Annotated in this window: 48 protein-coding genes and 1 other RNA gene (1 of these 49 only partly in view); 20 read left to right on the forward strand and 29 right to left on the reverse strand. The window is 34.6% G+C overall.

The window, feature by feature from the left end:
* Positions 1-623 carry the start of a 23S rRNA (uracil(1939)-C(5))-methyltransferase RlmD gene (gene rlmD / locus G9Q29_RS11605; RefSeq protein WP_166137463.1) on the reverse strand. It extends 790 nt beyond the left edge of the window, so 623 of the gene's 1,413 nt are visible here — the first part of the coding sequence; the start codon lies at positions 621-623; its stop codon lies off the left edge, out of view.
* A 319-nt stretch (positions 624-942) separates the two neighbouring features.
* Here rlmD and G9Q29_RS11610 point away from each other — a divergent pair, with 319 nt between their 5' ends.
* Positions 943-1,998, forward strand: a complete 1,056-nt coding sequence (locus tag G9Q29_RS11610) for a sensor histidine kinase (RefSeq protein ID WP_166137466.1) — start codon at positions 943-945, stop codon at positions 1,996-1,998.
* A 138-nt stretch (positions 1,999-2,136) separates the two neighbouring features.
* On the opposite strand, the gene G9Q29_RS11615 is transcribed toward G9Q29_RS11610, so the two are convergent.
* The gene (locus G9Q29_RS11615) at positions 2,137-2,916 is read right to left on the reverse strand and encodes a CPBP family intramembrane glutamic endopeptidase (RefSeq protein ID WP_166137469.1); all 780 of its coding nucleotides are present in this window, start codon (positions 2,914-2,916) and stop codon (positions 2,137-2,139) included.
* A gap of 249 nt (positions 2,917-3,165) precedes the next feature.
* On the opposite strand from G9Q29_RS11615, the gene G9Q29_RS11620 reads away from it, so the two are divergent.
* Positions 3,166-3,579: an OsmC family protein gene (locus G9Q29_RS11620; protein WP_166137472.1), complete on the forward strand. Its 414-nt coding sequence runs from the start codon at positions 3,166-3,168 to the stop codon at positions 3,577-3,579.
* A gap of 62 nt (positions 3,580-3,641) precedes the next feature.
* Here the strand turns inward: G9Q29_RS11620 and G9Q29_RS11625 are convergent, their stop codons facing one another.
* From G9Q29_RS11625 to G9Q29_RS11635, 3 genes are all read right to left on the reverse strand, one after another.
* On the reverse strand, positions 3,642-4,322 hold the full coding sequence (locus G9Q29_RS11625; RefSeq protein WP_225872931.1) for an SGNH/GDSL hydrolase family protein: 681 nt from the start codon (positions 4,320-4,322) through the stop codon (positions 3,642-3,644).
* Positions 4,323-4,365: 43 nt separating this feature from the next.
* On the reverse strand, positions 4,366-5,253 hold the full coding sequence (gene cysM / locus G9Q29_RS11630; protein ID WP_166137475.1) for a cysteine synthase CysM: 888 nt from the start codon (positions 5,251-5,253) through the stop codon (positions 4,366-4,368).
* A 307-nt stretch (positions 5,254-5,560) separates the two neighbouring features.
* Positions 5,561-5,848 (reverse strand): DUF2752 domain-containing protein, encoded by a 288-nt coding sequence (locus G9Q29_RS11635; RefSeq protein ID WP_166137478.1) that lies wholly within the window; start codon positions 5,846-5,848, stop codon positions 5,561-5,563.
* A 115-nt stretch (positions 5,849-5,963) separates the two neighbouring features.
* Between G9Q29_RS11635 and G9Q29_RS11640 the strand changes: the two genes are divergently transcribed.
* Positions 5,964-6,125, forward strand: coding sequence for a hypothetical protein (locus G9Q29_RS11640; protein ID WP_225872932.1), 162 nt, complete (start codon positions 5,964-5,966; stop codon positions 6,123-6,125).
* Positions 6,115-6,666: a Smr/MutS family protein gene (locus tag G9Q29_RS11645; RefSeq protein ID WP_166137484.1), complete on the forward strand. Its 552-nt coding sequence runs from the start codon at positions 6,115-6,117 to the stop codon at positions 6,664-6,666. The genes G9Q29_RS11640 and G9Q29_RS11645 overlap by 11 nt, the downstream gene beginning before the upstream one ends.
* Positions 6,667-6,795: 129 nt before the next feature.
* Here the strand turns inward: G9Q29_RS11645 and G9Q29_RS11650 are convergent, their stop codons facing one another.
* Entirely contained in the window at positions 6,796-7,743 is a 948-nt protein-coding gene (locus G9Q29_RS11650; RefSeq protein WP_166137487.1) for a hypothetical protein, read from the reverse strand.
* 195 nt (positions 7,744-7,938) lie between these two features.
* Between G9Q29_RS11650 and G9Q29_RS11655 the strand changes: the two genes are divergently transcribed.
* Positions 7,939-8,838 (forward strand): EamA family transporter, encoded by a 900-nt coding sequence (locus tag G9Q29_RS11655; protein WP_166137490.1) that lies wholly within the window; start codon positions 7,939-7,941, stop codon positions 8,836-8,838.
* 37 nt (positions 8,839-8,875) lie between these two features.
* Positions 8,876-10,000, forward strand: a complete 1,125-nt coding sequence (locus G9Q29_RS11660) for a cysteine desulfurase family protein (RefSeq protein WP_166137639.1) — start codon at positions 8,876-8,878, stop codon at positions 9,998-10,000.
* 122 nt (positions 10,001-10,122) lie between these two features.
* On the opposite strand, the gene G9Q29_RS11665 is transcribed toward G9Q29_RS11660, so the two are convergent.
* The 11 genes from G9Q29_RS11665 to truA all read right to left on the reverse strand — a co-directional run bounded on the left by G9Q29_RS11665 (position 10,123) and on the right by truA (position 22,030).
* A complete protein-coding gene (locus G9Q29_RS11665; protein WP_166137493.1) occupies positions 10,123-10,509 on the reverse strand; it encodes a response regulator in 387 nt (128 codons plus the stop codon).
* Complete coding sequence (locus tag G9Q29_RS11670) at positions 10,502-13,114, reverse strand: PAS domain-containing protein (RefSeq protein WP_166137496.1); 2,613 nt, start codon at positions 13,112-13,114, stop codon at positions 10,502-10,504. The genes G9Q29_RS11665 and G9Q29_RS11670 overlap by 8 nt, the downstream gene beginning before the upstream one ends.
* Before the next feature lie 239 nt (positions 13,115-13,353).
* Entirely contained in the window at positions 13,354-13,800 is a 447-nt protein-coding gene (locus G9Q29_RS11675) for an endo-arabinase (RefSeq protein ID WP_166137499.1), read from the reverse strand.
* Positions 13,801-14,000: 200 nt separating this feature from the next.
* Positions 14,001-14,585, reverse strand: a complete 585-nt coding sequence (locus G9Q29_RS11680) for a fasciclin domain-containing protein (protein WP_166137502.1) — start codon at positions 14,583-14,585, stop codon at positions 14,001-14,003.
* A 156-nt stretch (positions 14,586-14,741) separates the two neighbouring features.
* Entirely contained in the window at positions 14,742-15,158 is a 417-nt protein-coding gene (locus G9Q29_RS11685) for a hypothetical protein (protein ID WP_166137505.1), read from the reverse strand.
* A 110-nt stretch (positions 15,159-15,268) separates the two neighbouring features.
* Positions 15,269-16,186 carry a cysteine synthase A gene (gene cysK, locus G9Q29_RS11690; protein WP_166137508.1) on the reverse strand — a complete coding sequence of 306 codons (918 nt, stop codon included), beginning with the start codon at positions 16,184-16,186 and terminating at the stop codon, positions 15,269-15,271.
* 4 nt (positions 16,187-16,190) lie between these two features.
* On the reverse strand, positions 16,191-17,027 hold the full coding sequence (locus G9Q29_RS11695; protein ID WP_166137511.1) for a serine O-acetyltransferase: 837 nt from the start codon (positions 17,025-17,027) through the stop codon (positions 16,191-16,193).
* A 203-nt stretch (positions 17,028-17,230) separates the two neighbouring features.
* On the reverse strand, positions 17,231-18,619 hold the full coding sequence (gene lpdA, locus G9Q29_RS11700; protein WP_166137514.1) for a dihydrolipoyl dehydrogenase: 1,389 nt from the start codon (positions 18,617-18,619) through the stop codon (positions 17,231-17,233).
* A gap of 163 nt (positions 18,620-18,782) precedes the next feature.
* Entirely contained in the window at positions 18,783-19,325 is a 543-nt protein-coding gene (locus G9Q29_RS11705; RefSeq protein ID WP_166137517.1) for an adaptor complexes medium subunit family protein, read from the reverse strand.
* A 47-nt stretch (positions 19,326-19,372) separates the two neighbouring features.
* On the reverse strand, positions 19,373-21,130 hold the full coding sequence (locus G9Q29_RS11710; RefSeq protein WP_166137520.1) for an ABC transporter ATP-binding protein: 1,758 nt from the start codon (positions 21,128-21,130) through the stop codon (positions 19,373-19,375).
* 159 nt (positions 21,131-21,289) lie between these two features.
* Positions 21,290-22,030 (reverse strand): tRNA pseudouridine(38-40) synthase TruA, encoded by a 741-nt coding sequence (truA, locus tag G9Q29_RS11715; RefSeq protein ID WP_166137523.1) that lies wholly within the window; start codon positions 22,028-22,030, stop codon positions 21,290-21,292.
* Positions 22,031-22,270: 240 nt separating this feature from the next.
* On the opposite strand from truA, the gene G9Q29_RS11720 reads away from it, so the two are divergent.
* Positions 22,271-22,768, forward strand: a complete 498-nt coding sequence (locus G9Q29_RS11720) for a metallophosphoesterase family protein (RefSeq protein ID WP_166137526.1) — start codon at positions 22,271-22,273, stop codon at positions 22,766-22,768.
* Here the strand turns inward: G9Q29_RS11720 and G9Q29_RS11725 are convergent.
* The 3 genes from G9Q29_RS11725 to G9Q29_RS11735 form a co-directional block, all read right to left on the reverse strand.
* Positions 22,743-24,467: a tetratricopeptide repeat-containing sensor histidine kinase gene (locus G9Q29_RS11725; protein ID WP_166137529.1), complete on the reverse strand. Its 1,725-nt coding sequence runs from the start codon at positions 24,465-24,467 to the stop codon at positions 22,743-22,745. The two genes, G9Q29_RS11720 and G9Q29_RS11725, sit on opposite strands and share 26 nt — an antisense overlap.
* Before the next feature lie 50 nt (positions 24,468-24,517).
* A complete protein-coding gene (locus G9Q29_RS11730; protein ID WP_166137532.1) occupies positions 24,518-25,177 on the reverse strand; it encodes a response regulator in 660 nt (219 codons plus the stop codon).
* 237 nt (positions 25,178-25,414) lie between these two features.
* Positions 25,415-25,825: a DUF4293 domain-containing protein gene (locus G9Q29_RS11735; RefSeq protein WP_166137535.1), complete on the reverse strand. Its 411-nt coding sequence runs from the start codon at positions 25,823-25,825 to the stop codon at positions 25,415-25,417.
* Between the two features lie 187 nt (positions 25,826-26,012).
* On the opposite strand from G9Q29_RS11735, the gene rho reads away from it, so the two are divergent.
* Positions 26,013-27,794 (forward strand): transcription termination factor Rho, encoded by a 1,782-nt coding sequence (gene rho / locus G9Q29_RS11740; protein WP_166137538.1) that lies wholly within the window; start codon positions 26,013-26,015, stop codon positions 27,792-27,794.
* A gap of 95 nt (positions 27,795-27,889) precedes the next feature.
* Here rho and G9Q29_RS11745 read toward each other — a convergent pair whose 3' ends face one another.
* A complete protein-coding gene (locus G9Q29_RS11745) occupies positions 27,890-29,143 on the reverse strand; it encodes a DEAD/DEAH box helicase (protein ID WP_166137540.1) in 1,254 nt (417 codons plus the stop codon).
* Between the two features lie 113 nt (positions 29,144-29,256).
* Positions 29,257-30,285 (reverse strand): formimidoylglutamase, encoded by a 1,029-nt coding sequence (locus G9Q29_RS11750; protein WP_166137542.1) that lies wholly within the window; start codon positions 30,283-30,285, stop codon positions 29,257-29,259.
* A gap of 105 nt (positions 30,286-30,390) precedes the next feature.
* Between G9Q29_RS11750 and G9Q29_RS11755 the strand changes: the two genes are divergently transcribed.
* Positions 30,391-31,275 carry a hypothetical protein gene (locus G9Q29_RS11755; protein WP_166137545.1) on the forward strand — a complete coding sequence of 295 codons (885 nt, stop codon included), beginning with the start codon at positions 30,391-30,393 and terminating at the stop codon, positions 31,273-31,275.
* A gap of 54 nt (positions 31,276-31,329) precedes the next feature.
* Here the strand turns inward: G9Q29_RS11755 and hutI are convergent, their stop codons facing one another.
* Positions 31,330-32,568, reverse strand: coding sequence for an imidazolonepropionase (gene hutI, locus G9Q29_RS11760; RefSeq protein WP_166137548.1), 1,239 nt, complete (start codon positions 32,566-32,568; stop codon positions 31,330-31,332).
* 6 nt (positions 32,569-32,574) lie between these two features.
* Positions 32,575-33,651: a glutaminyl-peptide cyclotransferase gene (locus G9Q29_RS11765; protein WP_166137551.1), complete on the reverse strand. Its 1,077-nt coding sequence runs from the start codon at positions 33,649-33,651 to the stop codon at positions 32,575-32,577.
* An 88-nt stretch (positions 33,652-33,739) separates the two neighbouring features.
* On the opposite strand from G9Q29_RS11765, the gene ffs reads away from it, so the two are divergent.
* From ffs to fsa, 4 genes are all read left to right on the forward strand, one after another.
* An RNA gene (ffs, locus tag G9Q29_RS11770) (signal recognition particle sRNA small type) lies at positions 33,740-33,837 on the forward strand.
* 97 nt (positions 33,838-33,934) lie between these two features.
* Positions 33,935-34,738: an SDR family oxidoreductase gene (locus tag G9Q29_RS11775; protein ID WP_166137554.1), complete on the forward strand. Its 804-nt coding sequence runs from the start codon at positions 33,935-33,937 to the stop codon at positions 34,736-34,738.
* Between the two features lie 10 nt (positions 34,739-34,748).
* On the forward strand, positions 34,749-35,594 hold the full coding sequence (locus tag G9Q29_RS11780) for a hypothetical protein (protein WP_166137557.1): 846 nt from the start codon (positions 34,749-34,751) through the stop codon (positions 35,592-35,594).
* Positions 35,595-35,740: 146 nt separating this feature from the next.
* Positions 35,741-36,397: a fructose-6-phosphate aldolase gene (fsa, locus tag G9Q29_RS11785; RefSeq protein WP_166137560.1), complete on the forward strand. Its 657-nt coding sequence runs from the start codon at positions 35,741-35,743 to the stop codon at positions 36,395-36,397.
* A gap of 111 nt (positions 36,398-36,508) precedes the next feature.
* Here fsa and G9Q29_RS11790 read toward each other — a convergent pair whose 3' ends face one another.
* Complete coding sequence (locus G9Q29_RS11790; RefSeq protein ID WP_166137563.1) at positions 36,509-38,170, reverse strand: sugar MFS transporter; 1,662 nt, start codon at positions 38,168-38,170, stop codon at positions 36,509-36,511.
* Positions 38,171-38,657: 487 nt separating this feature from the next.
* On the opposite strand from G9Q29_RS11790, the gene G9Q29_RS11795 reads away from it, so the two are divergent.
* Positions 38,658-40,277 carry an ABC-F family ATP-binding cassette domain-containing protein gene (locus G9Q29_RS11795; protein ID WP_166137566.1) on the forward strand — a complete coding sequence of 540 codons (1,620 nt, stop codon included), beginning with the start codon at positions 38,658-38,660 and terminating at the stop codon, positions 40,275-40,277.
* Positions 40,278-40,348: 71 nt separating this feature from the next.
* On the opposite strand, the gene G9Q29_RS11800 is transcribed toward G9Q29_RS11795, so the two are convergent.
* Positions 40,349-40,522, reverse strand: coding sequence for a hypothetical protein (locus G9Q29_RS11800; protein ID WP_166137569.1), 174 nt, complete (start codon positions 40,520-40,522; stop codon positions 40,349-40,351).
* Between the two features lie 201 nt (positions 40,523-40,723).
* On the opposite strand from G9Q29_RS11800, the gene pyrR reads away from it, so the two are divergent.
* The 6 genes from pyrR (at position 40,724) to G9Q29_RS11830 (ending at position 45,023) form a co-directional block, all read left to right on the forward strand.
* Entirely contained in the window at positions 40,724-41,263 is a 540-nt protein-coding gene (pyrR, locus tag G9Q29_RS11805) for a bifunctional pyr operon transcriptional regulator/uracil phosphoribosyltransferase PyrR (protein ID WP_166137572.1), read from the forward strand.
* A gap of 45 nt (positions 41,264-41,308) precedes the next feature.
* Positions 41,309-42,235, forward strand: a complete 927-nt coding sequence (locus tag G9Q29_RS11810; RefSeq protein ID WP_166137575.1) for an aspartate carbamoyltransferase catalytic subunit — start codon at positions 41,309-41,311, stop codon at positions 42,233-42,235.
* 75 nt (positions 42,236-42,310) lie between these two features.
* On the forward strand, positions 42,311-42,643 hold the full coding sequence (locus G9Q29_RS11815) for a ribonuclease Z (protein ID WP_166137578.1): 333 nt from the start codon (positions 42,311-42,313) through the stop codon (positions 42,641-42,643).
* Positions 42,644-42,710: 67 nt separating this feature from the next.
* Positions 42,711-43,616: a ribonuclease Z gene (locus tag G9Q29_RS11820; protein ID WP_166137581.1), complete on the forward strand. Its 906-nt coding sequence runs from the start codon at positions 42,711-42,713 to the stop codon at positions 43,614-43,616.
* Between the two features lie 88 nt (positions 43,617-43,704).
* A complete protein-coding gene (gene pdxH, locus G9Q29_RS11825; protein WP_166137587.1) occupies positions 43,705-44,349 on the forward strand; it encodes a pyridoxamine 5'-phosphate oxidase in 645 nt (214 codons plus the stop codon).
* A 167-nt stretch (positions 44,350-44,516) separates the two neighbouring features.
* Positions 44,517-45,023 carry a CAP domain-containing protein gene (locus tag G9Q29_RS11830; RefSeq protein ID WP_166137592.1) on the forward strand — a complete coding sequence of 169 codons (507 nt, stop codon included), beginning with the start codon at positions 44,517-44,519 and terminating at the stop codon, positions 45,021-45,023.
* A gap of 593 nt (positions 45,024-45,616) precedes the next feature.
* On the opposite strand, the gene G9Q29_RS11835 is transcribed toward G9Q29_RS11830, so the two are convergent.
* From G9Q29_RS11835 to G9Q29_RS11845, 3 genes are all read right to left on the reverse strand, one after another.
* Entirely contained in the window at positions 45,617-47,557 is a 1,941-nt protein-coding gene (locus tag G9Q29_RS11835; RefSeq protein ID WP_166137595.1) for an OmpA family protein, read from the reverse strand.
* 10 nt (positions 47,558-47,567) lie between these two features.
* Positions 47,568-48,476 carry a PorP/SprF family type IX secretion system membrane protein gene (locus tag G9Q29_RS11840; protein WP_166137600.1) on the reverse strand — a complete coding sequence of 303 codons (909 nt, stop codon included), beginning with the start codon at positions 48,474-48,476 and terminating at the stop codon, positions 47,568-47,570.
* Positions 48,477-48,617: 141 nt separating this feature from the next.
* A partial coding sequence (locus G9Q29_RS11845; protein WP_166137604.1) for a DUF7507 domain-containing protein occupies positions 48,618-50,084 on the reverse strand: 1,467 nt, incomplete at its 5' end.

Consider the following 50,084-nt stretch of genomic DNA (forward strand, 5'->3'; position numbering starts at 1 on the left):
CTCGGGTTGAAAAATGTCAATCCGTTTGCATTGGCAAAATCACGTACTTCGTTTCTAATCGCGTTCGATGGATCTTCTTGAAGGTGGCATTTGGTAATATCCAAAATCTTATCCCACATTTTTGGGATATGAAAACCTAAGGCATTGCGGTTCCCTAGATCGTCTGTACTGTCGATTTCGGCTTGAGTCAACCAGCGACTATTCGAGAAAGAAAATTCCATTTTGTTTCTGTAAAAAAACTTCTTCTCAGAACCAAGAATATTTTCGAACTCCGGTAATTCAATTTTTCCGATGCGTTGCAAATGATTTTGAACCTCATTTTGCTTGTAAAACAATTGTTGGTTGTAGTTCATGTTTTGCCATTTGCATCCTCCGCAAACACCAAAATGCTCGCAAACAGGATCAACGCGATGTGTTGAATATTCATGAAAATGTACTGCTTTGCCCTCGTAATACGCTTTGCGTTTTTTAAAGGTTTGTACATCAACTACATCACCCGGAACTACATTCGGGATGAAGATTACTTTACCATCAGGAGCTTTTGCTACTGATACGCCTTTTGCACCAGCATCAAGGACTTTTATTTGATGAAAGACAACTTTGTCTGTATTTTTCTTAGCCATGCTGCAAAAATAAGGGATTGAATGGTTTTTTGAATTTAAATTGTGAAATATTTTTAAGTCCTATTTTTTTTCAAGTAAAGGATGTACCTGCTTAATGGAGTTTTTAACTTTGATAAATTTATTTGATTGCTGCGTAATTTAACAATTTTAGTCAATTTGTGCTTTTTGTCATACTACAAAAACCAATTAGTTAATTTCATCGTACGTCATTTCAATCACCATAAAAGCTTTAACTTTTTCTTATGATTTAAATCAGAAATAGCTTATTGTATTTAATTATTTTCGTTTAGCCTCCATTTTTACATTTAAAATATATAAGATGCATTTTTACAGTCAGTTATCAAAAATTTCTTTTCTTAAAAAAAGGTATGCCTTCAAATTTTTGTTTGTTGCATTTGTTGGAATTCACTTGCCTTTAATTGGATTGGTGTTTTTTGTGCTTTTTGGCAAAGAGCATTTTACGGCAGAGTCTGCAATTTATTTTATTCTAATTGTTACTTTGCTTGCCACATCCATCACTTTATGGACGCTAAAATTGTTAATAAAACCTATTGAGCTTGCTTCTAAAGCACTCCAAAAATATCGTAAAAAAAGAATTATTCCGCAGTTGCCCATTGATTTTCAAGATGAGGCAGGGTTGTTATTGGCAAATATACAAAGTGCTGTAATTGAAAATGAGCGTTTTATTGATGATAAGCAAGATTTGGTTTATCTTTTATCACATGATCTTAGAGCTTTTGCTGCAAATGCAAAGACACTTGCGACTTTAATTATTGACGAAAAAGGATCAGAGGAGGTAACAGAATATGCGCAGTTGATAGAGGTATCAATGACACAACAATTGGAGATGATTGGTTCTTTTATTAAACTGATTCACACGGAGGATGAGGTGACTAAAAAAAGTAAAAAATTAATTTCTGTTCCTCTTGAATCTCTTGTTGCACAAATCCAACTTGAAATGGAGGCGAAATTAAAATCTAAAAATATTGTATTTCAGAAAAATGTTATACTACAATCAGTTAAGCTTAAAGTTGATATTGATTTGCTTACCAGAGTTTTAGTTAATGTAGTAGATAATGCGCTAAAGTATTCATTTGAGAACAGCCATATTGAGTTTGCTATTTTTGAGGCGAACAAAAGAATTATTTTTGAAATAAAGGATTATGGTATTGGTTTTGATCCCAACAAAGTGACTGAACTATTTCAAAAATTCACAAGTAAAAGCAGACTTGGTACTGCAGGAGAGCATTCTACAGGTATTGGGTTGTATCTTTGCAAAAAAATAGTAGAAAAATTTAACGGAGAAATTTCTGCTGTAAGTTTAGGGGTGAATAATGGAGCTACATTTACAATTAGCTTACCTAGTTTTGACTAAAATGTTTTTATTTAGAAAGTTTAAATTATCTGTTTTTGAGAGAGAAAAGCCTTGCTGATGCTCTTGTTGTGCACCAAATTGGCTGATTTTAAACCTCACAATTTTTTGTTTGGGAAAATTTTATTTTCGTTACAATTACTACGTATTATCATTGTTTAGCTGAAATACTTTTTCGTGTTTTAAAGTATTGTGGACTATGCATTCTTGGCTTGAGTTCCATTCTATGATTTTCTGCTGCGAAATTTTCTTTTTTTCAAGGTCAGGATTTGTTTTAAGAGCTATGATACTGATGCCAATGAATACAAAATTATGGAAGGCATGCATCAAAAATCCAGTCCAAAAGCCGTGACGAACTCTTAAGTACCCAATTACTAGTCCTAATACTATTTGTGGTGCCACTATAATAGGCGAAAGTAAAAGGATTGCAGGGGTTATTTCAAAATTTACGAGATGAACAAGGCCAAATAGCAGTGCCGAAAAGTAGAAAATCTTCGGGTAAAACCGAGACCATTTGCTGTTCATAGCCAAATCGAAATGGGCGGCTTTTTCCCTATCAAAAAAAAGTTGACTAAATCTGATGCTTATTCCAATTAATAAATTCGTTTCATAGCGCAAATAAAGTCTAAAAATAAGTTCTTCAAATAAAGGGGCAATAATCACAACGAGAAAAAAAAGTGCTGTTGTTGGTACAGTTTTTAATAAGGTTTCGATGGAGTGATTATCTGTATTAATTAATTTAGCAGTTTCTAGACCGCTAATAATTAAAATCAAAACGAGCATTACAGGTATTTCAAGTAAAAAAAACGAAAGAACAATTTTAAACTTTGATGCAATTGTTGTAGGCAAAGGAACTTCGTCTGTTGGGTTCTTTAAAAATGATAAAAATTGAAGTAGTTGCTTATTGATGAAATCTGACATTGACAAGGTTTTAATGATTCTTAAAAGTTTTGAAGTCGAACTGTTCCTTACAAAGTTAATTATTTTACTACAAAATATGATTGAATGTTTGTTTTACTTTACTAATTCTTTTTTTTGTATTTATTAATTTCTATGGTGATTTGTTGAACATCGCTAAGTCAAATTTGTGTTAAAAAAAAGTTTTTAAAGAGTTGGTTTAAAGACTTCCGTCTATCTTTGATAAAACACATGAACTAAAAACAAACTATTATGAAAAGAAATGCAACCGCCGTTTGGAAAGGCACTTTAAAAGAAGGAGCTGGTCACTTGAGTACGCAAAGCACTGTTTTGCAAAGTACACAATATTCATTTAAATCAAGGTTTGATGAAGGAGTAGGTACAAATCCCGAAGAATTGATTGCGGCAGCGCATTCAGGGTGTTTTACGATGCAATTAACCGCTTATATTTCAGAAGCTGGTTTTGCAATAGACCAAATAGAAACTAAGTGCGATATTGATTTTGTTGATGGAGCCATACAAACCTCTCATTTAACTGTGCAAGCAAAAGTACAAGATATAACCGAGGATGCTTTTCAAGAATTAGTGACAAAGGCAGAAAAAAACTGTCCGATTTCAAAGTTACTAAACGCAACTATATCAAGCACCGCTACACTTATCAAATAGAACGATTTATTTAAAAAAAAAGGCTCAAAATCAGTATGAATTTGAGCCTTTTTTTATTGATTTTATTTCAAACTTCTTTCAATAGCTTTGGTTGCTAGTGGAGCCATGGCTTGGTATCCTATTTTATTGGGATGCACACCATCTCCAGAATAAGCTAAAGGGAGTCCGTTGCGATCGTCTTTCATTGCGGTAAAATAATCGATGTATTCAATTTGGTTCGCGTTGGCGTAGGTTTTCAGCATTGTATTAAGAGCAATAACTTTTTCAGCTGGATTTTGATTGGGTTTCCAAGGAAAATCGTTTGCAGGCAATACACTGCATAATATTACTTTGATGTTATGACTTTTAGCGAGTTCCGCCATCGAAAAGATGTTATCAGCAATCATTTCAATAGTTGATGGTCCTGTGTTACCTGCAATATCATTGATTCCTGCTAAAATATGCACTACTTCCGGTTTCAATGCAATAACATCTGCTCTAAAACGCACCAACATCTGTGGTGTGGTTTGTCCGCTAATGCCTCTGTTAATATAGTTTTTTCCTGAAAAAAAATCAGAATCTGTTGCGCTCCAAAATTCGGTTATGGAGTCGCCCATAAAAACAATTCGTCCTTGGTTCTTGTTAGTAGTGACAAGTGCAGCGTTTTGTGACTGGTATTTACTGAAATTTGGCCAATCTTGACCTTGAGCGGTAGTTGTCATGACAAGTAAAATAAAAATTGGAATAAATTTGCTGATTTTCATAAATATAAAGGTTTGCAAAAATTACTGTTGTAGATGGTCACTATTAATCAAACAAGTCAGATGATAGGTATCTGTCGCCGCGGTCACAAATAATGGCTACAATCACTCCAGATTCGATTGATTCGGCAATTTTACAAGCAGCCGCTACCGAGCCGCCACTACTCATACCCGCAAATATGCCTTCTTCTCGTGCCAAACGTTTGGTCATAGCTCTCGCTTCTGCTTCTGTAATTTCAATTGTAACATCAACTTTACTTGCATCGAAAATTTTCGGCAAGTATTCTTGAGGCCATTTTCTAATACCCGGAATTTGAGATCCATCGCTTGGTTGCGCGCCCACAATTTGAATAGCTGGATTTTGCTCTTTCAAGAAGGTTGAGGTTCCAATGATTGTTCCCGTTGTTCCCATGGCCGCCACAAAATGAGTTACGGTTCCTTCGGTATCGCGCCAAACTTCTGGTCCAGTGGTATTGTAGTGTGCTTTCCAGTTGTCATCATTGGCAAATTGGTTTAGCATAACATAGCCGCCTTCTGCTACTTTTTGGTCTGCATAATCTCTTGAGCCAATGATTCCCGTTTCGGCTGGAGTTAAGGTAACCGTCGCTCCATAAGCTCTCATCGTAAGAGTTCTCTCAATTGTGGAGTCTTCTGGCAGTACTAGTTCAATTTCAATATTAAAAAGTTGCGCTATCATAGCTAATGCAATTCCGGTGTTGCCACTTGTAGCTTCAATAAGCTTGTCGCCTTTTTTGATGTCACCGCGATCTAGTGCCGCTTTGATCATATTGTAAGCAGCTCGGTCTTTTACACTACCGCCAGGATTATTTCCTTCTAACTTTAATAAAAGTTTGACGTTTTTATTTTTTACTAAGTGACTTGATTCGACTAAAGGCGTGTTGCCAATTAATTGAAGTAAGGGGTATGCTTTCATTGGATATAATTTGTAATGCACTTTTTATCTTTCATTTTACTCATAGCAATTGTAAAGTCATCTTCAACTTTTGAGAGATGATTTGGTCTATTTTATTTGAAAGATTTTTTGACTTGCTTTTATTTTTAAAATTTAGATCGTTGCGATCTTTTGCAAAGGTATTGAACAATTTTTATACAGCCGTACGCTTATGCAAAAAGTGAAACACGAATTCAATTCAATTTGTTAAAAAAGGTCTTTACAATCAAAAAGAATCTGTGCGTATGCGAATAAATTGCGCGGCAAGTTTTTCTCGAAAAAATGAATTTTAAAAATGTTTGTAGTAATAACCAGCTATCATTATCGATACGTTAATGACCGCTAAAACAAAAATCATTTTTGAGTAATTCCCTTTTTTATGAACAGCATTTAGAAGTAGCGAAGCAATGAAAATTAAGCTCGTAAAAATGGCTGGATACATTTTGAAAGAGGCTTGAAATTCTCCTTGTAATAGCAAGAATAAACTGCGCTGAAAACCGCAACCCAAACACTCAATTCCAAAGAGTGTTTTGCTTAAACAAGGTAACATGAATTTTTGTATTTCTTCGAGTTTCATATGGTACAATAGTACAAAAAAAAGAGAAACTTTTTTGAGAATAAAGGAGGCAATTTTAAATTCAGTACTTTTGGAAACTGATATTTTAAAGATGAAAAAAATAGTACTTCTGATAATGGCGGTTGCAATAGCAGTAGCTTTCAACGAACAGGTGAGCAAAGAAAAAAACGTGTACATAATGGTGGTTGCAATTCTAGTTTTCATGTTTGGCATGATGCGATTAAGCGCTAAAACACCAAGTAAAAATCAAGATAAAAAAGAAGAGCATGATAACTAAAGGCGATCGAGTAGAGGTATTAGATGATGCCATCAGCGGACGCGTGTTGAGCGTTCAAAATAACCAAGTTACAATAGAAACTGAGGATGGTTTTACGATGACATTTTTTGTCAATGAAGTTATTAAAGTAAACGATTCCAATAATTTACTTAATGATATTAAAAGAATTAATGTAAGTGAGATTGCGAAGGAAAAAGAAATTCCAAAACCGAGAAGTTTTGTAAAAGAAAAGAAATCGAAGCACGAAATTGCCGCTCCAGAATTCGATTTACACATCGAAAAGTTGGTCCCGAACAAACGTGGTATGTCAAATTATGATATCTTGACCTTGCAAACAGAAACGGCCAAGAGGCATATTGAATTTGCAATCAGAAACAGAATTCCGAGAATCATTTTTATTCACGGAGTTGGTGAAGGAATTTTAAAATCGGAGTTGGATTTTTTGCTGGGTCGCTATGATAACATCGATTTTAGAGATGCCAATTATCAAAAATATGGCTTAGGTGCAACTGAAGTTTTTATCAAGCAAAGTGCGATGTAAAAGCTTTTTTATTGTTTTTTTAGAGCATAAAAAAAAATCCCAAATTCTAGTTTTATGGTATTAAATACCTCCTAGAATTTAGGATTTTTTAGCTCAAAAAAGCAGTGTTTTTTTAACCGATTTTCACTCTTAATTTGTGGTTAAAAGTTCGCCATAAATGTAATTGTCACCCAGTAAAAAATCATTATTTCCTTTCTTCATTTTGACCTTTTTTAATACAATCGTATGTTTAAATCCGTTACCAAAAGAGGTTGTTGTCACTTCAATTATTCCGCTAGTATTGGCAACTCCAGTTACGCCTAACCACTCTTCATTCACTACCGGTGTAGTAGGATAAGTAGTGTTGCAGAAGTAGTCGTCAGTTAATAAACCGCCAAATAATCGGTAAGTAAGTTTGTTTGTTGTAGTACTAATTAATGCTGTTCTTGGAGTATTTAAAGGTGTCGGTGTATTGCTTATCAGGCTTGGGTCGATGTCCAAAATTAGCGCTTCAGCACTATTTCTGTCGTACAATTGTTTGGATGTTGGGCATTGCTTTAATACTTTGGTGAATGAAAATGGCAAAGGTGTTGCGGTAGTTTTGTAGTCTCCAAAAAAGAATGTTGGATACGTTTGGGGAGCACTATCAGTCTTTGTAAATTCGATGTTTTTAAAGCTGATGTTGTGATTATATCCTGTAATTCTATTGCTGTTATCCGTAGTATTTGGTTCCTTATTGGCTTTTGTATTGATCACTATTATTCCTTTTGTGGCAATCCACTCGTTTATGACAATAGGTGTCGCAGGAGGTATGGTTTCGCATAGCGTTGCTGATGTCACTGGTCCGTTATAAAAACGATAAAGCACGCGATTAGAAGAGTTGATCGTGATTTCTTGACTTCCTTCTTCAGTAGGAAACGTAATACCACTGGCATCAAAAATCAAAGCCTCATTATCTTTTGTTTTATAGATGATGTTGTTGGTAGTACATTTGGTAGGTGTACCATCTTCAAAACTAATGTCTTCAATAACTATATCTCCGTCATCACAGCTGTTAAACAGCAGGGCTAGCGTTACTAGGCTCAATATTTTTTTCATTTCTTTCGTCTATTTGTAACAAAAATATAATTTTTAATCTGTATCGAATCGATTCCGTTTCAAAATTCCCATTTTTAACAAGATATTGTGTTAAGTGAATGTTTATTTGACCTCAATAGTTTGCTGTTACAAAGGAGTTCGCTTGCGGATTTAGCCAACATAAATGAGTATCTTTGCACTTATTATATATCTTACATGGGACGAAATACTTATTATGCGGCGGCCTTTTCGGCTTTCTTTATTTGGGGTTTTTTTAGTTTTGCTCTCAAACCTTTGCAAGATTATCCCTCACTCGATATATTGTTTTACCGCGTTTTTTTTAGTGTAGCTACAATGATTTTGATCAACGTACTTTTTAGGAGAAAAGTAGTTGTACAAAATTGGTATTATTTGCGTTCGTTGCCCTTGGCGGAGCGGCGCAATGCAATTGTGATGACCTTGGGTGGAGCTGTTTTTTTATCAAGCAATTGGTTCATTTATATTTTTGTAATGAATCATGTTAGTGTTAATGCGGCTTCATTAGCCTATCTAATTTGTCCTATATTGACGACTGTATTCGCCTATTTTTTACTCAAAGAGCAACTAAGTAAGTGGCAATGGTTTGCTGTTTTTATCAGTTTTGTGAGTTGCCTATTGTTGGGTTATGGTCATTTTAGTGCTATTTTTTATAGCCTTCTAACAGCGGCTACTTATGCGTTTTATATTATTAGTCAACGAAAAAATACTGCCATTGATAAGTTTTTTGGACTTACTTTACAACTAAGTTTTACTGCGCTGATTTTGGCTCCCTTTTATCCTACTTATAGTGGAGCTGTTCCTACTGAACCATTGTTTTACGGGTGCATGGCACTAATTGTTGTGTTTTTTACGGTTATTCCCTTGTTTTTAAATTTATATGCACTTAAAGGAATAAGTTCTTCGGCAGTTGGAATCATGATTTATATTAATCCAATCATCAATTTTTTACTAGCTATTTTTTATTACAAAGAACAAGTAAGCTTCGTACAACTATTTTCGTATTTCCTAATTTTGGTTTCGATTGTAGTTTTTAATGAAAAGTTATTGTTTGTAAAAAAGAAATCCAGTTTGGTATAACAATGTTATTTATTTGACCCAATTAGTATCTATCACCATGAATAAAGTATATCTCGATAATGCTGCTACCAGCGCCTTAAGACCTGAAGTAATTCAAGAAATGACCCGTGTTTTGACCCAAGAATATGGTAATCCATCGTCTACGCATAGTTCTGGTAGATCTGCCAAAAACACCTTAGAATTAGCTCGAAAATCGATTGCAAAAAACTTAAATGCAACAGCGCAAGAGATTATTTTTACTTCAGGTGGTACCGAAGGAAACAATTGGATTATTCGATCGGCGGTGCGTGATTTAAAAATAACCCGTATTATAACCAGTAAAATTGAGCATCATGCGGTTTTACATGCAGTTTTGGCATTGCAAAATGAATTTAAAATTCAAGTTGATTACGTGAATTTACAAGCCGATGGGAGTGTAGATTTGACTCATTTAGTTGAATTACTTAGTCAGGAACGCAAAACCCTCGTAAGTTTAATGCATGTAAATAATGAAATTGGTAGCATACTTGATTTATATCGTGTGGGTGTAATATGCCTAGAGCATTCTGCTTTGTTTCATACCGATGCAGTACAGTCAGTAGGGAAATTACCGATTGATGTGAGTCAGTTGCCTATTGATTTTTTAGTTGCAAGTGCCCATAAGTTTCATGGTCCAAAAGGTGTGGGCTTTGCTTTTATTCGCAAAAATTCGGGATTGCAACCACTTTTTTTTGGAGGTGAACAGGAAAAAGGCTTGCGTGCAGGTACTGAGGCTTTGCATCAAATTGCTGGTATGGCGCATGCCTTGACCTTGAGTTATGAGAGTTTAAGCGAGGATGAACAGCATATAAAATTGCTTAAATCCTATTTACTGAAATCACTTGAAGATTCGTTTCCGGGTGTTAGAGTAAATGGACCAGCAGAAGGTTTACATACGGTTGTAAATATCCTGCTACCTTTTTCAGAAAGTAAAACGGCGATGATTTTATTTCATTTGGATATGAAAGGTATTGCTGTTTCGCGCGGTAGTGCTTGTCAATCGGGTAGTATTAAGCCTTCGCATGTGTTGGCAGAACTACTTACGGGTGAGGATCTAAAAAAGCCAAGTTTGCGTGTTTCGATGAGTCATTATAATACCAAAGAAGATATAGATCTATTTGTAAAAGCTTTGCAAGCTATTTGATCAACTTTATTTTACTTTTAAAATAGAAAAGCTTTTTTCAATGGACATTTTTGTAATCCTTTGAAAAAAGCTTTTTTAAATAAAAGAGATCTGAAAACCTACAAATTTTAACTAACGCGATATTATAAAATAAGCTTTTGCAACTCTTCCATAGTAATTGGTTTTACTAGATAGTTGCTTACAGCATCATAACTTTTTGCTTTTTCAACATCTGCTGGATCTATAGAGCTAGTCATGATGTATATGGTAATGGGATTCGCACTAGGAATTTTTGTGAATTCATCTAAAAATTTCCAACCATCCCAAATTGGCATATTCAAATCTAAAAGGATGAGATCGGGTAATTTTTTATCGGCTAAAATAATGGCTTCTAGGTGGTCAAAGGCTTCCTTTCCGTTTCTAAAAATCATAAAACTTTCGCAAAAGTCAGCAATCTCCATGATTCGTTTTGTTCCAAAAACAAAAATTGGATCATCATCTATAATACAGGCAATATCTATCTTAGGCATAATTAAAATATATTTTAAAGGTTGTTCCTTTGTTAAGTTCGCTTTCTATTTCTACTTTTCCGCCAAGGGCTTCAATTTGGTTTTTAGTTATAAACAATCCAATTCCTCGCGCATCTTCGTTGCCATGAAAAGTTTTGTACATGCCAAATAACTTATCTCCATTTTGTTTTAAATCGATCCCAACGCCATTATCGGCAATGCATAATACCAGCTGATTTTCTTCATTTAGCAAAGATAATTTTATGGTTGGAGGATAAATTGTAGATCGGTATTTGATTGCATTTGATAAAAAATTCAGCAAAATACTATCTATGTAGGCTTGAATTCCTTTAATACTTACATCTTCTTGAACCTCATTTTGTATTTCTACATGAGCACTTATAATTAAGGCTTGTAAGTTTTGAATGCTTGAGTCAATTGATTTTTTAAGATTGATAGGAACTAAATTATCATTAATCGAGGTGTTCATCAGAACTATTTCGTTCAAATGCGCAATCGTCTCTTTTAGATTTTTAGAAGCAGTATCAAGTAATTGTATAATTTCGTTGTCAGCCAAATATTTGTTTTCGTAAAGTAATAAATCCAGCATCATGGCTATATTTCCGGAGTGTGATCTTAAATTATGAGATACAATATGAGCAAAGTTCTTAAGACGCTCGTTTTGATCTTTGGTTACCAGTAATAACGATTGTATTTCCTCTTCGGCCTTTTTTTGAGGTGTGATATCAATAATTTGTGATATAAAATACAAAGGTTTTTGATTGTCATCTCGAACTAATGAAGCAGCAAGAATGATATGCACAATTTCACCATTTTTACAAATGTATCTTTTTTCTATGTGATAAAAATTGATATTTCCAGCAACAAGTTCCTTAAGTTGTTTTAAATCAGCGTCAAGATCTTCAGGATGAGTGATGTCTTGAAATGAAATTTGCATGAGCTCCTGCTCGGTATAACCAATGATGTTGCATAAACTTTGATTTACCTTGATCCATTTTCCAGACTCATTTAGTAATGCCATTCCGATAGCGGCATTTTCAAAATTCCCTCTAAATGCTTCTTCACTAATTCTAAATGCCTCTTCTGTTTTTTTTCTGTGGGTGATGTCTAGGGTATACACGATGACACCACCAACTTTTGATTGGTCTATGTACCAAGGTTTTATTTCCCATTGCAACCATTGTATTGAGCCGTCAGGTTGAAAAAATTTCTCCTCGTCACTCTTTTTTACCACACCAGTTAAACATTCATCATGAATTTTTTTCCATTTTGCTTCAGATCCAGGGAATAATTCATAAATAGATTTTCCTTCAGAATAAACACTTTTAATGTTGTAATCTAATTGCCATTTTTCAGAACAAGCAAGATAACACATGTTTTTATCAAACATGGCTATTGCATTTGGATTTTGTATTATAAATTGTTTGTTTAACTCAAACTTTCTTTTGCTTTCAGTGATGTCAGTATGGGTTCCGTACATCAATAATGGCTGTCCGTCATCTGTCCAACTAATGACTTTTCCGTGGTCAAGTATCCAAATCCATTCGCCGTTTTTGTGGCGCATGCGACATTCAAAATCGTAAAATTCTATTTTTTTAGCAAAGCAATCCTTCAGTTTTTCCTCTGAAGTTTTTAAGTCATCAGGGTGTACCAAGTTTTGCCAAGTTTGGATACTGATGGGTTCTAATTCCTTAATTGTATAGCCAATCATCTCAGCCCAACGTTTGTTGAAAGTGAGGCTCCCAGTACTTATATTCCATTCCCAAGTACCTAGATTGGTACCCTCAAGAACTGTTTGTAGTTTTTCTTTTTCTTTGATTAGGGCAAATTTTGCTTTTTTCTCAGCGGTAATATCTTGAAAAGTTCCGTAAACTTTAGTACATAGACCATTAATAAAAGTAGCTTGCCCTATTGATCTTACCCATTTGATGTTGTTTTTTGCAGTTACAATTTGAAGTCTAACATCATAAGGCGCTCCATTCGTGGCGCAATCGTTAAATTTTGAAATAATTTCTTCGCGATGTTCTCCTTCTTTAAAAAAGTTTATGGCAGTTTCCAATACTGGTTGGTAATCCTGTGCGGTTTCATGAATTGTTTTGGTGATTTTGCTCCAATGTATTTTTTGTTCTATTAAATCTACCTCCCAGTATCCTATTAAAGCAGCTTCATTGCATTTTTCTAAAAGTTCTTCTTGATATTTTAAGTCGGTAATATCAATATGAGCGCCTAACATACGTATTGGCTTTCCATTTTTATCTCGAATGGCTTTTCCTGTACATTTTATCCATTTGGTAGAGCCATTTTTATGCTGATATCTACAAATCTGATCGTAAGGATGGTTCGGGTCTTGTAAATGTTTAGTAATATTATTGGCAGCAATGGCTAAGTCATCGGGAAAAATTATATTTTGCCATGCATTAGATTTGTGAGGCATATCATTTGGATTGTAGCCTAAAGTTGTCCAAAATTTAGGATTCATCCATTCTTCTTCTGGATTTTCTAAATCCCAATACCACAGACCATCTAGCGCAGACTCTTGAATAAAATCAAAAATGGAATTGTCATTAGTGATTAAATCATATAGTTCCTTTTTTAAGTAGCTCATTCAGTAGAAACGTATAATTAATAGTCAAATATAAATTTATTTTTTGTAAACTAATACATTTAACGGGGATTATTTTGTAAATAAAAAATGACTAAATTGTATATAAAAACGCTTTTTCTTATTTTACATTCGATGTTAGTATCCTGTTATCGCATTTTAGTTTTTATCTAATAGAGAGAATGTAGATTAAAATTTGAATTTATCTCATAAATTCCTCTACAAATCTTATCACTTTTTATTTACTCTAATTTGTAAATATGAATCGATTGACCAACAAGTTTCCACTTTTTTTTGATTTTTTCGAGTAAGCGTATTTCATAGGAATACGTTTTTCTACCATCAATCCCAATCGAAATTTCATCATGACTAACCCAAGCTGTTTGTTTTTGGATGTTCATTTTGTAATTACTATTAACTGCTGAACCGCCGTTACCCATTTTTTGAGGATCTGTAGCTGTCATTGCCGAAGGTGGTACGTCATATGTTTTTCCATCAGCTGTTGATACTAAAATTCGACTGTAAGGTTGAATGTACCAACATTCAGCATGACCTTTTGCATCTTGCAAACGCCAGGTTGATGACTCCCGTTCTAATAGTTTTTTTATTTGTTCTTGATCTTTTTCTTTTTGTGCAAACGCAAATGAAATACAAAAAAGAACTACAATTGTACATAATTTAAATTTCATAATGTATTGTTTTTTAATTTTTTAAATGCTAAGATATAGAAAAACTACCATTTTAGGATCTAAGTTTGACTTTCTTAGTTCAAGCTAACTATGTGATAATATTGAATAATTTAAAAAACTATAATCAAGTTGTGTTCAAGCTTAAAAATAAAAAAAGCCGCTGTTTAGTTACAGCGGCTTAAGAATGTATATTGAGAGAATTATTTAGGCATAACCACGCTGTCGATGGCGTGAATCACTCCATTTGAAGCAGCTACGTCAGCTAATACTACTGTTGAAGTACCTCCGTTTGCATCAGTTAAAATTACTTTACCATCTTTTAAGCTTAGAACGATAGTTCCGCCTTGTACAGTGGTTACAGTATATTTTCCATTTCCTTTTGTTATTGCATCTTTTACTGCTGCCGCATCAAATTTTCCTGCTACAACATGGTACGTTAATACAGATTTTAATTTTTCTAAACTTTCAGGCTTCAATAAAGTATCTACAGTTCCAGCTGGTAATTTATCAAAAGCTGCATTGTTTGGTGCAAATACTGTAAATGGTCCTTCACCACTCAAAGTTTCAACTAATCCAGCTGCTTTAACAGCGGTTACTAAAGTAGAGAAGTCTGCATTCTCAGATGCTACTCCTACAATATTTGGTGTTTCTGTTACTACTGTGCTATCTACTGCTACTGCAGTTGAATCCATAGTTTCTGTTGTTTCAGCTGTTTTCTTTTCTCCGCAAGATGCAGTTAAAGCTCCAACTACCATTAATGCACTAATTGTTTTTACTAATTTCATAAGGTATATTTTAGATTGTTAAATTAAGATATTCAAATGTAGTTATTTAATTCTCTTGTCTAACTTATTTAACAAAATATTAAACAAAATATAATATTGCGAATGACCAGCTTACCTTAAACTGAGTTGCTGTTAAGGAAAAAAAGTTTTTTGCTGTCAATTGGCTTTTCTCTCTAAATAATAGAAAATACGGCCATCAGAAAAATTCGTTAAATTAATGTTGTTACCAGATGCTGTGATTTCAAACATATATCTAATACCATTTATTGAAAGGACTTTTCCTTTTGGTTCCTGTAAATCTGGATTAAAATAATTCTCGATCAATAAGGAGTAATTGTAGTTTCCTGAGGAATGTAGAGGTGTATCTTTTTTAATTGAAACTGTAGCGCCATCAAAATTAAATTCGGTATTACTGCGATCAAGTACAACTGTTGCACTTTTTTTTTGTTGCACGACTTGCTTTAAAACCCACGCTCCTTTTATTTGTTTTTCAGGATATTTAAAATCATCATCAGTATTACAGGAAATAAGCGTGAAACAAAAAATAACAAGTAACGAGAAAATTTTTTTCATAGTAGATTTAAGTAGTTGATTTAGAAAGCAATTTATGAATTAATTCTAGAAGTTACTTTATTTTTTATAAAAAAAACCGACTTAAACTCATAAGTCGGCTGGTATTAAAGTTATACAAATAATCCTTCGATGCTCAAATAATGTTCTCCTGTGTCATAACAAAAAGTAAGGACGGTAGCATTTTCTGGAATTTCATTTAATTTTTGTGCTACTGCAGCAAGCGATGCGCCTGAAGATATCCCAATAAACATGCCTTCTTCTTTTGCAGCGCGTTGTGCGTAGGTAAAAGCTTCGTCTTTGCTAACTTGAATACTTCCATCGAGCAAATTGGTATGTAAGTTTGCTGGTATAAAACCTGCGCCAATTCCTTGAATAGGGTGTGGGGCAGGAGCTCCGCCGCTTATTACTGGAGACGCTTCGGGTTCTACAGCAAATACTTTTAAGTTCGGGAATTTTTGTTTTAAAATGTCGGCACAACCTGTAATATGTCCGCCTGTGCCTACTCCAGTAATCAAATAATCAATTCCGTCCGGAAAAGCGGCAATGATTTCTTGAGCGGTAGTTTGTTGGTGAATGGCAATATTGGCAGGATTTTCAAATTGAAGCGGCGACCAGGCATTTGGTAATTCTGCGACTAATTCTTGTGCTTTTTCAATAGCGCCTTTCATACCTTTTTCGCGAGGTGTAAGTACAAATTCAGCACCGTACAAACTCATTAAACGGCGTCTTTCAATCGACATTGATTCAGGCATTACCAAAATCAATTTGTATCCTTTTACGGCTGCTACCATCGCAAGTCCAATTCCGGTATTTCCAGAAGTAGCTTCAATGATTACGCCTCCAGCACTAAGTTTCCCATTTACTTCGGCATCTTCAATCATAGCCAATGCAATACGATCTTTGATGCTTGCTCCAGGATTGGCGCGCTCTAATTTGATGTACACATTGTGTTTTTCGCCAAACAAGCGATTGATTTTTACATGTGGCGTATTGCCAATAGTTTCGAGTATGTTGTTGTATTTTGTCATTTCTTTATATCGTGAAAAAGTTAATATCCTTGGTTTCCTGTTGATTTAAAACAGTGTTTTTATTGGATTGCATTACAAACGAGTATGGATTAACGCTTTTTGTTATAAAAGTATTTCCGCCAATGATGCTATGATTTCCTATGATGGTGCTACCACCTAAAATAGTAGCATTGGCATAAATAATTACATGATCTTCAACTGTTGGGTGTCGTTTTTTTTCTTGCATGCTTTTTTCTACTTGCAAGGCGCCAAGTGTTACTCCTTGATAAACGCTCACGTGCTTGCCTATAACGGTAGTTTCACCAATTACGATTCCTGTACCATGATCAATCATGAATGGAACGCCAATAGTAGCATTTGGATGAATATCGACTCCTGTTTTGCTGTGTGCATATTCTGTAATTATACGTGGCAGTAAGCAAGGAGTTCTTTTTGCAATAGCATTCGCAATTCGGTATACTTCAATTGCAAAAAATCCCGGGTACGAATTGATGATTTCTTGAATGCAATCAGCAGCAGGGTCAGTATCTAAAATCGCTTGAGCATCGGCCTGCATGTTAGCATAAAGTTCCGGCAAGCTGTTGTAAAACGCCTCAGCATCATCTAAGATGGTGTTGGTAGGTTTGTCTTTTACGATTTCAGATAAAATACTAATAAAATCGGCCTTGTTTTGATTTAAAAGTACTTCTATCTGAAGCGTTTCCAAAGCTTTTTCAGGAAATAATATTTTGAATAAATCATCTATCCATTTAATGATTTTTGTCGAATCGATTGCTCGTACCCAATTGTTGTTCTGGTTTTCGCTTAAAAGTGTAGAAAATCGTTTGTTTTCTGGTGTCATTGCTGTAAAATAAGTTCAATAAAAAGTGGTTTAAACCACCATTCACAAAGATAAAGTAGATTTAATTAGAATGTAGGGTACATTTTGTAAATAATTGTTAATGTACAAAAATTAAACAAATGCGTCACATCGTGTTGTTTTGCAAAAAAAAATCCGATTAGCATTTTGAGCCAATCGGATTTTTTGTTCTAAAAAATGTAATCTTACAAGTGAATCACTTCACCGTAAGCATCAGCAACGGCTTCCATTACTGCTTCACTCATTGTAGGGTGTGGGTGAATGGCTTTTAAAATTTCATGACCTGTAGTCTCTAGTTTACGAGCTACAACTGCCTCAGCAATCATGTCTGTTACACCAGCACCAATCATGTGGCATCCTAACCATTCGCCATATTTTGCATCAAAAATTACTTTTACAAAACCATCAGGTGTTCCAGCTGCTTTTGCTTTTCCTGAAGCTGAAAATGGGAATTTACCAATTTTTAATTCGTATCCTTTTTCTTTAGCTTGTTTTTCAGTTAATCCAACTGATGCAATTTCAGGAGTAGCATACGTACAACCTGGAACGTTTCCGTAGTCAATTGGCTCTACATGAAGACCTGCAATTTTTTCAACACAGTTAATTCCTTCAGCAGATGCAACGTGCGCTAATGCTTGCCCCGGAGTGACATCGCCAATAGCGTAGTAACCTGGAATGTTGGTTGCATTGAATGCGTTTACCAAAATTTTATCTTTATCAGTAGCAATACCTACTTCTTCTAAGCCAATGTTTTCAATGTTGGTTTTGATTCCAACCGCTGAAAGTAAAATGTCAGCTTCAAGAACTTCTTCTCCTTTAGCAGTTTTTACAAATGCTTTAACGCCTGTACCAGTGGTATCAATACGCTCAACAGAAGAGTTGGTCATGATTTTAACCCCTGCTTTTTTCATAGAACGTTCCATTTGTTTAGAAATGTCTTCGTCTTCAACAGGAACAATGTTTGGCATGAATTCTACAATAGTAACTTCTGTTCCCATCGCGTTGTAGAAATGAGCAAACTCAACTCCAATTGCTCCAGAACCTACAATGATTATCGATTTTGGTTGTGTTGGCAAAGTCATTGCTTGTCTGTAACCAATTACTTTTACACCATCTTGTGGTAAGTTAGGTAACTCACGAGAGCGCGCTCCGGTAGCAATAATAATGTGATCAGCGCTGTATTCAGTAACTTTATTGTCTTTGTCAGTAACATCAACTTTTTTACCCGGTTTTAGTTTTCCAAAACCATCAATAACGTCAATTTTATTTTTTTTCATTAAAAATTGAACTCCTTTGCTCATGCCGTCTGCCACAGAGCGACTGCGTTGTACTACAGCAGGGAAATCTTTATCAAATGAAGAAACAGTTAATCCGTAATCCGAAGCATGTTTTAAATAATCAAAAACTTGAGCTGATTTTAGTAATGCTTTTGTTGGAATACATCCCCAGTTCAAGCACACACCACCTAAGTTTTCTTTTTCAATAACTGCTACTTTAAAGCCTAATTGCGATGCTCTAATAGCTGTAACGTACCCACCAGGACCACTTCCTAAAACTATAATATCGTATTTCATTGTAAAGTTTTTTTGTTTTTTTTATTGTTGAAAATCTAGCACCTCTACCACTGCAATTTACGAGTGGTTCAAAACACTTTTCGGGTAGCAAAATTAAGGATTTATTTTAAAAAAAATTAGCCGTTTTACAAGTTTATTAGCTTTGTTGATAGCCAAAATGGAATCATTTCATTTTTAGATAGGCTTCAACATAATTTGTGGTCGAAAAATATTCGTCCTTTATCTTTTTTAAATGTTTGATAACGGTTGGTTGTTCAGGGTGAGTAGGGTCGAGGCAGTCTTTGATTTCAGCATCACGAACTGAAATGACAATATACCAATACCCGTCTCTAGAAGTATAATTGTCCGCAAAAATAGGGTCATTCCCTTTAGTTTGTAAACCGGCATCAACAGCAATTGGTATTAAATTCAGTGTTTTTGAGATTCTTTCTCTTTCAAAAAACGACATATAAAAGGTCTTCTTGTCGATAATAATAGGAACATTTGCATCGACATTGCTGTGTTTTAAATTGTACTTTGTATTGATGAAATTATAAAATTCATCTGCCTTTTTTTTATCTTCAAATACAAAACCGTAGCAATTGGGCAGGTCTTTTTTGAATTTTTTGGCTTGTACAATTTTGTCACCCTCAATTTTAGGAGCAATTCGCAGTGGGATACACGAATAGATGAGTAGAATCAAGAAACAAAGTCCAATTTTTTTCACTTGCTTATGTGTTATAGTAACAATATTTTCAAGTAAATGTAAGGATTTTATTTGTATTCAGAAACAAATTGCGATTCGTATAAGTTTTTGTAATAACCACTTTCGCGATTAATTAGTTCTTGATGAGTACCTTGCTCTACGATTAATCCTTTATCCATCACTACAATTTTATCAGCGTTGACAATAGTTGCTAATCGGTGCGCAATAACAATAGAGGTACGACCTTTGGTAATAGTTTCGGTCGCACGTTGAATCAATTCCTCAGAGTAAGTATCAATAGAAGATGTGGCTTCGTCAAGAATTAAAATACTTGGGTTGCTTACATAAGCTCTCAAGAACGCAATTAATTGGCGTTGACCTGAAGATAACATTACACCACGCTCCTTAACATCAAAATCATAATTATCAGGTAGACTCATAACAAAGTCATGAACCCCAATTTTTTTGGCGGCAGCCAATACTTGTTCGCGATCAATTTCCGGGCTATGTAAGGTAATATTATTAAAAATAGTATCTGCAAAAAGGAAAACATCCTGCAAAACCACTGCTATTTGCTTTCGTAATGAACCCAAAGTATAGTTCTCTATATTTTGATTGTCAATATAAATCGAACCACTATTGATTTCGTAAAAACGATTCAATAAATTAATAATAGTCGATTTTCCTGCTCCAGTTGATCCTACAATGGCAACTGTTTGGCCAGCTTGCACTTCAAGATCAATGCCTTTGATTACTTCTTCTTCCGGAATGTACCCAAAACGAACTTTGTTAAAAGTGATGGCACCATTAAAAGTAGGTGCTTCAATAACACCAGTATCTTGTATTTGATCTTGCGTATCTAAAATGTCAAAAACACGGTTGGCTGCAATCATACCCAATTGCATTTCGTTGAATTTATCAGCAATTTGACGCAACGGATTAAATAACATACCAATAAACATCGTGTACGAGAATAAATCTCCAAATGTGGTAAAGTTATCTCCGTTTAAGATTTTGATTCCACCATAAAGCACAATAAAACCGAGTGTCAATGATGAAATAATATCAGCAATAGGGAAGAAGATAGAGTTGTATAAAATGGTTTTAATCCACGCTTTTTTGTGTTTGTCGTTGATTTCTTTGAAGTTTTCGGATTCAATATTTTCTCTATTAAAGAGCTGAACAATCTTCATTCCAGTAACGCGCTCTTGCACGAAGGAATTCATATTGGCAATTTGAGTACGCACTTCTTCAAAGGCAACCTGCATTTTTTTCTGAAAAATACGAGTGAAAAACACCAAAATAGGCATAGCAACAATAACAATCCAAGTCAATGTCCAGTTCATATAAAACATGAAACCTAACACGACTACCATTTTCATCAAGTCGCTAATAATCATAAACAAACCTTGACTAAAAATACGTGCAATAGACTCAATATCAGATACACTTCGCGTTACCAACTGCCCAACAGGAACGTGGTCAAAGTATTTCATTCTGAAACTTAAAATGTGTTGAAACAATTTGGTACGAATGTCTTTTACAATATCTTGCCCGAGCCAGTTGGCCCAAAATACAAAGTAAAATTGTGAAAAGACTTCCAGTAACAACACGATTCCCATCAAGGTTACGTACAACAGCAAGCCTTTTAGATCTTCGGTTGCAATATATGCATCAACGGTTTGCTTAAGCAAATACGGCCGTAATGCGGCAAAAATGGAGAGTGAAATGGCAAATATTATAACGCCATTAAAACGCCATTTGTATGGTTTTGTAAATTTTAAAATGCGACTAAACAGTCGGGTATCAAATGCTTTTGCTTTCATATTTTTTTTGGAGCTATTTACTTCGTCAATTCGCTTTGCTCGTGTCTGCTATTCGTTTCAAATATAATTCACTGAACTCCTATGTAAATAAAAGTTAAGTGAAGTAATCTTTTATGTTTTTTACCAAAAAACATAAAAGGATTTTCACTGCTATCAGGGCTATTGCTTAATATAATCGTATTCTATTTGGGTTAAAAACAACCCATGTGCCGGTACCGAAAATCCAGCTTTATCTCGGTTTTTACTTTCGATTATTGCTGAAAAATCAGCAAGTGTTATTTTGTGTAATCCAACGTTTACCAAGGTTCCTACTATGGCGCGAACCATGTTGCGTAAAAATCGATTGGCCGAAATGGTAAAAACCAAATGACCATTGTTTGCGGTCCAATAGGCTTCAAAAACAGTACAATCAAATGTATTAACATCGGTGTTTACTTTCGAAAAGCATTGAAAATTATTGTGCACAAGCAAAATTTGCGCCGCTTGATTCATTAATTCTACATCAAGTGCTTGATGAAAATACCAACTTTGCTCTTGCAAAAAGGCATTTTTAAATGTGTTAATGTGGTATTCGTAGGTACGTTTACTAGCATCAAACCTGCAATGAGCGTCATCATGAACTAACTGTACGGCATAAATGACAATATCCTTAGGCAAATACGAGTTGAGTTTATGAACTAAAGATGGCTCGTTTATTGGAGTATCAAAGTCAAAATGGGCATACATTTGGGTGGCGTGAACACCAGTATCCGTGCGGCCCGCTCCCATAACGCTAATGGCTGTGTTTAATACTACCGAAAGTGCTTTGTTGAGCGTTTCTTGAACAGATGCTGCATTGGGCTGGATTTGCCAACCGTGATAATGCGTGCCATTGTAGGCGAATTTGATAAAATACCTCAATTCTTTTTTTTTGAAAGCACAAAGATACTTATTAATTTTTGCGCTAGGAAGTAGCAAAGACCCAAAGTTTGTTAAGATTAGTTTAGTCGTTCTTATTGACCGAATAATGGCTATTTTTACCGAAAATTCTAGCCCAGATAGCAGCGGTATCTCCCGATTTTAAAAAACAAGGCTTTTTTGCCGTAGTTTTTTGATCGGGAATAAAGCGGATAGCTGGAAAAAGCTCCTAAATATAAAACATTGAAAAAAATACTTTTACTTTCGGATACGCACAGTCATGTTGATGATGTTATTTTAAAATATGTGGCGCAAGCTGATGAAGTTTGGCATGCTGGTGATATTGGCAATTTAGCAGTAACGGATACAATTAGGGAATTAAAACCCTTGCGTGCCGTGTACGGAAATATTGATGATGCCAAAGCGCGTTTGGAGTTCCCATTGCACCAGCGTTTTTTGTGTGAGGATGTGGATGTTTGGATCACGCATGTTGGCGGTTATCCGGGTAAATACAGCGCGGCAATCAAATCAGTTTTGGCAACCAATCCCCCTAAGTTGTTTATTTGCGGGCATTCGCATATTTTAAAAGTGATGTTTGATAAGCAGTTTCAGGTATTGCATTTAAATCCGGGTGCTGCAGGTAAAAGTGGTTTTCATCAAATGCGTACGATGCTACGTTTTGTAATTGACGGAGCAGCTATCAAGGATATGGAAATTATTGAGTTGGGTAAACGGGGTTAGTTTTCTTTTTTTGGTAAGCAATTGGAATTTGCAATTGAATACTCGAGCCGTTGTTTAATTTTGAGTCGATAATTATAGAACCTTTCAAATTATTGATACGTGCTTTAATTTGGTTGATTCCAAAGCCTTCTAACACTTGAAAGTTTTTTGAGTCGAAGCCTTTGCCGTTGTCTTTTAAGTTGATGTGCAGCGCTTGATTAATTTCCTCAATTTCTAGTAGTGCTTGATTGGCTTCACTATGTTTGATGATATTGTTTGTTAGTTCCATTACAATATAGTAGATCTTTATTTCAAACTCTTCGTGGTAGCGTCTGTCATGGGTTGTTGCCGAATTGAATTTAAATTCTAGAATTGGGCTCGAGTTTTTTTCACACAAATCTTCTAGTGCGTCAAAAAGTCCGAAACGAGCGAGTAGAGACGGCATAAGTTCATGTGATAAATCGCGTACTTGGTCGTGTGCATTGTCTAAAATTGCTTTTGTTTTTCTTATTTCTGGGGACGGAATAGGATTTTGTATCAAAAAAGCTTGTAACTGCATCCCAGCAGAAGATAGTAAAGCACTAATATTATCATGTAAAAAGGAGGCGATTTTTTTGCGCTCCAATTCTTGCCCGTTTATGGATGCGTTGATGATGTTTTCTTGCACCTTACTTTTTAAATCTTTGAGTTTGTTTTTGTGCTTGAGTTTCGAATTTTGTGCCCAAATATAAAAAAGTAGTGATAGTAACAACACAATTATGACAACCACAATGACTATTTTTTTATTTCGATCTTGCTCTTTTAAAAGTTTAATCTTTTGATCCTCATATTGGTTTTCAATTTTATCTATTTCTCTTTTGTATTCGTCAATTTGCAAATTGATACCAGCCACATTGGCCTTGTTTAATTTTTCTTCGTTGTTGAGTTCTTCAGTAATTTGGTTGTATCGAGCTAAGTTGAGGTAAGCATTTTTATAATCACCAACTGATAAAAGGAATTTTGAGTACTCATTATGAGAATATGATAAATCTGATTTTTCGTTTCCTGCAAGACCTTCCTTAATTGCTTTTTGAAAAAATTGGTGTGCTTCCTTAGTGTTTTTTAGCGAAGCCTGATACATACCATTGAGCATGTTTAATGCCACCGTAGTTGATATGTCGCCATGTTTGGGATGGTGTTTGTTGATGTAATCTAAATGAGGTGCGCCTTGGTTAAAATTGCCAATATCAAAGTACGCCCAAGTGATATTTAATTTGGTGAAAACAATTTGTGCTGAGTCTTTTAACTTCAGGCTGTATGACAAGGATTTTTTGTAATGATAAATTCCTTTTTTGTATTCTTTTTTATCAAAACAATAGATGTTGGCAAGGTTGTTATGAATCCAATTTTTTAAAACATCATTATTAGTTTTGTTGGCATAAGTTAGACCTTGATTATAATAGTAAAAAGCCTTGTCAAACTCTGAAAGTTGATCAAAATTAGCAGCAATAGTATTGTAACAACTAGCTATTAAATTATCGTTTTTCAATGCAATAGCTTGACTTAATGCTAATCTTGATTGAACCAGAGATTGTTCAAAATCTCCTTTTTTCATCAGCTCATTAGCTTGTTTTGCTAGGGCTGCAGTTTTGTTGTTAAGGGTTGGATTAGGGTGTGCAAGTGTTGTATTTATACTACTGAGATAAAATGTGATCAACAATACAAATTGAGGTAACAGCATGGCAATTGGTTTTGTAAAAAAAGGTGATAAGAGAAAAAGTGGTTGTAGTGTTATTGAATTAGTTTTCTCTTTAATGCATATTTTACTAAGCTAATAGAGTTTTTTGCATCTAATTTTTTCATTATATTTTTACGATGTGTTTCAACTGTATTGACGCTAATAAAAAGTTGTTCGCTAATTTCTTTTCCGCTAAACTCAAGTGCAATGAGTGTAATTATTTCTCTTTCTCGCTCAGTTAAGTTATCATCATCTTTAGTTTCAAAGATTGATGCTTTAGCTAGATCTTTGGTTGCAGAGGTAAAAATCTTTTCGCGAACGGCCTTACAAAAATATTCTTCTCCGTCTAGTACAGCGCCAATTGCTTCAATGATATGCTCGCCTGCACATTTTTTGGTCAAAAAACCTTTTGCTCCCAATTTCATGACTTCTTTAATTATTCGCAGGTCGTCATGGCTTGATAAAACAATTACCTTGCAAGGAAATCCTTTAGCATTGAATTCTCTTATAACTTGCACACCGTCTGTTTCGGGCATGTTTAAATCGAGAACTAATAAATCTGCTTGATTGTCAATTACCTCTTGGTATAAGTTGCTTCCGCTTAGTGATGTACCTACTACTTGTAAATTAGAATGGGTGTGCAATAATGTTTTAATTCCGTCAATTAAAATTTGGTGGTCATCGGCAAGGTGAATACGGACTTTGTGAAGCATGTGGAAGTTCTATGAATCAAATTTATGAAAAAAATACTAAGTTTTTAATTTATTAAGAACTTTATTATCATTTTCTTTTTCTTTAGAACTATAAGAATGTTTTTACTCTTCTCTTTTTTGAAAAATTTAAAGAGGCTAAAGTGATTTATTTGTTATTAATGGTAAAATAGGAGTACAAAAAAACCCGAATGATTAAATTCGGGTTTCCTTCGCACTAATAAATTAAAATTTATAGGTTTATCTCAATCGGTCCACAGATTTTACAAGATCTTCGTCCTTCTTGATGGCCTTATTAGCAAGGGCTAATAACACGATAGCTGCGACAGGCAGAAACATCCCAATACCTTTCTCAGAAACAGCAGTTTCTCCAGATACACTTAGTGAGCGATAAACAAATAATCCTAATAAAATCAAATTTAATATCATATTCAATCTGCCTAACACAAATTGATTTTGTCTTTTTTTATAGGAAAGGATACTAAAAACCGAAAGTGTCGTACTTAAACCAAGAAGAACAGTGTATACTTGACTTTGCATAAAGTAAAAAGGAGTTCCATCAGTTCCTTTCCAAAGAGGAATGAAAAAAACCAAAACACCCGTTACAACAAATGCTAAAAATAAATAAACAGTTTGAATTCTTTGTATCATTTTGTGGTCATTATCTGTTACAAAAATATATTTTCTTTTTTAAAAATACTATTGTATGCTTAATTTTTATTCGTATTATTGCATCAAAATACCGTAAGCACTTCATACTGCGGTTCATTCATTATACGATTACTACCTATCCTTACAGTATTCCCAACACAAAATTAATTAAACTCCAAGAACTTTCATGTTTGATATTTCTGCATTAAAACAAATGAAGCTTACCGAGCTTCAACAAATAGCTAAGGCCGCTAAAACTATTAAATTTAACGGTGTTAAAAAAGAAACATTAATTAGTCTTATTTTAGATTTTCAAGCAAGTGCTGCTCCAGTTGCTATTGAAAACAACAAGGGAGAAGTTAAGGAAGATAATAAGTCAAAAAGAGTACGTATTGTACCTACAAAAAATCGAGATGGTGAAGAGGGAGCTGAATCTGAACCAAATCAGCAAACAATTGACCGCATTGAAGCAGTTCCAGTAAAAGCTGAAACTGAAGAAACCAAAGATGAAACGATTGGTATTGAAAGTACACCTACTGAAAAGAAAATAGGTAAGGTTATAAAATTCAATAAATCAGCTTACGAGAAAAAAATAGCTTTAAAACAAAAGAAAGGCGATCGAGACAAACCTATTAATGAGGTTGAAAATACTTCGGTTGAAATAGCTGAGGAGAAAGCTGAGGCGCCAGTTGCTCCAAAAAAAATAAATCCGAATCAGTTGAATAAATCAAATGGAAACCAGAACGGAAATTCTAACGGAAACCAAAATAACAACGCGAACGGAAATCAAAACGGGAATCAAAACCCAAATTTCAAAAACAAAAAAAACAATTTTGCTTCTTCAGATTTTGAATTTGATGGAATCATAGAAAGTGAAGGAGTTTTAGAAATGATGCCTGATGGTTACGGATTTTTGAGATCATCAGATTATAATTACTTGGCTTCGCCAGATGATATTTACCTTTCTACTTCACAAATTAGACTTTTTGGTTTAAAAACGGGTGATACAGTAAAAGGTGTGGTTCGTCCTCCGAAAGAAGGAGAAAAGTTTTTTCCATTAGTACGTGTTTTGAAAATCAATGGTCACGATCCTCAAGTAGTGCGTGATCGTGTTTCGTTTGAACATTTAACTCCAGTTTTTCCTTCTGAAAAATTCAAATTAGCTGAGAAGCAAAGTACTATTTCTACTCGTATCATTGATTTGTTTTCTCCAATAGGGAAAGGGCAACGTGGTATGATTGTGGCGCAGCCGAAAACAGGTAAAACCATGTTATTGAAGGAAATTGCTAATGCCATTGCAGCAAATCATCCTGAAGTTTATTTAATTGTTTTATTAATTGACGAGCGCCCTGAGGAGGTTACGGATATGCAGCGCAGTGTACGAGGTGAAGTAATTGCCTCAACATTTGATCGTGAGCCGCAAGAGCATGTGAAAATTGCCAATATTGTTCTCGAAAAATCAAAACGCTTGGTAGAATGTGGTCATGACGTAGTTATTTTGCTTGATTCGATCACTCGATTAGCACGTGCGTACAACACAGTGCAGCCTGCATCTGGAAAGGTCTTAAGTGGTGGTGTTGATGCTAATGCTTTGCAAAAACCAAAACGTTTTTTTGGAGCTGCTAGAAATGTAGAAAATGGCGGTTCGTTAAGTATTATTGCTACTGCATTAACTGAAACTGGCTCTAAAATGGACGAAGTAATTTTTGAAGAATTCAAAGGTACGGGTAACATGGAGTTACAATTAGATCGTAAAATTGCCAACAAACGTATTTTTCCAGCTATTGATTTGACTTCATCAAGTACAAGACGTGATGATTTGTTACTGGATCAAAAAACATTACAACGCATGTGGATTATGCGCAAATACCTATCTGATATGAATCCTGTTGAAGCAATGGATTTTATTAATGATCGTTTCAAAAAAACTAAAAACAATGAAGAGTTTTTGATTTCAATGAATGATTAAAAGCTACTATCTGATTTTGATATAATTACAATCAAAAAAGCCTCAAATTAATTAATTTCAATTGAGGCTTTTTTGATTTATTGTCTAAATATTTTTTAATACCAACGTTTCTTGTTTTGTTTAGAACCTGCTGATTTTCTGGATTTATGAGCGCCACCGCTTCTGTTTGAATTTTTTGGCTTGCTTCCCGCTGCAGCGTCAGGACTTCCTGAATGCCATTGAAACTGATGGTCAGTTACTGTTTTAACATCAACTTTTATAAGTTTTTGAATGTCTTTCCAATACGGATGTTCGTCTTTGCCACAAAAAGAAATAGCAATTCCGCCATTACCTGCGCGTCCTGTACGTCCAATTCGGTGTACGTAGGTTTCTGGAATATTCGGTAAATCAAAGTTTATAACTACCGGAAGCTGTTCAATATCAATTCCACGAGCGGCTATATCAGTTGCTACTAAAACGCCAATTTCTTTGTTTTTAAAAGCATCAAGTACTCTTTGTCTGGCGTTTTGCGATTTATCACCATGAATAGCTTCGGCAGCGATATTGTTTTTATTTAATGCTTTTACAACATTATCAGCACCGTGTTTTGTTCTTGAAAAAATGAGTACATCGGTTAAATTCTCGCTTTTAATCAAGTGATAGAGTAAATTTCTTTTTTCGCCTTTTTCAACAAAATACACGCGTTGCTCTACATTTTCGGCAGTTGAAGATATAGGTGAAACGGTAACGGTAGCAGGATCAGTTAAAAACAATTCAGCTAGTTCTCTAATTGCAATTGGCATTGTGGCCGAAAAGAATAGTGTTTGTCTGTTCTTTGGCGTGAGTTTCACAATTTTTTTGACATCATTTACAAAACCCATATCTAACATTTGATCTGCCTCGTCTAGTACTAAAGTGTGTAAATGATCTAGATCTATAAAACCTTGTTTGTGTAAATCAAGTAAGCGGCCTGGCGTTGCAATAAGTACATCAATACCGTTTTTTAAAGTGTCAACTTGCGGGTTTTGTGAAACACCACCAAAAATGGTTAGCTGAGTTAAATTGGTGTATTTGGCATAAGTGTCAAAACTCTGTCCTATTTGCACTGCTAGTTCGCGAGTTGGTGTAACGACTAATGCGCGAATTTGTTTGGCTTTTTTTGAAGACCCAACAATTCGGTGTAATTGGTGAATAATAGGTATAGCAAATGCAGCTGTTTTTCCGGTTCCGGTTTGCGCACAACCAACTAAATCTCGGCCTGATAAAATAATAGGAATGGATTGCTCTTGAATAGGAGTAGGGTTGAGGTAACCTTCTTCAAAAACGGCTCTTTGTATGCTTTTGGATAATGATAATTCTTCGAATAACATAAATTATAAATTAATAAATCTTGCAAGAAGTACAAGATTGGAGCTGCAAAGATAGTTTATTTATTGTTTGGGTTTCTGCACTCCCATTTTATGTTATGCTTTGGTTTATTGTCTTATTGATTTGCTTTTATAAAATCAGTTACTAAATAACCAATAAGTTTTCCAATTAAGTGGTTATTTAATTCTTCTCCTAAGTCAGGAGCACCCTCGCAAATATGCAAGTATGCAGCATTTTTATTCTTTGCAAAAAAGGAAATAAATTGGCGCAATTGTTCAACTGAAAAACCACTAGTTGTCATGGCGCTACAAGCTATATTAGGTAAAGAGTCAAGATCGATTTCAATACCAAAGTGGTTGTCATCGATGAACTCTAAGGCAGCTTGCATTTCTTGTCTGAAGTCTTTTTCGCCTCGAATAGAAATACTGTCATAGGTAGTGTATCGAACTCTATTTTCAAGTTTTTTGATAATGTCTAATACATTTTTTGAAGTGTAATTTTCATGTAATCCAAAGATGAAATACTTTTTCAGGAAACCTTCTTCGTAGGCATAGGAAAATCCGTTGCCGCTGTGGCGACCTTCTAAGATTCTAAAATCAGAGTGCGCATCAAAATTAATTGCGTTAATAGGTTTTCCTTTTGCGAGAGCGGTACCTTTTATATTACCGTAAGAGTTGTTATGGCCGCCACCAATTACAATTGGTATTTTTCCTGAGCAAACAATATTAAATATAATGTGCGATACATCTTTGTCAATTTTTTGAACTAATTGACTGAGTTTTGAACGGTCATCGATATCATTAAAATCTAAAGAGGCAACATCTTTCATCAATTGTTTTACATCTAATGTGCCTAAAACCAAAATTTGATTTCCTTTACAAAATTTATTGTGCTGAATATTGGCAATGCTTTTTATAGCGCTTTCCCAAGCAGATGCAGCTCCGGGTCTGCCGTAGTTGGCACGTATGCCAATATCTTCAGGAATACCAAATAACACATATTTAGCCTCTGATTTTTTTAAAAACTCAAGCGTGTCATTCTGTTTTGGAATGGTAATCATTTTTTCCCCAAACTTTATTTCTCCACTGCGGTGGTTGGTTATTTTAGCAAGATCGTGAGAGGTAAACGGGATTATTTTTTCCATTAGAGAAATAAATTTTTCTCCAAAAATAATATAATTGTGTTAACATTCGTTAGTAGGTGATTATATATTGTTAAATTTGAAAAATAAATAAAAAATTAAATCGAGATGGAAAATCAAAAAAGCAATTCAAGTCTTAAAGCGATAGTAGCCATATTAGCACTTCTTTTAGTGGGAAGTTTGGTGTATATCTTTAAAATGACATCGGAAGCAGAAGTTGTACAAACAGAATTAAAAACAACTACGACTGAAAAAGAGTCTGTAATGAAAGACTTAGAAGAACTAAAAGCTACTTATGATGCGGCAATCGCTGAAAATACTTCAATGTCAGACGAACTGATTGTGGAGCGTGATAAGGTGGTTAATTTAATGGCAAGTTTATCAAAGTCGAAAGGTGACGTGGCAAGTTTGGCAAAATACAAAGCGCAATACAATACTTTGCAAGGCAACATGAAGGTTTTAATGGAGGAGAATGAAGCACTTAAAAAGGCTAATACTACTTTAACAGCGCAAAGAGATAGTACTGCAACTGTTTTGGGAGAGTCAAAAAAATACAATGAAACTTTAGTGGGACAAAACGAAGAATTATCTAAAGTGGTAGAAAAAGCTGCAAAACTGACTGTTTTAAATACAAGAGGATCTGCTTTTAAATTGAGAAGTAGTGGTAAAGAAATTTCTACTGAAAAAGCTAGTCGTGCTGATGTTTTAAAAATTAGCTACACTATTGCTGAAAATCAAGTGGCACAATCTGGCGCTAAAACTTACTTTGTTCAAGTTATTGACAGCAAAAACAATGTTCTTGGAGACAAGAAAACAGAAAACTTTGGAGAGAATTCGTTGACTTATAGTTTTGTGTCAAACATTAATTATGAGAACAAAACAGTTGATGTAACTGAAAACTTGAAAGGGAAAGATTTTCCAAAAGGTGTTTATTACGTTAATATTTTTGACAAAGATCAATTGGTTTCGAAAACTAGTTTTACTTTGAAATAATTCAAGGTAGGTAGTTTACATAAAAAAAAGAGGAATCAGTTGATTCCTCTTTTTTTATGAAATTATTTTTCCTTCAATAAAAACATTTTCTATCAAGTTACTTCCAAAAGAGTAAGGTAATTGGGCATAAGATGCAATGGGTTTAGTTACTATAAAATTGGCCTTTTTACCAATGGTAATACTACCGTGAGTATTGGATAAGTTCATTGCATAAGCTCCATTAATCGTTACGGCATTAATCGCTTCTTCGGGTGTCATTTTCATTTTGATACAAGCCGTTGCTACCACAAAGTTCATGTTCCCTGATGGAGTCGAGCCCGGATTGTAATCAGAAGCCAAAGCGAGTGCAAGTCCAGCATTTATTATTTCGCGAGCAGGCGTGTATGGAATGCTTAAGTAATACGAACAAGATGGTAATGCAACAGGCATCGTTTCGCTCTTTACTAGTGCTGCTATATCAGCTGGAGTAAGAACCTCTAAATGATCAACAGAAAGCGCATTATTATTGACTCCAGCTTGAATACCACCAATTGCAGTGAACTGGTTTACGTGAATTTTTGGTTGTAAGCCAAAAGAAATTCCTGCTTGCATGATTTGCTCGGTCTCTGAGACAGTGAAATAGCCCGTTTCGCAAAAAACATCAATGAAATCAGCCAATTTTTCTTTTGCAATAGTGGGCAACATTTCATTTATTATTAAGTCTATGTATTCTTCTCTGTTGTTTTTGTAAAGGGCAGGTATTGCATGAGCGCCCAAGAATGTGGCTTTTATGGCAATAGGACATGCTTTTTTGAGACGCTGAATCACTCGTAACATTTTCAACTCGCCTTCAATAGTTAAACCGTAACCCGATTTTATTTCGACCGCAGCTGTGCCCAAGTGCATGATTTCTTCTAAACGTTCCTTAGATTGTTCGTATAAATCGTCTTCAGAAGTTTGGTTGAGTTTGTTAGCAGAGTTTAAAATTCCGCCACCGCGTTGCGCTATTTGTTCATAGCTCAGTCCATTTATCCGATCTACAAATTCTTGAATGCGATTACCGGCATACACTAAATGCGTATGACTGTCGCACCAAGTAGGCAGAATCATTTTCCCAGAAACATCAACTATATTGTCAGGATTTATTTCTGGTAAGTCAACCATTGATCCAAAATCAACAATCAAATCATTTTCAATAACCAAAAAAGCATTTTGTATAGTTGGTAAAACGGCCATTTCTGAACCTGAAACCTTGGTGATTCCTGCGTCTCTGATTTGAATTAACTCTTTGATATTGGTAAATAGCGTGGTCATAAGTAATTATTCTGTTACTTTGATTTCGAACATTTTATCCCAGTTTTTACCGGTTACAAAAATAGTTTTAGTTTTTGGGTTGTAAGCAATTCCGTTTAGTACATCAGTATCTGGTAATTGCGTGATTTTCTTTTTTAAATCGGCTAAATTAATGATGGCTTCTACGGCTCCGTTTTTAGGGTTTATAACAGCTATAGCGTCTTTCTGGTACACGTTTCCGTAAATTTTTCCGTTAATCCATTCGAGTTCATTTACCGCTGCAACTTTAGAGTTTAGCGAGTAAACATGTATTTGATCAATTGGTTGAAAAGTAGCAGGGTTTAAAATATGAATGGTCTCTGAACTGTCTGTCATGTATAAGTTAGTCCCGTCATTCACCAATCCCCAACCTTCCATTTTTTTGTGGTAAGGAAAAGTTTTTTCTTTAGCAAAAGTGTCTGCATTGTATAAATACGCTTCGCCATTTTGCCAAGTTAATTGGTAAACTTTGTTGTTTAAAATGGTAATGCCTTCGCCAAAATATTGTTCTGCGAGTTCTACTTTTTTATACACTTCGCCGGTTTTGTAATTGGTTTTGCGTAAGCTAGAAATTCCTTTTACTCCCGTGCCGTTTCCTGCTCCATTTCCTGTTCCTTCGTATAAAGTATCGCGATAAAACTCTAAACCTTGGGTGTAGGCAGATGTGTCATGAGGGTAGGTGTTTACGATGGTATACTTTAATAATTTGGGTTGAATATCTGAAACTACTTCGATGCGAGTGGTTGCTTCAGTATTTTGTCCTTCAAAATAAACCAAGGCTTTAATGGTTTGGTAACCTAGTTTTTGGTCTTGTAATACTAGTGGCAGAGCTGTAGCATCTTTTTTGGTCGCTATTTTTTTATCGTTTACATAATAAACAATGCTGTCAATAGTTTTCTCTTCTTTGTTCATAAGGGCTAATGAAGCTGTTTCTTTTGGTGTGTATTGCTCTTTTAATTTGCTACTATCAAAGGAAAATAAAGTATTTGTATCTTTTTTTGTATCCCCACAGTTTGTTAATGCCATGCTTAATAAAATGACAGATAGGAAGTTATGTTTTTTCATGAGATCTATTTTTTGTTGAAGCAATATACAACGTTATTTTTGATAGGTAAAGCTCTTGCGAAAATATAAAAAGGTTGTATATTTGCACCGGCAAGTCCTACACGACCAGCTCCTGCAGACTCCCCCAGGATGGGAACATAGCAAGGGTACGTGGTTGAGCGGTGCGATGTAGGTCGCTTGCCATTTTTTATTTTATTTACTTTCCGAAATTCACTTCATTATATAGTCTTCCTTACGGAGGATTTTTTTATTTTTGGACCTTTCTAGCAACAACAAAATACCAATGAAAAAAGTAGTATTGATCACGGGCGCATCATCAGGAATTGGAAAATCAATAGGCGAATTTTTACATGAAAAGGGCTTTGTGGTGTTTGGAACTAGTAGAAATCCTAAAAATATTCAAAATTCTATATTTCCATTATTACAATTAGATGTCAGAAATGCCAATTCAATTCATGCGGCAGTTGCTGAGGTTATAAAGTTGGCTGGACGAATTGATGTAGTGATTAATAATGCCGGAGTTGGAATCACAGGTCCTTTGGAAGAAATTCCAATGGAGGAAATCAAAAATAACTTCGAGACTAATTTTTTTGGGCCAATTGAAGTAATGAAAGCCGCTTTACCGCAAATGCGAGCTCAAAAATCAGGTTTGATAATCAATATTACTTCTATTGCGGGCTATATGGGTTTACCATATCGCAGTATTTATTCGGCTTCAAAAGGAGCTTTAGAGTTGATAACCGAAGCTTTGCGTATGGAGGTTAAATCTTTTGGAGTACATATAACCAATGTGGCACCAGGAGATTTTGCTACCAATATAGCTTCTGGAAGGTATCATGCGCCTATAATTTCGGGTTCGCCTTACGAGGCTTCTTACGGCAAAACTTTGCAAACAATGGATACACATGTTGACAGTGGTAGCAATCCCAATCAAATGGCAGAAGCTGTCTATGCTATTATTTCTGCGCCAAGTCCGAAAGGACATTATAAGGTAGGTGCGTTTTTACAAAAATTCAGTATCGTACTCAAGCGAATCCTTCCTGACAAAGTGTACGAAAAAATACTAATGAATCATTATAACTTATAATTATTTAAATATGGTTTTAAAAAAAGCTCTTTTAATTATTCCGCTTTTCAGTGTAGCTGCGGCTGCCCAACAATTTAAAATTAATGATGTTACAACTCGCGCCTTAAAAAATACAAATAGTTTTGCATGCAATGATACAGCATCAGTAAAAGATACTATCAATAGTGGCCAAATTGTACAATCAAAAGCAAATTTTAATGAAAAGGAAGTAACGGCTGCTGTAGCAAAAAGTGAAAACTCTAAATTTTTGCTAATGGCTAATTTAGCAAAGAGTTGGAGAGTTGCTGCCTCGCCTGATAATTTAACTGCACAAGAAAAAAAATATTATAAAGAGTTGAAATCGGGGAGTAGTTATGATATTTCTGCTTATTATATTACTAACCAGAGCAATGGAGTAGGTTTAAAGTATAATGTATTTAGTTCAGATGCTGTACTGCGCAATCAAGTTATTGACATTGGTAACGGGAACTTCATTAGTGGAGATATTGCAGATAATATCAAAATAACATTTATTGGACCAACATTCATTATTTCGGATAACTTAAATGGCAAATTAGGAGAACCTAGTTTAGAACTAGCTTTAGGTTATATGGCTTATCGAAATGATGCTTCGATTGCGGGTAATCCAGTAAAAATTACTGGTGGTGACGTTGGAATTGTTGGTGGACTTGGATATCATTTTAAGGTGCGTCCTAATTTTTTGATAGGTCCTCAGTTTAATTTTGCAGGATCAGTTCTAAAAAAGTTAAAGTATACTTATGCAGATGGATCTACACAAACTATCAAACTCAATGAGGATGAGTATGAAAATTTATTAAGAATAGATTTAGCGATTGGAGCTAAATTCAGATTCTAAATTGTAGTTTTGCAACGGTTTCGCGTTAGTGATTGTAGCGGCATCCCTCGCTTTTTTTGCGAGGATATAGCGAAAAGCACGACCCGTAGCTTTGCGGAGGGTAACGCCCAAAAGAGTAATAACACACAATTAAATATACAACAATTATGAAATTTTTTATTGACACAGCTAATTTAGCTCAAATTAAAGAAGCGCAAGCATTAGGTGTTTTGGATGGGGTAACTACCAATCCGTCATTGATGGCAAAAGAGGGAATTACAGGTAAAAACAATATTTTAAAGCATTATGTTGACATTTGTAACCTTGTAGAAGGTGACGTAAGTGCTGAGGTAAATGCTCTTGATTATGAGGGTATGGTTAAAGAAGGTGAGGAGCTTGCTGACTTACATGACCAAATTGTGGTAAAATTACCAATGACCAAAGAAGGGGTTATGGCTGCTAAATATTTCTCAGATAAAGGAATTAAGACGAATGTTACTTTGGTGTTTTCGGTAGGGCAAGCTATTTTAGCTGCCAAAGCGGGAGCAACTTATGTGTCGCCATTTGTAGGACGTTTGGATGATGTATCAACAGATGGTTTGGCATTGATTGAAGAGATTCGTTTGGTTTACGATAATTACGGTTACGAAACTCAAATATTAGCTGCATCAGTGCGTCATACGATGCATATTGTAAATTGTGCTAAAATTGGTGCTGATGTAATGACTGGCCCGTTATCTGCAATTTATGGTTTGTTAAAACACCCTTTAACAGATATTGGATTGGCGCAGTTTGTTGCTGATTTCGAGAAAGGAAATAAATAAAACATTTTTCGGTGTACACTTTTTAGTCAAACTGGATGAAATAAAAAAATCCCATTCGCCGCGGCGAATGGGATTTTTTATTGGTTTGGTTTTGGTTAGTTTGTTGCGAAATTAGTGTCCTCCGCCAACTTCTATTTCTTTTCCGATTCCTTGTTTTTCTAGAATACCAATCACTTTCCAGCCGTAGAATGCAATGAATGCAAAGCAAAGTACAGGAATAAAGTAAGAGGTGTGAATTCCAATAATATCCGCTAGTTTACCTTGTAATGGCGGGATGATTCCACCACCCAAAATCATCATTACTAAGAAAGCAGATCCTTGTGAAGTATATTTGCCTAATCCAGCAATAGCTAAAGAGAAGATAGATGGCCACATAATACTTAAGAATAAACCACCGCTCATAAAAGCAAAAATAGCAATAGTACCCGTGGTGAATAAACCGATTAGCATAGCTGTCATTCCCATTAAACCAAAAATCATTAAAGTTCTTGATGGTTGATCTTTTCCTAAAAAGAATCCAGCAACTTGAAATAAAATTACAAAAGCGTAAGCATAAAGCGGCGTTACATCTTGTCCTGAAATAGCATTAGCAGTTAATACAACTCCAAAGGCAACATAAGGAACAACGATTAATAATATCTTTTTCATTTGAGAAGATGGATTAAAAACAGTAATCGCACCAGCCCAACGACCAATCATTAAACTTCCCCAATACATAGACATGTAAGGCGCTAATCCTGGTCCTTCAATTGAACCAAAGTCAGGAGTTACTAATAATTCACCCAAGTTACTTCCAATTGTAACTTCTACGCCAACGTAAGCAAATAAAGCTAACATTCCCAAAACCAATTGAGGGTATTTCATGGCTCCCCAACCTTCAGGATTTTTTTGTGCAGTTGTGTTAGCAAACAAAAGTCCAACTACAACAATTAATAATGTAGAAACTGTTAGCCCCAAGCCTAAGAAATCTTTTTCTTTGTTTTCGATAAATCTTGTGATGAATTCAGGATCTTCATAACGAGAGAAAATATAAGCAAATACAGCAACTAAAATCACTGTAATACCAATTAATGTTTTCATGGCTTTATTTGCTGTTTCAAAAGTAGAATCACTTTTACCTGACGGTAATTTTTTTGAAAATTGAAATAAAGCAGCTGCAAGTAAAAATAATCCTCCTACGAAAACATATAAAATTCGCATGGAATCTAATGAATCAGGTCTTTGGGCGTATTCTTCAATGTTTACACCTGCAATTACCCCAAATAACGCAATTGAAACTACAATTGGTCCAATAGTAGTACCGAAAGAATTAATTCCTCCAGCAAGGTTTAATCTGCTTGAAGCGGTATGTGCTTCTCCCAAAGATGCTGCAAAAGGTTGTGCAGAGGTTTGTTGTAATGAAAAACCTAGTGCAACAATAAATAAAGCGCCAAGGATAAATAGGTAACTCCCTTGTGTAACGGCAAGAATCATCAATAAAGCGCCAAAAGTACTAATCAATAAGCCGTAGATAATTCCTTTTTTAAATCCCCAGCCGTTTAAAATATCTTTTTTGGCAATGCTACTAAAAATAAAAAGTAGTAAGGCTCCAATGTAATAGGCACCATAAAAAGCAAAATCGATTAATTGACTTTGAAATTGGTCTAAACCAAATTTAGCTTTACAAAATGGAATAAATACTCCATTTGATGCTCCAATAAATCCCCAAAAAAAGAACACTGTAATTAGCGTATACAGGGCAGAATTATTAGACTTTGTTTGTTCTGAATTCATACGTGTAAATTAATTTAAAATTAGAAATAGCAGATATGTTTTGCTGTTAGAGCGTAAATATATTTGTTAAGTGAATTAAAAAAAAATTAATCGAACGAAATAATATTATAATTATCGAATAACTAGTTTTTAATCGAGATATCTGCTTTTTTTTCAAACTTTTTATTTGATTTTCTTAGAACTAGTGTCGTACGTCTGTTACTATAGATAAGTTGAATCATTATTTCGTTATTACTTGCGTATTTAAGTTATGTCAAGTAACTCGCTTATGAAGCGTTTCTTTTGTTCTGTTTTGTAGTTTTATATACTAGACTATTAATTAAAAAAGGAGCTTTGCTTTCTAAAAACCATTTGTCATTTTGAAAGAACAATTTTAAAAATATGTTTGTTTTACGGGCAATCGTAATAGAATATGCACCATTTTTTTTGATGGTTTTTAAACCGTATTTTTTTTGTATTTTTGCAAAAATTTTATAATCAGATCTTCATGTTAACAGTTAATAATCTATCAGTTCAATTTGGCAAGCGAATTTTATTCGACGAGGTAAACACTACTTTCACGCACGGAAATATTTATGGTGTGATTGGTGCTAATGGTGCTGGAAAATCTACCTTTTTGAAAATAATTTCGGGTGATATGGATCCTACTTCTGGACACATTCATTTAGAGCCAGGCAAGCGTATGTCTGTTTTGAACCAAAATCACAACATGTTTGATGAGCATACCGTTCTTGAAACTGTAATGATGGGTAACAAAGTGCTCTATGCCGTTAAAAAAGAAATGGATGAGCTGTACTTAGATTATAATGATAAAAATGCGGATAGAATCGGCGAATTGCAAGTGCAATTTGAAGAAATGAACGGTTGGAATGCTGACTCTGATGCTGCAGCTATGTTGTCTAACTTAGGTATTAATGAGGATAGTCATTACACCTTAATGGCTGATCTTGAAGGAAAAATGAAGGTACGTGTGCTTTTGGCGCAAGCTTTATTTGGGAATCCTGATTTATTGATTATGGATGAGCCTACCAACGATCTTGACTTTGAAACGATCGCTTGGTTAGAAAATTTCTTGGCTAATTATGAGAATACAGTAATTGTGGTATCTCACGACAGACACTTCCTGGATGCGATTTGTACGCATATTTCTGATATCGATTTCAATAAAATTAGTCACTATTCTGGTAACTATACGTTTTGGTATGAGTCTAGTCAATTAGCTGCTAAACAACGTGCGCAACAAAACAAAAAGGCTGAGGAGAAAAAGCAAGAGTTAGAAGAGTTTATTCGTCGTTTTAGTGCCAACGTTGCTAAATCGAAACAAGCTACTTCTCGTAAAAAAATGATTTCTAAATTAAATATTTCTGAAATCAAGCCTTCAAGCCGCAGGTATCCTGCAATTATATTTGATCAAGATCGCGAAGCAGGAGATCAAATTTTGAATGTACAAGATTTAAGCGCCACTGTAGATGGTGAACTTTTATTCAAAGGAGTCGATTTGAACATGGCCAAAGGAGATAAGATTGTTCTTTTCTCAAGAGATTCGCGTGCTACAACCGCTTTTTATGAAATTTTAAATGGAAATCAAGTTGCTGATTCTGGGAAATACGATTGGGGTGTAACTACCAATCAAGCCTATTTACCAAGCGAAAATCATTCTTTTTTTGATAATGATTTGACCTTAGTAGATTGGTTGCGTCAATATGCTAAAACAGAAGAAGAGCGTGATGAGGTTTTTATTAGAGGATTTTTGGGTAAAATGATTTTCTCTGGCGAAGAAGCCTTAAAAACAAGTAAAGTACTGTCAGGAGGAGAAAAAGTTCGTTGTATGTTGTCTAGAATGATGATGGAGCGTGCTAATATTTTGATGTTAGATGAGCCAACCAATCACCTAGATTTGGAATCTATTACTGCATTCAATAACTCGCTTAAAAACTTTAAAGGTTCAGTAATTTTTACAACGCACGATCACGAGTTTGCACAAACTGTAGGTAATAGAGTAGTAGAGCTTACTCCAAATGGTGCAATTGATCGTTACATGACATTTGATGAGTACCTTGAGGATGATAAAATTCAAGAATTACGAACTAGAATGTATACGGTTTAATTACAAACTACTTATCTAGAAAATAATACTTAAACCCCAACTGCAATAGCCGTTGGGGTTTTATTTGGGTCTTATTTACGTCCTAAGATTCTTGAAATTATAAAGGCTAGTATGGCTAGAATGGCTACTACAATAAAAATGCCTACGCCAACACCCGCTTTAAAAATGCCTTCGATTAAGGAACAACTAGATACGGTGAGTAAAACGAGTACTAATAGAAAGACTCTTGATATTTGCTGAAACATAAGGTAGAGGTTTTAATGGTTAGTGAAGTGACAAAAGTAAGCGAATTACAAGTATGTGGGTTATACAATTCTGTTTGGTTTTTACACGATTGTCATATTTAAAAAGTTCTTTTGAAAATAATTTGCGCTTTTTTCTCCTAATTGAATTACCAAAAGCTAAAATTGAATTTGTATATTTGCTTAACAATCTACCTTATTACTATGAGTCAAAAAGTATTACTTACTGCACAAGAAGTTACTATCATACTGCATCGTTTGGCTTGTCAATTAATTGAAAAACACTTGGATTTTTCAGATACAATTTTAGTTGGGATTCAACCTCGCGGTGTTTTTTTGGCAGAGCGTTTAAAACAAATCTTAGAACAAGAATATAATACACCGGCAATTGCGTTAGGCTATCTAGATATCACCTTTTTTAGAGATGATTTTAGAAGAACTGATAAACCTTTGGAAGCAAACAAAACCAAGATCAATTTTATTGTCGAAAATAAAAAAGTAATATTTATTGACGACGTACTCTATACAGGTCGCAGTATACGATCGGCATTAACAGCAATACAATCTTTTGGGCGACCATCAGAAATTGAACTTTTAGTGCTTGTAGACAGACGTTTCAGTAGGCATTTGCCAATTCAACCCGATTACAGAGGCAGGCAAGTTGATGCCATTAATAACGAAAAAGTAAAAGTGAGCTGGAAAGAACAAGAAGGGGAAGATGGCGTGTATTTGATTACAAGCTAAGTACGAGCGAAACTATCAAGTAAAAACATATAATCGTAAACTAAAATGAAAGAATTAAGCGTAAATCATTTATTGGGTATTAAGTACATTACAAAAGATGATATTGACCTAATTTTTGAAACTGCGGATCATTTTAAAGAGGTAATCAATAGACCTATTAAAAAAGTACCTTCGTTACGAGATATTACGATTGCAAATATATTTTTTGAAAACAGTACCCGAACTAAATTATCATTTGAATTAGCTCAAAAACGATTATCTGCTGATGTTATTAGTTTTTCGGCGGCTCAGTCATCTGTTAAAAAGGGTGAAACCTTAATTGATACCGTAAACAATATTCTCTCCATGAAGGTTGATATGGTGGTAATGAGACATTCCAATCCTGGAGCCGCTTATTTTTTGAGTAAAAACGTAAAAGCCAGTATTGTCAATGCAGGCGATGGCGCACACGAACATCCTACACAAGCTCTTTTAGATAGCTATTCTATTCGAGAAAAATTAGGAGAAGTAGCAGGAAAAAAAGTAGTTATTGTGGGTGATATTTTACATTCTAGAGTAGCTTTATCTAATATTTACGCGTTACAAATGCAAGGTGCCGAAGTGAAAGTATGTGGGCCTAAAACATTAATTCCAAGATACATCGAATCCTTGGGTGTGACAGTAGAGCCTAATTTGCGTAAAGCATTAGAATGGTGTGACGTAGCCAATATGTTGCGAGTACAGAACGAACGTATGGATGTGAATTTTTTCCCTTCAACTCGTGAGTATGCCCAGCAGTATGGAGTGGATCTTCAGTTGTTAGAATCGTTGAATAAAGAAATTGTCATCATGCATCCTGGTCCGATAAATCGTGGAGTTGAGATTACTAGTGAAGTGGCTGATTCTGGTCAATCGGTTATCTTGAATCAGGTTGAAAATGGAGTAGCAATCCGTATGGCGGTAATTTATCTTTTGGCTTCTAAAATTCAATAGTTTGTTGAAAAACTTCGTAAATTAGCCAAAGCAATACAATTACATTATAAAAATTGATTTCAGAATAATTACAAAATGAAAGTAGATCAAAAAGGACATACTATTACCATTAAAGATACACAAGGAGATTTAATGGGATTTTTGATGAAAGTGACACACCAACACAAAACCTTTGAAACACACAATCTAATCATTGATTTGTTGTCGTACAAGGAAGTATCAGTTGCTGATGTAAAGTCATTTGCTCCTTTGTCAAAACAACATAAAAAATTAAAAAAATCATTCGTCATTGTGGTAGCTGATTTTGATTTTAACGCACTTCCAGCCAAGTTGACTGTTGTGCCTTCATTACTAGAAGCACATGATATTATTGAAATGGAAGAAATTGAACGTGATTTGGGTTTTTAAACTTATTCTCAAATCTTGAAAGTGTTGCAAAAAGGAATACCTCTAAATTAATTGAACACCAAACCCTTTGAAACTAACTATCCTTGGTTGCTATGCCGCCACTCCGCGCACTTTTACCAATCCTACTTCGCAAGTATTAGAAATAAAAAACAGACTTTTTTTAATTGATTGTGGCGAGGGTACTCAGGTACAACTCCGAAAAAATAAGATTAAGTTTTCTAAGATCAATCATATTTTTATATCCCATTTGCACGGTGATCATTTTTTTGGCCTTGTTGGTTTGGTTTCTACATTTTCTTTGTTAAATAGAACGACTGATTTACACATTTACGGTCCAGAGGGAATTAAGGATATTATTCTGCTTCAACTTAAACTGTCAAACGCTTGGACTAATTATGGTTTGTTTTTTCATGAATTAAAATCGCTCGACAGTGAAATTGTTTATGAGGATGAGAAGGTAGTGGTGAAAACCATCCCATTAAAGCATCGCGTTTATACCAATGGCTTTTTATTTGAAGAAAAAGTAGGTGAGCGAAAATTAAATGTTGTGGCCGTACAGCAGCACAAAATAGAAACTTGCTATTACCAAAACATTAAAAACGGCAGAGATATTACATTAGAAGATGGCACTATCATACCTAACAAAGCATTAACTTTTGATCCTGATGCAGCCAAGAGCTATGCATTTTGTTCGGATACTATATATCATGAAGCAGTTATTCCCATTATAAAAAATGTTGATGTACTATATCATGAATCGACTTTCCTGCAGTCAGAAGAAGCTTTAGCAAAAAAAACATTCCACAGTACTGCACAAGAAGCGGCCTTGATTGCGCAAAAAGCAACCGTTAAACAATTGATATTAGGTCATTATTCTACACGATATGATTCTATTTCATTATTTAAAGCCGAAGCTGAATCGATTTTCCCCTTTGTTCTTTTGGCTGACGATGGTAAAACTTTCGAGTTCTAAAATGATATACTGTAGAAATAAGGAGCTGTAACTACAATCAGTTCTATTTTACTAAATAGATTTTCACAATAAACTAAAATATATAAGTATGAATGATTTAAGTAATTATCGTAAGTCTTATGATAAAAATGAACTTTTAGAGTCGACGATACCAACTAATCCGATGGAATTATTTGATTTATGGTTTCGAGAAGTTGAGGATGCAGGAGGAGAGTTTGAAGTAAATGCTATGACTGTTGCTACAATTGGTAAAGATGGTTTCCCAAAATCGAGAGTCGTTTTGTTAAAACAAGTAACCCAAGAAGGATTTGTTTTTTATACCAATTATAATTCTGATAAAGGGCAAGCAATAATTTCGAATCCACAAGTGTGTTTATCTTTCTTTTGGCCTAATCTAGAGCGCCAAGTGATTATTAAAGGCACTGCAATTAAAACAAGTCCGGAGGTATCTGATGCCTATTTCAATTCTCGTCCGTTAGGAAGTAGGCTCGGCGCAATTGTATCGAATCAAAGTGATATCATCCCTGGAAGATCATTTTTGGAGGATGCATTACAAGAATTAGAAAAAGAAATGATTGATAAAGAAGTAAAAAGACCCGAACATTGGGGCGGATTTATAGTCTCTCCGGTAGAGATTGAATTCTGGCAGGGAAGGCCAAACCGTTTACATGATAGAATTCGATTTGAAAGTACTCAAACCGGTAAATGGGAAACCAGTCGTTTGGCACCTTGATGTAAGAAAAACACCTGTTTATTTTTAATAATGATGTAGTTCATCGATTTTTTTTGGTACTTTAACGATAACACTTGTATATTTGTCAAAGAAATCAAGGAAAAAATTAATGTTATATTAAAGTTTTTTGCCCCACAATCTACTTTAATTTTAATCTACTCTTTATTATGAAAACAGCTTTACTCCGTATCTTTTTGATTGCAAATGTTATCTTAACTATGAATTCTTGTGCATCTGATGGTTCAGAAGCAGAAACGCAACCAACAGCATCGCTTGAAAAAGTAGTAAGTTATGAGTATAATACTATCGAGATTGAAACGATGGATTTGATCAATAAATACAGAGTGAGTAAAGGTTTAAATCCGTTGCAACGTATTAATCACATGTCATTCAAATCTGAAGAACATGATAATTATATGATTGCAAACAATGTAGTAAACCATAATGATTTTGTTGCAAGATCTGAAAACATTATGAAGACTTTAGGTGCAAAAAAAGTAAGCGAAAATATAGCATACAATTTTAACACGCCAGAAGCTGTTCTAAATGCATGGTTAGCAAGTCCAAGTCACAAAGAAAATATCGAAGGAAATTTTACACACTTTGGACTAGCAATTAAAGAAAACCCAGCAAATGGTAAAAAGTATTATACTAATATCTTTGCTAAAATATAAGTTGAGTTTGTGATAAAAAAAGCTGCCTTCTCCCCAAGAGGCAGCTTTTTTTTGTTATTAAAATAGGGTAGTGACCAGCTATTTTTATTTACCTATTTCGGTTTTTTGCGTTTAGGAATGCAGTTAGGCCTTCATTTCTTTTACTTTTAAAATGTATTTAATTTAGTTTTGAGAGACAATTTTGCATTACAAGTACACTTTTAGCACTAACGTGTTTTTAGTGCTATACGCTCTTCTTTTTCGCGTTTAATAGCAATACCTTATTGATAGTTTAGAGAAGACGTAGGTCATGAAAAGAGTTGTAGCTAATAAATGCTATTTTTAAAATTGCCGCATAACGATTATGGGACTAATATCAATTGATAAATTATTTAGTTGTTTTATACGCGCAGTTGAAAATTATTGCATTGCCTTTTAATTTTGTAAAGAAGTTTTATATCTTGAATACGGTTTTAAAGATTTTATCCTTACTTACATTTTGACGTCGTATCCAAATTAGTTCTTTGATCCACAAATCTTGTCGTAAAAAAAAAAGGAGTAGTGTCAACTACTCCTTTTTTCAATCAGTTTGAAAACTGTTTATTTAACTCTAATTATAAAGCTGTAACTATAAACTCACTTCTTCTGTTTAGTTGGTGTTCTTCTTCGGTACACGTTACTCCATCAGCACATTTGTTTACTAACTGAGTTTCACCGTATCCTTTTCCAGTCAAACGATTTGCATTGATACCTTTAGAAATTAACCAATCAATTGTCGCTTTAGCTCTACGATCAGATAATGCTTCATTGTATTTGAAGGTTTGTCTGCTATCTGTATGCGATCTTATATCTAGCTTCATTGTTGGGTTTTGTTGCAATACATCTAATATTTTTTCTAAGTCAAATGCTGCAGCTTGCTTGATAGTTGATTTATCCAAATCAAAATAGATCATTTTAATATTGAAACATTTTCCTAAATCATCACCAATTGCAACCTTGCATTTTGAACTTTCTAAAGCAATTGGAACATATGTTTTTTCGTTCTCTTTTTTGGTTTCTGCTTTTACTTCTTTTGTTGTAAACTCAGGATATTGTGCTCTTACAAAATATATCTTGTCGCATTCCACGTTAAATGAGTATTTGCCCTGAGCATCCGCTTGTTGAGTTTTAAGCGTGTTGTATTGCTCATCTAATAACACTATTGTTGCATTTGCTAAACCGGTCGAGGTACTCAAATCAGTAACAACTCCATACAATACATGTTCGCATTTTATCTTTTTGAGTTCTAAAAATTTATAAATATCATCATATCCTTTTCCACCATCTTTATTAGATGTAAAAAAACCTTTTCGTGATGTTGTATCAAGATAGTATGCGAAATCATCTTTAGGAGAGTTGATATCCGATCCGACATTTTCAACAGTTCCCCAAGTGGAATCGCTGGTCAATGTAGATACAAATATGTCTAATCCTCCTAATCCTGGGTGCCCATCAGATGAGAAATACAATTCGTTATCTTCACTAATAAAAGGGAATGTTTCTCTTCCTTCAGTGTTTATACTTTTGCCTAAGTTTTCAGGATTGCTAAAACTGCCATCGGCGTTAATTGCAACTTTAAATAAATCAGATTGGCCAATTGTGCCTGGCATATCAGAAGCAAAATAAAGCGTTTTTTCGTCAGGACTAAGCGCTGGGTGGGCTGTATTATAATTGTCACTAGTGAATGGAAGTGCAATAATGTTAGTCCAAGTGTTGTTCACTTTGATGGCTTTGTATATTTTTAAAAGTGTTACTTTCTCTGTGTTTTTTCCTTTTTTACCATCTAGAAAATTATTTCTAGTAAAGTACATAGTGTTGAGGTCTTTGGTGAAAACAGGTGTTGATTCATTAAACTTGGAGTTTACATTTTCATCAAATTTTGTCGGTTTTGATGTAGCAGAACTTTGATCCAAAGAGGCACTGTACAGGTTGGTAAAGTGTTGATTAGTCCACTTGTGTTTACGTTGGCTAATGCCACCCGTATCTCTCGCTGATGTAAAGATAATTTTGTCGTTGTAAATGGTTGTTCCGTAATCAGAATAAACAGAGTTAATTCCGGCATCTTCAATTGTGTAACGCCCTGAATTCTTTTTAATTTGTTCTAAGTAATTGGTGTTTTTCTTGTATAAAATCCCTCGTGAATCTCCACCTGATTTTTTTGTAAATTCAAGTAGTATTCTATCCGCTTTGTCATTTTGACCGATCGCTCTTAGAGATTGAGCATATCTGTAGTAATATTCAGTTTCTAAATCGGAGGTATTCATTTCGAAAAGTGCTTGGTACCATTTCGCCGCTTGATCTAATTGTGCATTAAAATAGTAAGAGTTGCCAAGTTTTTTGAACATCTCTGCAGATTTATATCCTTTTTCAGCTACTTTTTCATACGTTTTAATAGCATCTATAAAAGCATAATTTTCATATTCCTTGTTGGCTAATTTTACTTGTGACTTTTGAGAATATCCTGATATTGAAATGGTAATCAATAGAGTGATACAAAAGAGTATATTCTGTTTCATATAATTTTATTTAGAAGAATCGTGGAGCTACTATTTTACCGTTATTTTTGAAAATATCATAGCGAATAAATATTTCGTGTGAGCCTCTGTTGTAGTTTTTCAAATTTGTGGTTTCATTATCAAAACCATAACCAATGTACATACCTTCACTTACTTGGAATCCTACCATAGCACTAACAGCGGCACTCCATCTGTAGGCAAGGCCAACAACAAATTTTTCGTTAAACATAAAATTTCCAGAAATATCAACTTGTAAAGGAGTTCCAGTAACTAATTTTGATAGAAACGCAGGCTTAAACTTTACAGTGTTGTTCAAATCAAATACATATCCTCCAATTAAATAATAGTTTATTCTCTCTTTAAAAATAGCTACTTCATTATCGTCATAGCGATTGGATTCGATGAAATTAGGTACAGATAAACCCAAATATGCTTTATCAGAGTGTAAATATAAACCAGACCCTATATTAGGGGTAAACTTATTATTGAAATTTTGTAGAGTAGGATCTGATGTAACAGGGTCTAATCGTGAAGGATCTAAATTTAACAAGTTGGCTGTTCCTTTTAAACCAAAAGCAAGTTTATAATTGGCAGATACTTGTATGCTGTATGATAAATCTGCAGATATTGTTGTCTCGTTCGTTGGACCAATTTTATCGTTAATAAATGACACCCCAAGTCCAAGTTTACTGTTATTTAAGGGCGTATTAATAGAGCCAACGTTAGTAACAGGTGCACCATCTAATCCTACCCATTGCGCACGATGTAAGGCAAAAATACTCATAGCCCCTCTAGAACCTGCGTATGCTGGATTAATATTTATGGTATTGTACATGTACTGCGTGAATTGGGAATCTTGTTGTGCAACGCTCTTGTAAGCTGTAAGTAGCAACAAAACAAAAAATATTTTCGTCTTCATAGTGGGCTTTTTTAATATAATGGTACCTAAGCTATAATGTGTTCTTCAGGTTGTAATCGATTTATTTCTTCTTTGTGTTAATGCGAGTAATATTAAATACAAACCTGAGATAGGTGTTACTCAGGATTGTATTTGTGATTATTATCTTGAAAGATACAAATATCCGTCTAATTTTTTATTTTCAACTCTATTACTGTCATCGACTGATTTGTATGTCAAAATATAGAAGTAAGTTCCAGTTGGTAGTCCAGCAGATTGTTGAATTGTAGATCTACCTCTAGAAGTACCATCAAAATTATTAGTTTCGTTATTGTAATTTTTCGTTTCGAATACTAAAACTCCCCAACGGTTGTAAATCTCAACTGTGTTTTCTGGGTAACATGTTGCATCAATATTGTCAATTACAAACACTTCATTGATACCATCACCGTTTGGTGAGAAAGCATTACGAACTTTAATATTACCACAACCTAATACAATTGCAGCATCTACTACTGCGTCATCAGAAGTACTTACCTCATTATTTTGAGGTGTTTTTCCTTTTGCAAAGGCCACGTTTGTAACACTTAAATTAGTAATGTCGCTTTGAGTTACTCTGTAGCTTTGCTCGTATTCTTTAGACGCTCCTGGTAGTAAAGTGTCGATAGTTTCATTCATACCAGTAAGAGGGTCAGTTACAACAATCTGTGCTAAAGTTACATTTCCATTGTTTGTGACTTTAATGGTGTAATTGATTACGTCTCCAACATTGATATAGTTTTCAGTACTAGATGTTTTTACAACCAATAAACTAGGATTTTGTGCAATTGGTGTTATCGTACATGTTGTACAAGTTGGAATTACAGGACAGGTTGTGCAAGGTGTTGGATCAGTAGATGTTGCAGTTACAGTTGATCCATTTGGTAAGCTACCTTTTACTGTTGCTAAATTATACACGAAGCCAGCATCGATATCATTTTGAGTTATTGTATGAACTGCTGTATATGTTGTAGAATTTGTTGCACCAACAGCTAAAAGAGCGATAGGTCCACCGTTTACAACAGCGTTATCATCTGTCAATACTACGTTTGTTAAGTCTACATCACCAGTGTTTTTAATCACAAATGTATATTGTATTGTATCACCGATGTTTGCATTTCCGCTACCATCTTTGTCAACATAAGTACCTTCTTTCAAAACTGAAATTCCAGGATTATAGATTGGTTCATTTACTTTGACTATCACAGTTGCAGTAGAGCAATTAGAAGAATATATAATTTCGCAAATTTCATATTTGATTTCGTATGTTCCTGGTAATGTTCCAAGTGGAATACTTACTTGTCCATTAGTTGGGTTAAGAACAGGTACAGGTGAATTTGTAGCTGACGTTGCAGGTCTTGTTACAGTTATTACCACAAGTGTAGTAGTAGCTTGTTCTCCATTTAATGTATCTTTTCCAGAACCGTTATCCAGTAATACGTTACCAGCATCTGTTGTACCGGCTGTTTCTGTAATTGCATCGTCTTTTGCGAGAATTTTAAGAGGAGTTACAGTCAAAGTACCATTTACAGCAGTAACGTCATAGTTAGGATTACTACCTAAAGTCACTACGATTGGGTAAGCACCTAC

The sequence above is a fragment of the Flavobacterium turcicum genome (assembly GCF_011365745.1).
Taxonomy (GTDB): Bacteria; Bacteroidota; Bacteroidia; order Flavobacteriales; family Flavobacteriaceae; genus Flavobacterium; species Flavobacterium turcicum.

Excerpts from the sequence above, each read along its gene's own strand:
- G9Q29_RS11610 (WP_166137466.1), top strand. The coding sequence starts at position 943 with ATGCATTTTTACAGTCAGTTATCAAAAATTTCTTTTCTTAAAAAAAGG.
- G9Q29_RS11615 (WP_166137469.1), bottom strand. The coding sequence starts at position 2,916 with ATGTCAGATTTCATCAATAAGCAACTACTTCAATTTTTATCATTTTTA.
- G9Q29_RS11620 (WP_166137472.1), top strand. The coding sequence starts at position 3,166 with ATGAAAAGAAATGCAACCGCCGTTTGGAAAGGCACTTTAAAAGAAGGA.
- G9Q29_RS11625 (WP_225872931.1), bottom strand. The coding sequence starts at position 4,322 with ATGAAAATCAGCAAATTTATTCCAATTTTTATTTTACTTGTCATGACA.
- cysM (WP_166137475.1), bottom strand. The coding sequence starts at position 5,253 with ATGAAAGCATACCCCTTACTTCAATTAATTGGCAACACGCCTTTAGTC.
- G9Q29_RS11635 (WP_166137478.1), bottom strand. The coding sequence starts at position 5,848 with ATGAAACTCGAAGAAATACAAAAATTCATGTTACCTTGTTTAAGCAAA.
- G9Q29_RS11640 (WP_225872932.1), top strand. The coding sequence starts at position 5,964 with ATGGCGGTTGCAATAGCAGTAGCTTTCAACGAACAGGTGAGCAAAGAA.
- G9Q29_RS11645 (WP_166137484.1), top strand. The coding sequence starts at position 6,115 with ATGATAACTAAAGGCGATCGAGTAGAGGTATTAGATGATGCCATCAGC.
- G9Q29_RS11650 (WP_166137487.1), bottom strand. The coding sequence starts at position 7,743 with ATGAAAAAAATATTGAGCCTAGTAACGCTAGCCCTGCTGTTTAACAGC.
- G9Q29_RS11655 (WP_166137490.1), top strand. The coding sequence starts at position 7,939 with ATGGGACGAAATACTTATTATGCGGCGGCCTTTTCGGCTTTCTTTATT.
- G9Q29_RS11660 (WP_166137639.1), top strand. The coding sequence starts at position 8,876 with ATGAATAAAGTATATCTCGATAATGCTGCTACCAGCGCCTTAAGACCT.
- G9Q29_RS11665 (WP_166137493.1), bottom strand. The coding sequence starts at position 10,509 with ATGCCTAAGATAGATATTGCCTGTATTATAGATGATGATCCAATTTTT.
- G9Q29_RS11670 (WP_166137496.1), bottom strand. The coding sequence starts at position 13,114 with ATGAGCTACTTAAAAAAGGAACTATATGATTTAATCACTAATGACAAT.
- G9Q29_RS11675 (WP_166137499.1), bottom strand. The coding sequence starts at position 13,800 with ATGAAATTTAAATTATGTACAATTGTAGTTCTTTTTTGTATTTCATTT.
- G9Q29_RS11680 (WP_166137502.1), bottom strand. The coding sequence starts at position 14,585 with ATGAAATTAGTAAAAACAATTAGTGCATTAATGGTAGTTGGAGCTTTA.
- G9Q29_RS11685 (WP_166137505.1), bottom strand. The coding sequence starts at position 15,158 with ATGAAAAAAATTTTCTCGTTACTTGTTATTTTTTGTTTCACGCTTATT.
- cysK (WP_166137508.1), bottom strand. The coding sequence starts at position 16,186 with ATGACAAAATACAACAACATACTCGAAACTATTGGCAATACGCCACAT.
- G9Q29_RS11695 (WP_166137511.1), bottom strand. The coding sequence starts at position 17,027 with ATGACACCAGAAAACAAACGATTTTCTACACTTTTAAGCGAAAACCAG.
- lpdA (WP_166137514.1), bottom strand. The coding sequence starts at position 18,619 with ATGAAATACGATATTATAGTTTTAGGAAGTGGTCCTGGTGGGTACGTT.
- G9Q29_RS11710 (WP_166137520.1), bottom strand. The coding sequence starts at position 21,130 with ATGAAAGCAAAAGCATTTGATACCCGACTGTTTAGTCGCATTTTAAAA.
- G9Q29_RS11725 (WP_166137529.1), bottom strand. The coding sequence starts at position 24,467 with ATGCTGTTACCTCAATTTGTATTGTTGATCACATTTTATCTCAGTAGT.
- G9Q29_RS11730 (WP_166137532.1), bottom strand. The coding sequence starts at position 25,177 with ATGCTTCACAAAGTCCGTATTCACCTTGCCGATGACCACCAAATTTTA.
- G9Q29_RS11735 (WP_166137535.1), bottom strand. The coding sequence starts at position 25,825 with ATGATACAAAGAATTCAAACTGTTTATTTATTTTTAGCATTTGTTGTA.
- rho (WP_166137538.1), top strand. The coding sequence starts at position 26,013 with ATGTTTGATATTTCTGCATTAAAACAAATGAAGCTTACCGAGCTTCAA.
- G9Q29_RS11745 (WP_166137540.1), bottom strand. The coding sequence starts at position 29,143 with ATGTTATTCGAAGAATTATCATTATCCAAAAGCATACAAAGAGCCGTT.
- G9Q29_RS11750 (WP_166137542.1), bottom strand. The coding sequence starts at position 30,285 with ATGGAAAAAATAATCCCGTTTACCTCTCACGATCTTGCTAAAATAACC.
- G9Q29_RS11755 (WP_166137545.1), top strand. The coding sequence starts at position 30,391 with ATGGAAAATCAAAAAAGCAATTCAAGTCTTAAAGCGATAGTAGCCATA.
- hutI (WP_166137548.1), bottom strand. The coding sequence starts at position 32,568 with ATGACCACGCTATTTACCAATATCAAAGAGTTAATTCAAATCAGAGAC.
- G9Q29_RS11765 (WP_166137551.1), bottom strand. The coding sequence starts at position 33,651 with ATGAAAAAACATAACTTCCTATCTGTCATTTTATTAAGCATGGCATTA.
- G9Q29_RS11775 (WP_166137554.1), top strand. The coding sequence starts at position 33,935 with ATGAAAAAAGTAGTATTGATCACGGGCGCATCATCAGGAATTGGAAAA.
- G9Q29_RS11780 (WP_166137557.1), top strand. The coding sequence starts at position 34,749 with ATGGTTTTAAAAAAAGCTCTTTTAATTATTCCGCTTTTCAGTGTAGCT.
- fsa (WP_166137560.1), top strand. The coding sequence starts at position 35,741 with ATGAAATTTTTTATTGACACAGCTAATTTAGCTCAAATTAAAGAAGCG.
- G9Q29_RS11790 (WP_166137563.1), bottom strand. The coding sequence starts at position 38,170 with ATGAATTCAGAACAAACAAAGTCTAATAATTCTGCCCTGTATACGCTA.
- G9Q29_RS11795 (WP_166137566.1), top strand. The coding sequence starts at position 38,658 with ATGTTAACAGTTAATAATCTATCAGTTCAATTTGGCAAGCGAATTTTA.
- G9Q29_RS11800 (WP_166137569.1), bottom strand. The coding sequence starts at position 40,522 with ATGTTTCAGCAAATATCAAGAGTCTTTCTATTAGTACTCGTTTTACTC.
- pyrR (WP_166137572.1), top strand. The coding sequence starts at position 40,724 with ATGAGTCAAAAAGTATTACTTACTGCACAAGAAGTTACTATCATACTG.
- G9Q29_RS11810 (WP_166137575.1), top strand. The coding sequence starts at position 41,309 with ATGAAAGAATTAAGCGTAAATCATTTATTGGGTATTAAGTACATTACA.
- G9Q29_RS11815 (WP_166137578.1), top strand. The coding sequence starts at position 42,311 with ATGAAAGTAGATCAAAAAGGACATACTATTACCATTAAAGATACACAA.
- pdxH (WP_166137587.1), top strand. The coding sequence starts at position 43,705 with ATGAATGATTTAAGTAATTATCGTAAGTCTTATGATAAAAATGAACTT.
- G9Q29_RS11830 (WP_166137592.1), top strand. The coding sequence starts at position 44,517 with ATGAAAACAGCTTTACTCCGTATCTTTTTGATTGCAAATGTTATCTTA.
- G9Q29_RS11835 (WP_166137595.1), bottom strand. The coding sequence starts at position 47,557 with ATGAAACAGAATATACTCTTTTGTATCACTCTATTGATTACCATTTCA.
- G9Q29_RS11840 (WP_166137600.1), bottom strand. The coding sequence starts at position 48,476 with ATGAAGACGAAAATATTTTTTGTTTTGTTGCTACTTACAGCTTACAAG.